The 57,671-nt window shown below is 56.4% G+C and carries 52 protein-coding genes, 1 tRNA gene and 2 pseudogenes (2 of these 55 only partly in view); 35 read left to right on the top strand and 20 right to left on the bottom strand.

All coding sequences use genetic code 11. The features are described 5' to 3' along the window. Positions 1 to 732 carry the 3' portion of a redox-regulated ATPase YchF gene (gene ychF / locus LKE28_05215; protein ID MCH3907646.1) on the top strand. Its footprint begins 393 nt before the window's first position, so the window shows 732 of its 1,125 coding nt (coding positions 394-1,125); the start codon falls outside the window, past its left edge; the stop codon is at positions 730 to 732. A gap of 1 nt (position 733) precedes the next feature. Here ychF and LKE28_05210 read toward each other — a convergent pair whose 3' ends face one another. The 3 genes from LKE28_05210 to LKE28_05200 form a co-directional block, all read right to left on the bottom strand. Next, positions 734 to 1,441 (bottom strand): hypothetical protein, encoded by a 708-nt coding sequence (locus LKE28_05210; protein MCH3907645.1) that lies wholly within the window; start codon positions 1,439 to 1,441, stop codon positions 734 to 736. After that, the gene (locus tag LKE28_05205) at positions 1,438 to 2,421 is read right to left on the bottom strand and encodes a radical SAM protein (GenBank protein MCH3907644.1); all 984 of its coding nucleotides are present in this window, start codon (positions 2,419 to 2,421) and stop codon (positions 1,438 to 1,440) included. Before LKE28_05205 ends, LKE28_05210 begins: the two co-directional genes overlap by 4 nt. 219 nt (positions 2,422 to 2,640) lie before the next feature. Continuing rightward, positions 2,641 to 3,087 carry a cobalamin-dependent protein gene (locus tag LKE28_05200; GenBank protein MCH3907643.1) on the bottom strand — a complete coding sequence of 149 codons (447 nt, stop codon included), beginning with the start codon at positions 3,085 to 3,087 and terminating at the stop codon, positions 2,641 to 2,643. A gap of 56 nt (positions 3,088 to 3,143) precedes the next feature. Here LKE28_05200 and LKE28_05195 point away from each other — a divergent pair, with 56 nt between their 5' ends. The 3 genes from LKE28_05195 (at position 3,144) to LKE28_05185 (ending at position 7,631) form a co-directional block, all read left to right on the top strand. Beyond that, positions 3,144 to 3,935, top strand: a complete 792-nt coding sequence (locus LKE28_05195) for a hypothetical protein (protein ID MCH3907642.1) — start codon at positions 3,144 to 3,146, stop codon at positions 3,933 to 3,935. 88 nt (positions 3,936 to 4,023) lie between these two features. Next, on the top strand, positions 4,024 to 6,564 hold the full coding sequence (gene topA, locus LKE28_05190; protein MCH3907641.1) for a type I DNA topoisomerase: 2,541 nt from the start codon (positions 4,024 to 4,026) through the stop codon (positions 6,562 to 6,564). A 5-nt stretch (positions 6,565 to 6,569) separates the two neighbouring features. Then, a complete protein-coding gene (locus LKE28_05185; GenBank protein MCH3907640.1) occupies positions 6,570 to 7,631 on the top strand; it encodes a hypothetical protein in 1,062 nt (353 codons plus the stop codon). 38 nt (positions 7,632 to 7,669) lie between these two features. Here the strand turns inward: LKE28_05185 and LKE28_05180 are convergent. The 4 genes from LKE28_05180 to mscL all read right to left on the bottom strand — a co-directional run bounded on the left by LKE28_05180 (position 7,670) and on the right by mscL (position 10,344). Beyond that, a tRNA-Arg gene (locus LKE28_05180) sits at positions 7,670 to 7,743 on the bottom strand. Positions 7,744 to 7,799: 56 nt separating this feature from the next. Continuing rightward, positions 7,800 to 8,966: a cation diffusion facilitator family transporter gene (locus LKE28_05175; GenBank protein MCH3907639.1), complete on the bottom strand. Its 1,167-nt coding sequence runs from the start codon at positions 8,964 to 8,966 to the stop codon at positions 7,800 to 7,802. Then, entirely contained in the window at positions 8,963 to 9,796 is an 834-nt protein-coding gene (locus tag LKE28_05170; protein ID MCH3907638.1) for an SDR family NAD(P)-dependent oxidoreductase, read from the bottom strand. Before LKE28_05170 ends, LKE28_05175 begins: the two co-directional genes overlap by 4 nt. A gap of 98 nt (positions 9,797 to 9,894) precedes the next feature. Then, positions 9,895 to 10,344, bottom strand: coding sequence for a large-conductance mechanosensitive channel protein MscL (gene mscL / locus LKE28_05165; protein ID MCH3907637.1), 450 nt, complete (start codon positions 10,342 to 10,344; stop codon positions 9,895 to 9,897). A gap of 296 nt (positions 10,345 to 10,640) precedes the next feature. Between mscL and LKE28_05160 the strand changes: the two genes are divergently transcribed. The 7 genes from LKE28_05160 to LKE28_05130 all read left to right on the top strand — a co-directional run bounded on the left by LKE28_05160 (position 10,641) and on the right by LKE28_05130 (position 17,264). Continuing rightward, the gene (locus tag LKE28_05160) at positions 10,641 to 11,840 is read left to right on the top strand and encodes an ABC transporter substrate-binding protein (GenBank protein ID MCH3907636.1); all 1,200 of its coding nucleotides are present in this window, start codon (positions 10,641 to 10,643) and stop codon (positions 11,838 to 11,840) included. Between the two features lie 126 nt (positions 11,841 to 11,966). Further along, a complete protein-coding gene (locus LKE28_05155; protein MCH3907635.1) occupies positions 11,967 to 12,854 on the top strand; it encodes a branched-chain amino acid ABC transporter permease in 888 nt (295 codons plus the stop codon). A 1-nt stretch (position 12,855) separates the two neighbouring features. Further along, positions 12,856 to 13,764 carry a branched-chain amino acid ABC transporter permease gene (locus LKE28_05150; GenBank protein ID MCH3907634.1) on the top strand — a complete coding sequence of 303 codons (909 nt, stop codon included), beginning with the start codon at positions 12,856 to 12,858 and terminating at the stop codon, positions 13,762 to 13,764. Next, positions 13,761 to 14,540: an ABC transporter ATP-binding protein gene (locus tag LKE28_05145; GenBank protein MCH3907633.1), complete on the top strand. Its 780-nt coding sequence runs from the start codon at positions 13,761 to 13,763 to the stop codon at positions 14,538 to 14,540. The genes LKE28_05150 and LKE28_05145 overlap by 4 nt, the downstream gene beginning before the upstream one ends. Continuing rightward, positions 14,540 to 15,280: an ABC transporter ATP-binding protein gene (locus LKE28_05140; GenBank protein MCH3907632.1), complete on the top strand. Its 741-nt coding sequence runs from the start codon at positions 14,540 to 14,542 to the stop codon at positions 15,278 to 15,280. The genes LKE28_05145 and LKE28_05140 overlap by 1 nt, the downstream gene beginning before the upstream one ends. Before the next feature lie 56 nt (positions 15,281 to 15,336). Then, positions 15,337 to 15,981, top strand: a complete 645-nt coding sequence (locus LKE28_05135; protein ID MCH3907631.1) for a CBS and ACT domain-containing protein — start codon at positions 15,337 to 15,339, stop codon at positions 15,979 to 15,981. After that, positions 15,981 to 17,264, top strand: coding sequence for a Smr/MutS family protein (locus LKE28_05130; GenBank protein MCH3907630.1), 1,284 nt, complete (start codon positions 15,981 to 15,983; stop codon positions 17,262 to 17,264). Before LKE28_05135 ends, LKE28_05130 begins: the two co-directional genes overlap by 1 nt. Positions 17,265 to 17,321: 57 nt before the next feature. Here the strand turns inward: LKE28_05130 and infA are convergent, their stop codons facing one another. From infA to LKE28_05110, 4 genes are read right to left on the bottom strand one after another with little or no spacing between them, the layout of a single operon-like run. Next, a complete protein-coding gene (gene infA / locus LKE28_05125; protein MCH3907629.1) occupies positions 17,322 to 17,540 on the bottom strand; it encodes a translation initiation factor IF-1 in 219 nt (72 codons plus the stop codon). A gap of 53 nt (positions 17,541 to 17,593) precedes the next feature. Then, a complete protein-coding gene (locus LKE28_05120) occupies positions 17,594 to 18,970 on the bottom strand; it encodes a sodium-dependent transporter (GenBank protein MCH3907628.1) in 1,377 nt (458 codons plus the stop codon). Between the two features lie 33 nt (positions 18,971 to 19,003). Further along, complete coding sequence (locus LKE28_05115) at positions 19,004 to 20,902, bottom strand: GGDEF domain-containing phosphodiesterase (protein ID MCH3907627.1); 1,899 nt, start codon at positions 20,900 to 20,902, stop codon at positions 19,004 to 19,006. After that, positions 20,892 to 22,787, bottom strand: a complete 1,896-nt coding sequence (locus LKE28_05110; GenBank protein ID MCH3907626.1) for an EAL domain-containing protein — start codon at positions 22,785 to 22,787, stop codon at positions 20,892 to 20,894. Before LKE28_05110 ends, LKE28_05115 begins: the two co-directional genes overlap by 11 nt. Before the next feature lie 98 nt (positions 22,788 to 22,885). Here LKE28_05110 and LKE28_05105 point away from each other — a divergent pair, with 98 nt between their 5' ends. The 11 genes from LKE28_05105 to LKE28_05055 all read left to right on the top strand — a co-directional run bounded on the left by LKE28_05105 (position 22,886) and on the right by LKE28_05055 (position 32,305). Then, positions 22,886 to 24,418 carry a glycine hydroxymethyltransferase gene (locus LKE28_05105; GenBank protein MCH3907625.1) on the top strand — a complete coding sequence of 511 codons (1,533 nt, stop codon included), beginning with the start codon at positions 22,886 to 22,888 and terminating at the stop codon, positions 24,416 to 24,418. Between the two features lie 138 nt (positions 24,419 to 24,556). Further along, entirely contained in the window at positions 24,557 to 25,873 is a 1,317-nt protein-coding gene (gene gcvPA / locus LKE28_05100) for an aminomethyl-transferring glycine dehydrogenase subunit GcvPA (protein MCH3907624.1), read from the top strand. Beyond that, positions 25,870 to 27,300 (top strand): aminomethyl-transferring glycine dehydrogenase subunit GcvPB, encoded by a 1,431-nt coding sequence (gene gcvPB / locus LKE28_05095; GenBank protein MCH3907623.1) that lies wholly within the window; start codon positions 25,870 to 25,872, stop codon positions 27,298 to 27,300. Before gcvPA ends, gcvPB begins: the two co-directional genes overlap by 4 nt. 40 nt (positions 27,301 to 27,340) lie before the next feature. Then, positions 27,341 to 27,571: a hypothetical protein gene (locus LKE28_05090; protein MCH3907622.1), complete on the top strand. Its 231-nt coding sequence runs from the start codon at positions 27,341 to 27,343 to the stop codon at positions 27,569 to 27,571. 49 nt (positions 27,572 to 27,620) lie between these two features. Further along, positions 27,621 to 28,742 (top strand): amidohydrolase family protein, encoded by a 1,122-nt coding sequence (locus tag LKE28_05085; GenBank protein MCH3907621.1) that lies wholly within the window; start codon positions 27,621 to 27,623, stop codon positions 28,740 to 28,742. Positions 28,743 to 28,839: 97 nt separating this feature from the next. Beyond that, on the top strand, positions 28,840 to 29,043 hold the full coding sequence (locus LKE28_05080; protein MCH3907620.1) for a hypothetical protein: 204 nt from the start codon (positions 28,840 to 28,842) through the stop codon (positions 29,041 to 29,043). 1 nt (position 29,044) lies between these two features. After that, on the top strand, positions 29,045 to 29,962 hold the full coding sequence (gene cdd / locus LKE28_05075; GenBank protein ID MCH3907619.1) for a cytidine deaminase: 918 nt from the start codon (positions 29,045 to 29,047) through the stop codon (positions 29,960 to 29,962). Continuing rightward, on the top strand, positions 29,959 to 30,966 hold the full coding sequence (locus LKE28_05070) for a phospholipase D-like domain-containing protein (protein ID MCH3907618.1): 1,008 nt from the start codon (positions 29,959 to 29,961) through the stop codon (positions 30,964 to 30,966). Before cdd ends, LKE28_05070 begins: the two co-directional genes overlap by 4 nt. After that, on the top strand, positions 30,950 to 31,207 hold the full coding sequence (locus tag LKE28_05065; GenBank protein MCH3907617.1) for a phospholipase D-like domain-containing protein: 258 nt from the start codon (positions 30,950 to 30,952) through the stop codon (positions 31,205 to 31,207). Before LKE28_05070 ends, LKE28_05065 begins: the two co-directional genes overlap by 17 nt. Position 31,208: 1 nt before the next feature. Beyond that, positions 31,209 to 31,721: a hypothetical protein gene (locus LKE28_05060; protein ID MCH3907616.1), complete on the top strand. Its 513-nt coding sequence runs from the start codon at positions 31,209 to 31,211 to the stop codon at positions 31,719 to 31,721. Next, the gene (locus tag LKE28_05055; protein MCH3907615.1) at positions 31,718 to 32,305 is read left to right on the top strand and encodes a hypothetical protein; all 588 of its coding nucleotides are present in this window, start codon (positions 31,718 to 31,720) and stop codon (positions 32,303 to 32,305) included. The genes LKE28_05060 and LKE28_05055 overlap by 4 nt, the downstream gene beginning before the upstream one ends. Here the strand turns inward: LKE28_05055 and LKE28_05050 are convergent. Next, a complete protein-coding gene (locus LKE28_05050) occupies positions 32,280 to 32,726 on the bottom strand; it encodes an RpiB/LacA/LacB family sugar-phosphate isomerase (protein MCH3907614.1) in 447 nt (148 codons plus the stop codon). The genes LKE28_05055 and LKE28_05050 overlap by 26 nt on opposite strands. Positions 32,727 to 32,816: 90 nt before the next feature. On the opposite strand from LKE28_05050, the gene LKE28_05045 reads away from it, so the two are divergent. Together LKE28_05045 and LKE28_05040 are read left to right on the top strand one after the other, a co-directional pair. Then, the gene (locus LKE28_05045; GenBank protein ID MCH3907613.1) at positions 32,817 to 34,448 is read left to right on the top strand and encodes a putative manganese-dependent inorganic diphosphatase; all 1,632 of its coding nucleotides are present in this window, start codon (positions 32,817 to 32,819) and stop codon (positions 34,446 to 34,448) included. Positions 34,449 to 34,522: 74 nt separating this feature from the next. Then, the gene (locus LKE28_05040; protein ID MCH3907612.1) at positions 34,523 to 36,961 is read left to right on the top strand and encodes a glycosyl transferase; all 2,439 of its coding nucleotides are present in this window, start codon (positions 34,523 to 34,525) and stop codon (positions 36,959 to 36,961) included. Here the strand turns inward: LKE28_05040 and LKE28_05035 are convergent. The 6 genes from LKE28_05035 to LKE28_05010 form a co-directional block, all read right to left on the bottom strand. Next, a complete protein-coding gene (locus tag LKE28_05035; GenBank protein ID MCH3907611.1) occupies positions 36,936 to 37,199 on the bottom strand; it encodes a thioredoxin family protein in 264 nt (87 codons plus the stop codon). The genes LKE28_05040 and LKE28_05035 overlap by 26 nt on opposite strands. An 85-nt stretch (positions 37,200 to 37,284) precedes the next feature. Further along, entirely contained in the window at positions 37,285 to 38,256 is a 972-nt protein-coding gene (locus LKE28_05030) for an ABC transporter permease (protein ID MCH3907610.1), read from the bottom strand. Beyond that, positions 38,253 to 39,320 carry an ABC transporter permease gene (locus tag LKE28_05025; GenBank protein ID MCH3907609.1) on the bottom strand — a complete coding sequence of 356 codons (1,068 nt, stop codon included), beginning with the start codon at positions 39,318 to 39,320 and terminating at the stop codon, positions 38,253 to 38,255. The genes LKE28_05030 and LKE28_05025 overlap by 4 nt, the downstream gene beginning before the upstream one ends. Beyond that, a complete protein-coding gene (locus LKE28_05020; protein ID MCH3907608.1) occupies positions 39,317 to 40,120 on the bottom strand; it encodes an ATP-binding cassette domain-containing protein in 804 nt (267 codons plus the stop codon). Before LKE28_05020 ends, LKE28_05025 begins: the two co-directional genes overlap by 4 nt. Then, positions 40,120 to 40,842 (bottom strand): ATP-binding cassette domain-containing protein, encoded by a 723-nt coding sequence (locus tag LKE28_05015; protein ID MCH3907607.1) that lies wholly within the window; start codon positions 40,840 to 40,842, stop codon positions 40,120 to 40,122. The genes LKE28_05020 and LKE28_05015 overlap by 1 nt, the downstream gene beginning before the upstream one ends. A gap of 77 nt (positions 40,843 to 40,919) precedes the next feature. After that, entirely contained in the window at positions 40,920 to 42,026 is a 1,107-nt protein-coding gene (locus tag LKE28_05010) for a BMP family ABC transporter substrate-binding protein (GenBank protein ID MCH3907606.1), read from the bottom strand. A gap of 859 nt (positions 42,027 to 42,885) precedes the next feature. On the opposite strand from LKE28_05010, the gene LKE28_05005 reads away from it, so the two are divergent. The 7 genes from LKE28_05005 (at position 42,886) to LKE28_04975 (ending at position 52,912) form a co-directional block, all read left to right on the top strand. Beyond that, a complete protein-coding gene (locus LKE28_05005; GenBank protein MCH3907605.1) occupies positions 42,886 to 44,283 on the top strand; it encodes an SLBB domain-containing protein in 1,398 nt (465 codons plus the stop codon). Then, positions 44,280 to 46,811: a polysaccharide biosynthesis tyrosine autokinase gene (locus LKE28_05000; protein MCH3907604.1), complete on the top strand. Its 2,532-nt coding sequence runs from the start codon at positions 44,280 to 44,282 to the stop codon at positions 46,809 to 46,811. The genes LKE28_05005 and LKE28_05000 overlap by 4 nt, the downstream gene beginning before the upstream one ends. Before the next feature lie 171 nt (positions 46,812 to 46,982). Further along, positions 46,983 to 48,590, top strand: coding sequence for an aspartate carbamoyltransferase (pyrB, locus tag LKE28_04995; protein ID MCH3907603.1), 1,608 nt, complete (start codon positions 46,983 to 46,985; stop codon positions 48,588 to 48,590). Between the two features lie 23 nt (positions 48,591 to 48,613). Beyond that, positions 48,614 to 49,297 carry an orotate phosphoribosyltransferase gene (locus tag LKE28_04990; GenBank protein ID MCH3907602.1) on the top strand — a complete coding sequence of 228 codons (684 nt, stop codon included), beginning with the start codon at positions 48,614 to 48,616 and terminating at the stop codon, positions 49,295 to 49,297. After that, positions 49,294 to 50,148, top strand: a complete 855-nt coding sequence (pyrF, locus tag LKE28_04985; protein ID MCH3907601.1) for an orotidine-5'-phosphate decarboxylase — start codon at positions 49,294 to 49,296, stop codon at positions 50,146 to 50,148. Before LKE28_04990 ends, pyrF begins: the two co-directional genes overlap by 4 nt. Beyond that, positions 50,145 to 51,848: a dihydroorotate dehydrogenase gene (locus tag LKE28_04980; GenBank protein ID MCH3907600.1), complete on the top strand. Its 1,704-nt coding sequence runs from the start codon at positions 50,145 to 50,147 to the stop codon at positions 51,846 to 51,848. Before pyrF ends, LKE28_04980 begins: the two co-directional genes overlap by 4 nt. Continuing rightward, the gene (locus tag LKE28_04975; protein ID MCH3907599.1) at positions 51,845 to 52,912 is read left to right on the top strand and encodes a dihydroorotase; all 1,068 of its coding nucleotides are present in this window, start codon (positions 51,845 to 51,847) and stop codon (positions 52,910 to 52,912) included. Before LKE28_04980 ends, LKE28_04975 begins: the two co-directional genes overlap by 4 nt. A 9-nt stretch (positions 52,913 to 52,921) precedes the next feature. On the opposite strand, the pseudogene LKE28_04970 reads toward LKE28_04975, so the two are convergent. Beyond that, positions 52,922 to 53,475, bottom strand: a pseudogene (locus LKE28_04970) (HDIG domain-containing protein). Positions 53,476 to 53,685: 210 nt separating this feature from the next. On the opposite strand from LKE28_04970, the pseudogene LKE28_04965 reads away from it, so the two are divergent. Together LKE28_04965 and LKE28_04960 are read left to right on the top strand one after the other, a co-directional pair. After that, a pseudogene (locus LKE28_04965) lies at positions 53,686 to 54,664 on the top strand (magnesium transporter CorA family protein). Next, positions 54,661 to 55,302 carry a YkgJ family cysteine cluster protein gene (locus tag LKE28_04960; protein MCH3907598.1) on the top strand — a complete coding sequence of 214 codons (642 nt, stop codon included), beginning with the start codon at positions 54,661 to 54,663 and terminating at the stop codon, positions 55,300 to 55,302. Before LKE28_04965 ends, LKE28_04960 begins: the two are co-directional and overlap by 4 nt. Before the next feature lies 1 nt (position 55,303). On the opposite strand, the gene LKE28_04955 is transcribed toward LKE28_04960, so the two are convergent. Then, entirely contained in the window at positions 55,304 to 56,524 is a 1,221-nt protein-coding gene (locus LKE28_04955) for a class I SAM-dependent rRNA methyltransferase (protein MCH3907597.1), read from the bottom strand. A 57-nt stretch (positions 56,525 to 56,581) separates the two neighbouring features. Here LKE28_04955 and LKE28_04950 point away from each other — a divergent pair, with 57 nt between their 5' ends. Both LKE28_04950 and LKE28_04945 read left to right on the top strand, forming a co-directional pair. Beyond that, entirely contained in the window at positions 56,582 to 57,253 is a 672-nt protein-coding gene (locus LKE28_04950) for an HAD-IA family hydrolase (protein ID MCH3907596.1), read from the top strand. Next, positions 57,243 to 57,671 carry the start of a phospho-sugar mutase gene (locus LKE28_04945; GenBank protein MCH3907595.1) on the top strand. 1,272 nt of this gene lie beyond the right edge of the window, so 429 of the gene's 1,701 nt are visible here — the first part of the coding sequence; it begins with the start codon at positions 57,243 to 57,245; its stop codon lies off the right edge, out of view. The genes LKE28_04950 and LKE28_04945 overlap by 11 nt, the downstream gene beginning before the upstream one ends.

Here is a 57,671-nt window from a genome sequence, read left to right as displayed (position 1 = left end):
TTGGCCCTTGCCGATTTGGACACGGTGGAGAACCGGTATGCCAAGCAGGTCAAACTGACCAGGAGCATGACGCCTGAGGACCGCAAGGCGATGGAAAAGTATCTGCCGCTGTTGGAGAAGGTCAAAGCGGGATTGGGCGATGGGAAGGCGGTCCGCTCGCTTGGCTTGGATGAAGAGGAGCTTGGGCTCCTGTACGATCTCCATTTGATCACCCAGAAGCCGGTGGTGTACGTCTGCAATGTCGACGAAGACCACGCGACGACGGACAACGACTACGTGAAGACGGTGCGCGCCATCGCTGCGGAGGAACACGCCGAGGTGGTGGTGATCTGCGGCAAGATGGAAGCGGAGATCGCCGCGCTGGATGATGAGAACGACAAGAAGGAGTTCCTGGAATCGGTTGGCTTGGAGGAGTCCGGCCTGAACCGGTTGATCCAGCATGCCTACCATATCATGGGGTTGAGGACGTTCTTCACTGCCGGTCCCGACGAGGACCGCGCGTGGACGTTCAAGGCGGGGATGAAAGCCCCGGAGACGGCCGGCATCATCCACACCGATTTCCAGAAAGGGTTCATCAAGGCCGAGGTGTACAACTGTAACGACCTGTTCACCTTCAAGAGTGAGGAGAAGATCCGGGAAGCCGGAAAACTCCGCATGGAAGGGAAGGACTACGTCGTGCAGGATGGAGACATCATGCACTTCCTGTTCAACGTGAACAAGCAGGCGAAATAGATCAGTTCTTCCAGCTCACACTGCACTGGATGGGCTTTTGCAGCAGGAGGAAATCGAGGAGCGGGAACTGGAAGCGGAAGCTTCGCGGGCCTGTCTTCGTGCCTCCGCTGACCGCCGTGATATCCCCCGGTGTCTGGAGGTCCAGGACGATGGAGGACGAGGTGATGGCATCCGGTCCTTCGTCGCCCAGCATAAAGCTGATCATCTCAAGATAATCCTCCGCGGAGATGCCTTGGTTGTACGTCGGGCCGAATGGCTCGAAGTTCTTGTCCGCCAAGAACGGGATCACTTTGGTCAGTTGGGGGTAGTTCTCCAGATCCAGGTAGAATGTCATCGTATTGTCCTTGACGGTCAACAGGCTCTGGTCGGGATCCGCCCCAAGGTCGGAAAGCAGGCGGGAGATGCTGGAGAAGGAAAAGACCCCTTCGTAGCTGCGCTCTCCTGTTTTGGTGAACGATACCTGGGATGTGCCTGTTCCCCGCTGCAGGTTCTTCTGGATGTCGGATACCGCCTTGTCCATCACCGACTCAGGATTCTTGGTGTCGGAAAACTCCTCGAAATCATTCAGGACATCGATGAAGAACGGCTCGGCGGACAGCGCGAGATCTGATCTGCCGTCTCCGGCAGGATTGATGGAGAGTTTTTCCGTCACCGCGCATCCACTGAGCACCAATGACACGATCATCATGAGGGGAAGAATTCGTTTCATACCGAAGTAACTGTACGCCAATTGGAACGAAGTGGCAATCTCAAGGAACCAGGAATCCGACCGATCCGTCCCGCTCCCTGATGATGGACAGCGTGCACGGACGTCGTTTCACTTCCTTGGTGAACTGGGACAACGGCATCTGTTCCAGCTTTGTCAGGTCGTTGGGGTCGTACTGCAACTGTACAATGGGGGACTCTCCGGTTTCCAGCAGGAACGCGATGCCCTGGTACAGTTCCATGTAAGAGGTCAGGGCGGGAAGGAAGTGACGTTTTCCCTTGCCGTTTGAGCACCTTCTTGACGAAACGGTCCTGCAGTTCATAGACATCCGTTTCTTCGGGATGCTGGGTTGTTAGGAACGTGGCGAAATCCAACATCAATTGATGGGCTTTCATGCCGCCTGCCTCTTCCAGGAGGGGGAACCATTGATAGGCCTGTCCTTTGGTGTAGAACAGGTCAACGGCGGTTTTGACGGACAGCGCCGTGGCGATGTCTTCTTTGGGAAAGGTCGGGCTTTCGATCAACAGGTAGGGGTTCTGTTCCTGGTGCCTGAGGCCCAGCCGATCAGCGCGGTCGGCGAGCGTCGTGCCGGGAAGCAAGGAGAGTAAAAACAGGTCAATGTTGTTCGGTTTCAACGAAATGGCGTAGTCCAAGCTGTGGAAGAACCCTTCCAAGGTGTCTCCCGGAAGCCCGATGATCACATCAAGGCCGAAGGAGACACCTTCCTTGACCAGCATGCGTACGCCGTTCTCGAACGCCGTCATGTTGGCCGCCCGGTCGATGGCTTTGAGCACTACAGGATCGCTGGACTGCATGCCCAGTTGCAGTGAACAGTCCAACTGCCCATACAGACGGACCATCTCCTCATCAAGCAGTTCCGCCCGGTTTTCAAAGGTGAAATGGATGTCCGGGGCTTTCTCGACCAACAGGGAAAGCATCTCCTTGGTCCGTTTCTTGTCCATGTTGAACGTCGGATCCAGCACGAAGACATTGTGCACATGGTGACTGACCAGGTAGTCCAGCTCTGCTTGGTGATGCGGTCCATCGGATAGTGCCGGACAGACCGCACGCCTTTGGACTCGAAACAGAAGGCGCAGTGGTACGGGCACCCCCGGGTCAGTTCCCACAGTACCGTGTCGCTTTGTTTGAGGAACGGGTCCGCCGTATGGGAGAGCAGGACGGAAGAGAGATCCTCAAGGTGCTCAGGGCATCCCGGGATGAGCAGGCTCCCTTTGGTGGCGATGCCGCCTCCCGTGGGAATCTCTCTTCCTTCCTTGATCGCCATCAAGGCTCGGGGAACGCTTTCTTCCCCTTCTCCGAGGATGAGGAAGCGGTACAGGGACAGGTCGAAGCTCATCGGGTTGGCCTGTCACCTCGGTGCCTCCGGCGAACAGGATCACCTGAGGGTTCCGTTTCTTCAGTGCAGTGACGAACTGGTCGAACCACGAACGGTTCCACAGGTAGACGGAGATCCCCACCACATCGGCGGAAATACGGGAAGCGGCCTTGCGGGGATCATCAGAGAGGTAACAGTTGGACAGGTGGGACGGGATTCCTGCCTGGCGGAGCGCTTCCTGGACACAGAGCGCCCCCAGGGGAAAGCTGAAATTTCCCCGTTCATAACAACAGGATACCAGTTCGACCGTCATGGCAACACAGTAGCTTTTTCTTGCTCCATGGGCAAGCAATATGGTACAGTGGGAACATGAAACGGTTTGTTGCCTCCCTGGCGCTTCTGCTTGCAGGAATGTGTGTATGGGCGATTACGGTCACGGTGGAACGGAGCTATCCCAATCAGGCGGTGGTTTCCTGGTCGTCCGTCGAGGGGACGAGTCATTATGACGTGTATCTGGACAACCAACCGGTGGCGCGGTTCGGCGGTAATATTTTCTCCTGTACCGTTGGCGGAAACGCCAATCCGCTGCTGTCCAATCATCGCTACCAGGTGATCGTCGCATCCCGGGACGCGTCCGACCGGACGCTGGATGCCGCCCAGGTGACGGTGGAGACGACCAGCTGGAGCGGTTCGTACCGATGGACCAATCCAACGGACAATGACAACAAAGGTCGGTGCGTCATGCTCCACTACGTGGTGGATGATGTTCCCGGTGGCCAAATGATCATCAAAAGTGAATTACCCGGACTGGGACTTCAGGTGATCAGCCCGGCAGAGGTGATCGGTTCCTGGGTGGACTATGACGATCCTTCGGCGGAGGTGTACCGGGCCAATGGACTGATGTTCAACACCACCAGCGCCAAACCAAGCAGGTTTCTGGTCAGTTCCGTCACTCAGGACGCCACCGGCGTACAGGTGGAAGTGAAGAGCAAAGCGTTGGGAATGACGTTCACGACACAGAGCTTCTACCAGTTCATCATCACCAAGGAAGGGAAGCGTGCCTGTGTCTTCTGGACGACGGGAAGCGGACTGGCCGCGACAGGCATTTTCAACAATCCGGAGAAGGGTTCAGACGGGAAATTCACGCTCGTGGAAGAGTAACTGCGTGTTGCTTGTGGTTGCTTTGAGTTGACAAATTCTTGTGCGCTCGGTATATAGTTGAAACCTGAACGTCGAGCAGGAGTAATCCATGGAACCATCGAAGCAAACGCTGATCATCGTCGAGTCCCCCACCAAGGCGAAAACCATATCCCGTTTTCTCCCCAAACAGTACAAGGTGATCGCCAGCAAAGGGCACATCAGGGACTTGGGTGAGAAGGAAATGGATATTGATGTGGCGCATGGATATGCCTGCAATTACCACATTGTTGACGGCAAAGCCCCGTTGATCGCTCAGCTGAAAAGCGAGCTGGCCAAATCAGATCGTTTGTTGTTGGCGACTGATGAGGACCGGGAAGGGGAGTCGATCAGCTGGCATCTCTTGCAGGTGCTCAAGCCAAAAGTACCGTACCAGCGGATGGTGTTTCATGAAATCACCAAAAGCGCCATCGAAAAGGCGCTCACCTCGGGTCGTGACGTGGATGAGAATCTGGTCCAGGCCCAAGAGGGACGCCGGGTGGTGGACCGCCTGTACGGCTACAGCATCAGCCCGATCCTGTGGAAGAAGCTGGCCAACAAGAAGTTGTCCGCCGGCCGGGTGCAATCGGTTGGCCTCAGGCTGACGGTTGACCGGGAGCGGGAACGTATCCTGTTCCAGAAGAGCCTGTACTACGATGCCGTCGCCACGCTGCAAAGCGCCGGCGGGCAGTCGTACCAGGCCCGGATGGTCTCCATCGACGGCAAGACGCTTGCCCAGAGCAAGGATTTCGATTCGATCACCGGAGCGTACAAAGGCAAGGAAGGGACGGTGCTCTGTGACAAAGGGATGATCGATGGCTTCCTTTCCCGTCTGAAAGATGGGCCGTGGATCGTCTCCTCCATCCAGAAGAAACCGTTTCTCACCCATCCCAGCATTCCGTTCACCACCAGCACACTGCAGCAGGACGCCATCAAGAAGTTCCACTGGAGCTCCTCGCTGGTGATGAGCGTGGCGCAGCTGCTCTACGAGAACGGGTACATCACCTACATGCGGACCGACAGCCCGACGCTCTCCGAGGAGGGGACGCGGGCGGCCAGGGAATCGGTGGAAGGGTTGTACGGGAAAGAGTTCCTTTCTCCAGAGCCACGGCATTTCGCCGCCCATACGGCGGGTGCCCAGGAAGCCCATGAGGCGATTCGTCCCGCGGGGGATCACTTCCGCACGCCGGAGGAAACAGAGCTAACCGGACGGGAACGGTTGCTGTACGATTTGATCTGGAAGCGTACGCTTGCCTGCCAGATGGCCGATGCCCGCAAGGCGACCACCACGGTGACGGTCACCCGTGACGGCGCGACGTTCGTCGCCACCGGTACGGAAATCCTGTTCCCCGGCTTTCTTCGCGCCTACGTGGAGGGAAGTGATGATCCGGAGGCCGCGTTGGCCGACAAGGAGACGTTGCTGCCTTCCCTGACCGAAGGGGAGACGGAGAAGCTCCTGGAGTTGGTCGATGAGGAACACCAGACCAAGGCGCCGGCGCGGTATACCGAAGCGTCGCTGGTGCAGGAACTGGAAAAACGTGGCATAGGAAGGCCGAGCACCTATGCGACGATCATCAAGACGTTGCTCGACCGTGCGTATGTAACCAAGGATGGAGGGGCTCTGGTCCCTACGTTCATGGGATTCGCCGTCTGCCAATACCTGGAACAACACTTTGCCCGGTTCATCGACTACGATTTCACCTCGAAGATGGAATCTGGTCTGGATGAGATCGCCGAGGGGAAGGAACGGAAGCTCGATTTCCTCAACGCGTTTTATCTGGGTCCCGAAGGATTACAGGCTGAGGACAAGGCGCAGATGGACAAGCAGGACAATGCGGAAGCGCGCACGCTGCATCTGCCGCAGATATCCGATGACAACCCCATCAAGGTGGGGCCGTACGGATGTTATGTGCAGAAACCGATGGGGGAAGGTGAAAAACCTGAAGCCATCCCCATTCCTTCGGAGTGGATGCCGGGAACCGTCACCGATGAGATGGTGAAGGATCTGCTTGCCAAAGGAAAACAATCCAACAGACGGCAACCGGTGGAGCTGGGAGACGGGATCCAGCTTCTTGACGGCAAATTCGGGCCGTACTGGCAGAAAGGGGACAAACGGGCGAGCGTTCCATCCTGGGCTGATGACGAACAGGCCAAGGATCCGCGGTTCGCCCAGCGGTACCTGTCGCTTCCACGGGTGCTGGGCAAGAATGAAAAAGGGGAGGAGGTGTTCGCGACGGTGGGCAAATACGGACCATACGTCGGTTGCAACGGCACCTACCGGAACCTGAACAAGACAGACAAGGACGCGCAATTGTTCGCCATCACGCTTGAGGAAGCCCTGTCGCTGCTTTCTCAGGAGAAAGCGCCGTCCCGATCGTATCGAATGAAAAAAACGCCTCGGACCAAGACGGTGGAACCATTGTTCACCTATGGTCAGTTCGAGGGAAAGCAAGTGGAACTTGCCCATGGCAGGTTTGGGTTCTATGTCAGGCATGATGGAAACAACTACTCGTTGCCGTACGCGTATAAAAAAGATGAAGCCAAAGCAAAGGGGTTGAGTCTTGACGACGTCATAGAGGTGATCAAGGACAAGCGACAGAAGGGTACGACGTAGTATTCATGGCAAGATTTTTCCGGCGTCCCGTACGGACACCGAAGGCTCCGGTGATCGCTCCTGGCGATTACCTGGGCGTGCTTTCTGAAGAATTTCACCTTTCCAAGGATGCCGTGCTGACCGCAATCCGTGCGGTGGGCATCGACACGGAACATGTCCGTGAGGACCAGATGGACCTCCTTCGGGAAGTGCTCTCCTGCAAGACGCACAACCTGGACCGGTACAAGAGCAAGGATCCAGGGTATGAGGATGTGCTGGATGGGGAGGTGCGCTCGTTCAACGAGATCTACGTGGACACCGCTCCGATCATCCAGATGGATTGGTTCCTCCACTTCGTGGCGGATATGGAGCCGATCCTCAAGCGGCGGAAGAAGAAGCTGTTGATCCTTGAGAAGACGATGGAGGAGCTGCACGGCCTGAAGGACAATCCGGAGAAGGACAAGGAGGTGCGTATCCGCGCCACCATCCGTCCGGATTTGATTCGTTCCTTGGCCAAGCAGGGATTGGTCCGGATCGGGGACACCGGTTCGGAAGGCATCGCCGATGACCATCTGGTCAAACTGTTCAGCAGGATCGGGATGAACGAGGACGTGCTGTTGATCACCCAGGACCGGGGATTGTCCGAACGGATCGTCAAGCTGGCCCATGAGCAGCAGTCTGTCCAACGCCAGCCATACCCCCAGACCTTCTGGGAGAAGCTGATGCACAAAGAGCTGCGCTATCCTGCGCGGCATACCATGGTGGTGTGCAAGCTGACCGAGGGGGGGATTCTCCGCCGGTGCTACGTCTGTCCGGACTGCGGAGAAAGCTACTACGACCAGGTTTCCGACTGTGATGGCGTCGTGCCATGCTCCAAGTGCATCATGGACCACAAGGTCCGGGGCGAGCAGGAGATGGATGCGCTGAAGAAGAAACAGGAAGCCGAAGCCCTCAAAGCACAGCGGGAGGCGTACCTGAAGAGCCGTCCCACCGTGGAGAAGGTGATCCAGCGCCGGAAGCGTCAGGCCGCGTTCCTCACCCTTGCCATCGGAATCGTTGTCATCATCATCCTGTGCATCGTGCTTTGACAAAAGCGGGCCGTCCATGGTTTCATGAACGGCCCTGCTGACCCGGATGCGATTCGAACGCACGACCTACTGCTTAGGAGGCAGTCGCTCTATCCAACTGAGCTACCAGATCGTCCATCTGTCACTTATAGCGAAAATACCCCATGAGGGCAAGGGGATGCCGGAAGCTCAGAGGAAATCGTTGTCGTAGCGGATCACCATGTTGTATCCCGGATCCAGCGTGTGGGCGTAGGCGACAATCTTTTCATTCAAGGTGGCGCTTGGCATCTGGAAGTCGTCGGGAAGCAGTACGTCAAAGAGCAGGTTGGTCTGTTTCTTTCCCGGAACCCTGCGGAAATCGTGCAGCGTCAGCTTGGGGTCGATCGTCTTCAGGAAGGCGGAGAAGACGGCGTGCAGCCGGTTGGTCTCAGGATCATCGGTGACCACCGGATCCATGTGGATGCAGATCATGATGTGCATTGCCTGCTCGATCTCCCGTTCCGCCTTGTCGATCACCTCATGGATGGCAAGGATGTCACCGTGGGCATCCACCTCTGCGTGGACGGTGACGATGCACCGCCCTGGTCCATAATCGTTGATTACCAGGTCATGGATTCCCCGGATCGTCGGATAACTCAGCATCCTCCGGGTGATCTCCTCCACCATTTTGGGATCCGGCTTGCCGCCGATCAGGCGGTCAATGGTGCTTTTGCACACCTTCAATCCTGTCTGAAGGACAAACAGGGAGACCACCACACTCATGAATCCATCGATGTGCCAGCCATACAGCCACTGGAGCACCGTGCTGACCAGGACGGCCGCCGTGCCTACGGCGTCACTGACGCTGTCCTGGCCTTCGGCGGTGAGCGTTTCGTTGTCGATGGTCTTCCCGATCTTCCGATAGAAGAAGAAAAGCCAGAGCTTTGCCATAATGGACAGACTGAGCAGGGTGATGATCAGCGGGGAGACGGACAGCTCCCTGGGATGGCGGATCCCACTGATGCCGGATTTGAGCAGTTCGAGACCAACCATCAGAATCAAAAAGCCCAGCGCCAGAGCGCCGATGTATTCCATCCGGCCATGGCCGAACGGGTGCTCCTTGTCCCCCGGTTTTGCCGCCATGCGGACGACAAGAAGGGAGAGGATGCCACCTCCCGCGTCAGAGAGGTTGTTCACCGCGTCCGCCGTGATGGCAAGAGATCCACTGAGGATTCCCATCGCCGCTTTCGCCGCGACGAGCAGACAGTTGACGATTACTCCGGTGACGGACGCAAGCGTTCCATACGAAGAGCGTACTTCCGAGTTTTTGGTATCTGACGCGTTGGGGACAAAATGACGGATCATCCAGCCAGTCATGACGCACCTCCCAGATAAATGTGGCCTACGATCCAGTCAACCAGTGAAGCGGGAAGGAACCGGATCAAAGAGACTTCCAGTTTTGAGACGAATCCCACCGCGCGACGGACCGGCACCCGCCTGTGGCTGGCGATGGAAAGAGCCACCTTGGCAACCCGCTCGGCCTTGTCTCCATTCTGTTCGTCATGGGCGATCCTCTCTGTGGTTGCAAGCACTGCCGCCCGGTAGGGGCTGTCTTCCGGCTCGGCGATGACCCGATGCTTGGTGAAGCCGGTGGTGGTATCCCCCGGTTCAATCATCGAAACATGGACGCCGAATCGGGCGCTTTCCATCCGGAGCGCTTCCCCGTATGCCTCCACGGCGTATTTGGAACAGCTGTAGTGACCTTGGAACGGGACGGTGATCCGTCCTGCCACGGAACTGACCAGCAGGATCAACGAGCGGGGTTCCTGGCGGAGAAACGGCAATGCGGCGCGGTTGACCGTCAGGGTTCCAAAGAAGTTGACTTCCATTTGCCTGCGAACCATGTCGATGGGCGTGGCGTCGACTGATCCGGTGATGCCGTTGCCTGCGGCGTCCAGCACCACGGACAGGTGGTGTCCGGTCTCTGAAACCGCTTCGGCGTCAATCCGGGCGAGCATCTCTTCCACTTGGGCTGAGTCAGTGACATCCATCGCACGGTAGCGGATGCCGGTTTCCTCATGTCCTTGGACATTCCTCGCCACGCCCCAGACTTGGTAGCCCTGGGAAGCGAACAGACGGGCGCAGGCCAGTCCAATGCCACTGGTGGCTCCGGTGACCAAAATGTTTGTTCCGAACGGATGCTTCATGCCGTTGCCTCTCCTGGGCCAGTATAGTCCGAAAAGCCCGCTGTCACAAGAAGAGCGGAAGCCCAAGGACTTCCGCCGATGGAAAATGGGGATTGCTGTTATTTCGTCTGGTCTTTTTTCAACAGGTCGCGGATCTCGGTGAGAAGCGCGATATCCGGGGCCGGCGCTGGCGCGGGGGCGGGAGCTGCGGCTTCGGCAGCCTTCTTTTTCGCTTCCGCCGCTTCCCTCATCTTGTTGAACTGTTTCATCAGAATGAACATGCACAGCGCGATGAGCAGGAAGTTGATGATGGCCTGGATGAAGTTGCCGTAGGCCAACGCCGTCTCCGCTGTTCCTTCGGTGGCCGGTTTGATGACCCACTTCAGATCTGCGAAATTGACCCGTCCGACGATCAAGCTGATGATCGGCATCAGAATGTCCTTGACCATCGAATTGATGATGGCGGTGAACGCGGCGCCCATGATGACGCCGATTGCCATGTCCATCACGCTTCCTTTCGAAATGAATTTCTTGAATTCTTCCCAAAATCCTGTTTTTTTATCAGCCATATGTATCTCCTGTAAGATTGTGATACGCATAAATCTAAACGCCCAGAATATAGCATAAGACCCATCATTTTGTGAAGAGAAGTGACAAAACAACAGGAAACCCAAGAAAGAAACATGTTGCGATCCATTCATATGCGCCGAGGGTGTGTTCTGCGGTTTCTGATGAATTCTTCTGATATCTTGGCGCTTTTTTTGATGTTTTTCAACGCTGGGAAGCGGTTTCTGATTGAATAAACATACCAATTGTTGTATACACATTCTATTACGATTTCAATGCTCAACCGTTGGAGGTTTATATGAAGAAACAGATGCTCGTTCTGGCGCTTATCGCCACAATGGCTCTTGCCGTTTCCCCTTTGTTCGCGAATGGGGCGAGTGAAAGTGGAAGCAAGGTGCAGGGACCGAAGATCGGGTTCATCGGACCGATGACCGGTGACTACGCAAACTATGGCACACTGTGCAACAACGCCGTGAAGCTTGCCATTGAAGAATACAATGCCAAGGGCGGAATCGCCGGAAAGCTTCCCATCACGCTGATCACCGAAGATTCGGAGGGTTCCGTGGAGAAAGGGCTCTCCGCCATTGAGAAGCTTTCTTCTTCTGATAAGATCAACGCGTTGATCGGACCGGTGTTCACCGGTGTCAGTTTCGCCGTTGGTCAGCGGGTGCAGAACGAAGGGATCGTAATGATCACCCCGAGCGCCACCCACAAGGATATCACCAACATCGGCAACTACGTGTTCCGCACCGTCGTTTCTGATGGTCTGCAGGGCGAGGTTGCCGGCAAGTACTTCTACGAGGTGCTGGGCTACCGCAACATCGCCGTCCTGTACGCCAAGAACGACTACAGCCAGGGCTTGTACGAAGGGGTGAAGGAGAATTTTGAAGCCGATGGCGGAAAAGTCACCATCGCTGAGACATTCCAGGTTGGAGACAAGGATTTCAAGACGCAGCTGACCAATATCCGCGCCGCCAAACCGGAAGCGATTTACATTCCGAACTACACCGCTGAGATGGCCCAGATTCTGGAGCAGGCAAGCGAGCTTGGGATGAAGATTCCGTTCCTCTCCTGCGATGGTTTCTCCAACCCGCAGATCTTTGATCTTGCTGGTGACTTCACCAAGGGCGTGATTTATGTTGGTCCTGCCAAGGCTGAGGAGAGCGCAGCGCATGAGACGTTCGTCAAGAACTACACCGCAAAGTACGGTGTGGGACCTGATTCCTTCGCTACCAACAGCTATGATGCCGCTTACATCCTGTTCGCCGCCATGGAGCGCGCCTACCAGAAGACCGGTGGGTTTGACCGCAAGGCGATCCGTGACGAAGTCGCGGCGACCAAGGATTTCCAGGGCGTCAATGGTACGATGAACTTTGAGCCCAATGGTGACCTTGTCGCCTACCAGGGTATTTACGAAGTAACGGGAAACACAGCAGCCTCCGTGGTCTACAAAGGTGCCTATACCGTTACCGGTGGTAAGCTCGTCTCCGTGAAGTAATTGCCGGAGGAAGCCGTTCCACGTTAGAATGGTGAGGACCGGTGCGTGCATCGGTCCTCATTCTTGTTTTTTAGACTCTTTTGAAGGAGCGCAATCTTGTCCGTTTCAGAGTTTTTCCAACACTTTATGAATGGGCTTACGCTTGGTGGCATCTATGCTCTCATCGCCTTGGGGTACACCATGGTGTATGGAATCCTGAAGTTCATCAACTTTGCCCATGGTGACATCCTGATGGTGGGCGCCTATATCGGGTTGTTCACCTACAACGCGCTCAGAGGAAGCGCGCCGCTTGGCGCGTGGACGGTAACGTCCTTTTTCATCGCCATGATCGTCGCCATGATCGCCTGTGGTTTTTTGGGAGTGGTCATTGAGCGGGTGGCGTACAAGCCGCTTCGACACGCGGCACGTCTTGCGCCTCTTCTTTCCGCCATCGGCGTTTCCTTCATGTTGTCCAACAGTGCCGCGTGGGCGTTTGGGACGCAGAGCCGCAAATTCAACTATCCGTTCGACAATACGCCGATCAACATACACGGAGTGATCATCACGCCGCACCAGATCCTGATTCTTGCCGTAGCGGCGATCATGATGGTTGCCTTGGCGCTGTTCGTCGACAAGACCCGGATGGGAAAGGCGATGCGCGCCACCAGTATTGACCAGGATACGGCAATGCTGATGGGCATCAGCGTCGACAAGGTGATCAGCCTGACGTTCGCCATCGGTTCGGCTCTGGCCGCGACCGGCGGCATTCTGATCTCGTTGGACTTCAAGGCCTATCCTTCCATGGGTATGATGACCGGTCTGAAGGCATTCGTCGCCGCGGTTGTCGGAGGCATCGGCAACATCCAGGGCGCCATGCTCGGTGGCATCATCCTTGGGCTTCTGGAGACGTTCGGAGTGGCCGTCTTGGGCATTCCGACCGGCATGAAGGACACCATCGCCTTCGGTGTCCTGATCCTGATCCTGCTGATCAAACCGGAAGGCATCCTCGGCCACGCCGAAAAGGAGAAGGTCTGACATGCTGAGCTTTTTCCTGTTGATTTTGATTTACACCTGCATTTACGCGTTGATGGCCATCGGACAAAACGTCATCACCGGATACACCGGCATGCTTTCCATGTGTCAGGCGGGATTCTTCGCCATCGGCAGTTACGCCACGGCGATTCTTACCACCAAGTTGGGGTGGACATTCTGGGAAACACTTCCGGTTTCCGTGGTGGTTTCCGCGCTGTTTGGTTTCTTGATCGGACTGCCGACGCTCCGCCTGAAAGGTGATTACCTGGCCATCGCCACATTGGGCTTCGGAGAAATTGTTCGGAACGTCCTGAATAACTGGGATTCGTTGACCAAAGGCCCGATGGGCATCCAGAACATCCCGATGGCGACGATCTTCGGGAAGAAGATCAACCCGTACACCAAGGTCGGGTTCCTGACCCTCTGCATCGTGTTCCTGGTCATCGCCTACCTGCTGTTCCAGCGGTTGGCAAGGTCCCGGATGGGGCGTGCGTTGGAAGCGATCCGTGAGGATGAAATCGCCGCAGCTTCGACGGGCATCAACGTGACGAAGTACAAGGTTGTCGCGTTCATGCTGGGTGCCGGCGTCGCCGGTATCGCAGGAAGCCTGCAGGCAGTCTTCAGCCTTTCCGTCACGCCGGGAACCTATACGTTCATGGTTTCCGTGATGGTGCTCTGCATGGTGGTGTTGGGAGGCATGGGAAACTTCATGGCTGCCATCCTCGGCTCATTCATCATCCAGTTGATCAGCTACTTCCCGCAGCTGACCGGGCTCTCTTCCGTTTTCCCGCCGCAGTTCAAACAAGTGCTGTTCGGCTTGATCCTCGTCGTCATGATGATCTGGCGGCCACAGGGTATCATGGGACGGAAGGAACACCTGTACGGTAAGGAACGCAAAGGGGGTAAGCAATGATTCTGCTGAATACGGAAGGGCTTACCCGTGAGTTTGGCGGCATCTTGGCCGTCAGCAATGTGGATTTTGAGGTGGAGCAGGGGTTGATCACCGGTTTGATCGGCCCCAATGGCGCCGGCAAGACGACGCTGTTCAACAACATGACCGGGCTGGATGTCCCGACCAGCGGAAAAGTGCATTTCGATGGCAAGGACATCACCGGAATGCCGGCATGGAAGATCTGCCGTCTGGGCATCGCCCGTACGTTCCAGAACATTCGTCTGTTCAAGGAACTGACCGTGACGGAAAACATCATGCTGGGCTGTCACTTCAAGACGGGAAAGGATCCGATGAAGGGACGGTTCGCCAATGCGTTCCGCAGTTACTTCCGTCTGCAGAGTGAAGAGGATGACCTGTACGCAAAAGCGCTTCACTGGATGGAATTCTTCAATCTGACCGACTTCCGGCATGAGCTTGCCAAAAACCTGCCGTACGGTCACCAGCGGGAGCTGGAGATCGCCCGTGCCATGGCCAGTGGTCCGAAGCTGCTCTTTCTGGATGAGCCTGCCGCCGGCATGAACCCCCAGGAGACGGAACAGTTGATGGAAACGATCTGTCGTATCCGGGATGAGGGCGTGACCGTGGTGTTGATCGAGCATGACATGCGGCTGGTGATGAACATCTGTGATTCCATCACCGTGCTGAACTACGGCCAGAAGATCGCCGTCGGAACCCCGAATGAGATCAAGTCCAATCCTCAAGTCATTGAAGCGTATCTGGGCAAGGAGGAAGCGTGATGGCTGATTTGCTGACCATTGAGAATATCGGTGTCACCTACGGGAACATCAAAGCGCTGACCGGCGTGTCCATGCATGTTTCCCAAGGAGACGTCGTTTGTTTGATCGGCGCCAACGGTGCCGGAAAGAGTACGTTGTTGAAAGCCATCATGGGGCAGGAGCCGCTGGTCACCGGAAAGATTACCTACAACGGGGAAGCGATCTGTGACGCGGAGCTTCCTCATCACAAACGGCTGACCACCGATCGTATCGCCGCCAAAGGCATTTCACTGGTTCCGGAAGGGCGGCGGGTGTTCACCGACATGACGGTGGAGGAGAACCTTGACATGGGTGCGTTCCTGGTCAAGGATCCCAAGGTGATCGCCGAACGCAAAGCGGAAATGTATGATTTCTTTCCGATCCTTGGTTCCCGACGCAAACAGAAGACCCGCAGTCTCTCCGGAGGAGAACAACAGATGATGGCCATCAGCAGGGCGTTGATGAGCTCTCCCAACCTGTTGTTGCTGGACGAGCCGGGATTGGGCTTGGCCCCGCTGGTCATTCAGGATATCTTTGAGAAGATTTCCTACATCAACAAGCAGGACAAGGTGACCATCTTCCTGGTGGAGCAGAACGCCCGTATGGCGTTGAAAGCGTCCACAGAAGGGTATGTGATGGAAAACGGAAAGATCGTTCTGGCAGACCGCAGTTCCAATCTCTTGGTCAACGAACGGGTACGCCAGGCGTATCTTGGGGAATAAGAAACGCTGGAAGGTTCTCCTGAAATGGAGTACACTGCTGGTGGGAGGGGTACCGTATGATAATCGAACGTAGAATGACCCGCAATCCTGTGACCGCGACGCCTGATATGCCCATCGCGGAAGCCTCGAAACTGATGAAGGATGAGAAAATCCATCGTCTTCCTGTTTTGGACAAGAACAAGAATCTGGTGGGGATCATCAGCGAAAAAGATATCCTGTACGCATCCCCGTCACCGGCGTCCAGCCTGTCCATCCATGAGATGGCATACCTGCTGTCCAAGATTACGGTGAAGCAGTTGATGAGCAAGAACGTGGTGACCATCACCAAGGACACGACGGTGGAGGAAGCCGCCCGTCTGATGGTCGACCAGGATCTCTCCTGCCTGCCCGTCCTGGAAGACGGCAAGTTGGTCGGCATCGTCTCCAAGAGCGACATGTTCAAGATTCTGTTGGAGCTGTTCGGCGCCCGTCACTTCGGCGTTCGTGTTTCGTTTCTTGTCACCGACCATCCCGGCACCATCGCCAAGATTTCCCAGGCGCTCTGCGAGCAGGGTGTGGACATCATCGCGCTTGGTACGTTCATGGGAACCGAGCCGAGCAACGCGATGATCACCATCAAGGTGCAAGGTGCACCCCCAAGCAAGGTGATCGACATCCTCAAACCGTATGTTGACCAGATTCTTGACGTAAGGGAAGTGTGATGGGACGAAAGAAACGCCACCAGCAACCCAAGACAACCCAAAAAGACCGTCTTGCCGCAGATGATGACGCATATCGTCCGTTCCAAGGCATCCGGTTGGTGGAAAAAACCACCGAGCCGGAACCCAAGAACAAACGCACCATTCCACCGGCTCCCAAACGAAATCCTGGTCCGATCGTTACCGGATTCGACAAGGATGCTGATTTTGGGGATATCCTCAAAGCGTGGGAGTCCGGACAGGATCCTTCCACCGTCAAAGGTGGGCTGAAGCATCCCAGCACGGTGGATGACAGGCGTGATTTCGGTGACATCTTCGCCGAATGGGAGCGGGAGCACGGACAGAAAGCGTCCCGCCCTGTTGCCAAGCAACAGCCCAAGATCAACAAGAGCCAACCATATCGCCAGACAAAGGACTTTGGGTCCATTCTCTCCCAATACGAAGGGACCGACGCAAAACCGGTACGTCCGGTTAAGCAACGGAAACCCACTCCGGAGCCGGTCGTTCCGGTATCTCGGCCAGAGATACCGCACAAGCCATCCCAAGTAAAGGGAAGCGGCAAGAGTTTCGGAGAACTGCTGGATCAATTTGAAGGAAAAGAGACCATCGTCCCAAAAGCTCCGGAGCCGGTGGCGACACCTCCCGCACCATCTCCGATTCCGTCTGCAGAAGTCCATCCCAGTGATGTCGCCTGGAAGGTGGAGCTGACCCGTACCGGAGCAAGCAAAGGCGTGTTGCAGGAAACCTACCAGCATCCGGAATCTCCTGTTGCGGAGGAAGAGGAAGACAAGGAACAACACCTGTTCACCCCTTCCGAAGTGCAGGGGTCAGGGAAGGATTTCGGGACGTTGCTTGACTCGTATGAACAGAAGAAAGCGGCAGAGGATTCAGACTTCGCCAAGATTTACGCCTCCTGGTCGACGATGAGTGACGAGGAGAAGGCCATTGAGCGGTCTAAACAGATAAAGCGGGAGCCGGATCATCCCAACCATACCATCTCGGAACTCCGTGCGATGCAACCGCAGGTCACGCTGGATCTCCATGGCATGAAGGCGGAGGAAGCCGCCACGGCGACGGGTACGTTTCTGGAAGACAGCTATCGCCATCATCTGCTGAAGGTGTGCGTCATCCCGGGGAAAGGGCTCCACAGCGCTGATGGCAAAGGGGTGCTGAAGGATATCGCCCTCAGCGAGATACGTCTCTCCGGTGTGGTGCGTGAGGCGTACAGCCCCAAAGCGTGTTACGGGGGCAGCGGCGTCATCTGGGTGATTCTCAAGCCATCATGACGCATACAACAACACACGCCCGACAAAGCTGTGGGCGTGTGTGCTCGCTGAGAATGCTTATCGTTCCCTGAAGGTGATGCGTCCCTTGGTCAGGTCATACGGAGACAACTCAATCCGTACTTTGTCACCAGGGACGATTCGGATGTAATGCTTGCGCATCTTGCCGGACAGAAAGGCAAGAATCACGTGATTGTTCTGCAGTTCCACACGGAACATCGTATTGGGAAGCGCTTCTTTGACGATTCCCTCTACTTCAATAGCTTCTTCTTTGGCCAAGGGGCCCTCCTATGTATTTGCGCGGTAAGTATATGGAAATATCGCGACGTATGTCAATGCACGAGGATGTCCAGATATCCCTTGATAAAAATCACCACGAACAGTGCAGGAATGCCCCAGCGGACCCAGAATCGTGCCCAGCGGGGGAATTTCAAGCCGGTTCCTTGGTCGGCTTCCTGAAGGAAGTTGTCCCATCCCCATCCGATTTTGCGGGTGCAGAACAGGCAGAACAGCAAGGAACCGATGGGGAGCAGGGTGGAGCTGACGATGAAATCCTCCAAGTCCAGCACGCCGGTCCCAGCTCCAAACGGGGTGAAACCGCTCCATGCGTTGAAGCCGAGGATGCAGGGGAGGGAAAGCAGCACCATGGCGATGGCGTTGTTCCTGCAGGCACGCTTGCGGGGGACGTGACGCACATCGATCCAATAACTGATGATGTTCTCAAAGACGGCGATCACGGTGGAGAAGGCTGCGAAACTCATGAACAGGAAGAACAGGGAGCCCCAGAACCGGCCTGCGGGCATCTGGCTGAAGATGTTGGGGAGGGTGATGAACAGCAGGCTGGGGCCGGCATCCGCCTTGACGCCGAAGGCGGAGCACGCCGGGAAGATGATCAGGCCGGCAAGGAGCGCGACAGCGGTGTCCAAAATGATCACCCGAGTGGCTTCTCCGGTCAGGGAACGTTCTTTTCCGATATATGAGCCGAAGATCTCCATGGAGCCGATGCCCAATGAAAGGGTGAAGAACGCCTGGTTCATCGCGGCGAACACCACGTTGAACAGGCCCGCCTGGCGGATGTGGGAGAGATTCGGCTTCAGATAGAACGCGATGCCTTCCGAGCCGCCTTCTAGGAACATGCTGTTGACGGCAAGGAGAATGATCAACAGGAGCAGACAGACCATCATCACCTTGGTGATGGATTCCACTCCCTTCTGCAGTCCCCTGCTGTTGATGAAGAACCCCAGGATGATGACCACGGACGTCCAGGCGAGCATCGACCAGGGATCGGAGAGCATGGAGGTGAAGGAGGTGGAGACTTCCGCTGAGGAGAGATGGGACAGCGAACCATCCACCGAGTGGAAAAAGTAGGAGAGGAGCCAGCCTGAGATCGGGGTGTAGTACATCATCAAAAGGTAGTTTGCGGCGATGGCGAACGGACCGTACCGATGCCATTGGGTGCCGGGAGGCTCCAATGTCTTCAATGCCAGGCCGATGTTCTGTCTGCTGGCTCGCCCGATGGCGAACTCCATCACCATGATGGGGAGGCCGAAGATCACCAGGAAGAGCAGATAGATAAGGACGAACGTCGCTCCGCCGTACGTCCCGGTGATGTATGGGAAACGCCATACGTTTCCCAGTCCAATGGCGCATCCGGCGGACAACAGGATGAACCCAAGCCTGCTGGAAAGCGTTTCGCGTTGTGATTCCATAGGGTCAAAGTATAGGGCCTTTCCCACGTCCCGTCAAAGCGTTTTCAGAAAATCCAGATACTCTGCCTGCGGCATCGGCTTTGCGTAGTAATATCCTTGGATGAAGTCAGCGCCCAGCGATATGGCTCGCTTCGCCTGCTCTTCCGTTTCCACGCCTTCCACCAAAATCTGTTTGTCCATGCTGATGATCACCTCTGCCATCGACACAAGCAGATTGTTCACCCAGCCGTCTCCGACGATGAACTGTTTGTCCAGTTTGATGATGCCGAACGGCAGGGAGATCAACCGGTCCAGATTGGAGTATCCCTGACCAAAATCATCCAGGCAGAAGACGAATCCTTGTGCAGTCAGCGTCTGGATGTTCCTGCGGGCGACGTCGGGGAAGCGGTTGGAGACGGTTTCCGTCACCTCGAAATGAAGTTGTTCCGGTCTGACCTTCCATTGGGTGATCGTCGTGTTGATGCGTTCCACCAGGGTGGTCTGGACACATTCTACCATGGAAAGGTTGACGTTGATGTTTTCCACGTGGTCTCCATGCTGGGTGAGGAACGCGCACACCCGATCCAGCACGAAAGAATCAATCTTCTGGATGGTTCCGTTCCGCTCCGCCACGGCGACCAGTTCTTCCGGAGATATTCTTCCCAGTTGGGGATCCTTGAGCCGGACCAGCGCCTCGGCCGTTCGGAAGGATTGGCGATGAATGTCCCAAACCGGCTGGAACACCACTTCCAGCAATCCGTTTTCCACACAGGTCCGGCTGATATGGTCGATCATCCGGTTGCGGCGTTCCGTCGCTACATCCAGCCCCTTCACATCCACCACCGTCTGGAATGGTTTTGCGTGAAGGAGCGCGGATCGTACATCGACGAAATCCTCAAGCGTAGCGGCATCATCAGGGCAGACAAACGAGACGATGCGGCTGGTGAATTTGATTGGTTCTCCGGAAGCCTGCCAGCTGTGACTGAAACGATGGGTAAGCTGTTCCACCACCCCTTCTTCCTGCATCTCGCCCTGATCTTGGTACAACAGACAAAAGAGCCCGATCCCCAGATGGAACAGTTCCGCCCGTCGGAATGTCTTGGAAAGAAATTCGGCGATGGAGGATCTGAGCGCTGAGGTGGATGCTTCGCTGAGCAGGCTGAGGATGTAGGACGCATCCTCCAGATGCAGGAAAACCAAGGAGAATCGCTTGTGTCGGGTGATCAACGTGGACGTAAGGATCCGGAATGCGCGTTCGTTGAGAAGCTGTGTCGTTTCGTCGGTGATGTCTTCCGGACGGTACATGGAAAGGTAGACGAAGAGCAGGCAAAGATCAACGAAATAGTTCTCCACCAGCAGCGAGGGTACCGCTGCCTGGATGCCGATTCCGACAAACGACATGATGATGAAGGTGAGGAGCGCGTAGAACCTGCCGGCGATCATCCGTTTTCCGTACCGGAACAACAACATCATCCCTGCCACCATGTAGCCGATGGCACATCCATACAACAGGTACAACCCATCCCCCCGCTGGTAGAATCCCTCAGCGTCAATGGAGTACACCCACCGGTGAATGGGATTGAGCAGCAGGATCGAGACACAGATGATGAAGGGGAGTGTGGAGATGATGGTCACTGATCGGGAGAAATGGATTCCCAGGGCTTCCCTGATGTAATGAAGGAAGATGAACGCGCAACTCAAATGGGCAAGAAAATACAAGTAGCTGGTCATATCGTTGGCGAACAACGGACTGGTCATCAGTCGGGTGGTTCCATTCATCCACAGTCCATACCACAAGTCAGCGGCGGTGGAAATGAAACAAAAGGCCAGCGTAAGACGGAACATCAGGCTGGTGTTGTCCTCCACCGAATTCTTCAAGATGTACAGCAACGTGATGACGAACAGGATGGCCAGTCCGCTGATATCAAACCAGATGTTGTATTCAACGAACATGGGCAAGCTCCTCCAGCGTGTACGGACCACCGAACCAAGACCCGGAAAGGTATGCGACACCCTGCGAAAGGCATTCCGTTTTTTCCGCTTCGGACTGGATGCCGTCCACGGCGCAGGTAAATCCGATTTTTCCAAAGAGCTCCACGCTGCTGTGGATGATCAACGGGAAGAGAGCGCGGCCCTCGGGTGGAGGAAACTGGTCACTGCCCAAGGAGATTGTTGCTTGGGAAAGACGAAGATTGGTGTGGATCTCGGTGAACCCTTCCCCATATCGAGTGATGACGATGTGAACGCCCCGTTCAGAGAGCGTCATCAGCGTGGAGCGCACCCCCTCCGGAGCCTGGTTGATCGTCTCGCATTTGATTTCGAACGAGAGGGTGGATGGGTCGATCAGATATTGGGCCAGGTATCCTATGATCAACTCCGCCAGACCGAACTGAAGCCACTGGGCTGAGGTAAGCGTGACGGTTAGGTGGGTGAATCCCAGTTCCCTGAGGATGCCTTGACCCAACAAGGCGCAACAGCGACGGACCAGATACTCGCTGTAACGGAAAATGGAACTGTTTTTGTCTGCGTAGGGCAGAAACTCATCCTGTTCCACAATTCCGACCGAGGCGTCTTGCAGGGCAAGGGATGCCCGGAGCCCTGAGGTTTTCCCCTCCTTGGCGGAATAGATTGGTCGGAACAACAGGATCAGGTTCCGTTCATCCGAGTCCAGGACGAGATTGTGGATCTTCTGCCGCCGGATGCCTTCCTGGACATCCAACTGATTCACCGGGATGGGGACCTTTTCTTGTGCTTGTTCATGTGCTTTCACCCTGAGCTGTTCGGTGAGCATGAAGAACGTATCCATCGTGGAAGCGTCTTCCGGCAGCCTGATCACACAGCTGTATCCTTCCATCGTCAGGGACAGGGATGACGTTTTCCATGTCTGGGAGAACAACAGAAGCGCGTTTGTTGCGGCCTTAAGCCCTTTTCCCGGGGCAAACGACACGGCAAACTGGTCCTGGGCGATGCGATACAGATCGGAGCCTTGGATGATGGGGCCAAGCGAGGCGACCAGGTGGGTCAGAAGGTCTGTCGTGGAAGCGCTGTCCATGAGTCCGGTGAGCAGGGGAAAATCCTTGATTCCGATGACGACGATTGTTTCGGCTTGTTTTCCCTCCAGCGCCACTTCGGTGGTTTTGGTGAACGCCTTTCTGTTCAGGCATCCCGTTTGTCCGTCGATGATCTCTTCAGGGTTCTGGACGGTCAGGTACAGGTTGAGCAGGCCGAGGACCATGGTGAAATTGGCAAGACGGATGTTGGGATCGTTCAACTGCCAGATGGAACCCAGATAGGAGAAAAGCAGATACGCGCAGAGTGCCAGGATGGTGTAGGGGGTCAGTTTGGAATGATGCAGGAACAACAGCACCACCGACATGATGACGAAGTAACTGCTGGTGATGGTCATGATGATCGTCGGAATGCCGAACTGGTGGAGGGAAGGTCCTTCCAGAAAATCCCGGGAACGGATCAGGACGTTGACGATGACCATGACGGTCTGCAGGATGTAAGGGAAAAGAAGCAACACACGTTGGGCGCGGAGGGTATTCCTTCGTTTGGTCAGTTCCCTGACGTACAACAGCAGGAAGAATGCATTGGTTGTCTGGGCGTATACCATCACGCCCTTGGCGATGTAGAAACCCCAGTCTGACGAAGGGATGGTGCCTTCCAGATACAGTCCGCAGACCAGGTCCGCCACGGTGGAGACACAAGCCAGTCTTACCATGGAAAAGAGAATTTTGTTCTGTCGTATGGGTATGTCACCGCGGTATTGGTAGATGACGAGAAGGAGGGCAAGAATTCCCATGGAACTGACGTCGAGCCAGATACCGCTGTTCATGCTCCTCATTGTACCCTTCCGGCTGTTTCTTGGCTAGGTTCATTGACAATGAGTTGGGCAAAGAAGGACAATACAGGCAAACGTTCATGACAGAGGTGATGGCAATGGATGCGTTGCGTGCATATCTGGAAGGCAACAAGGACGTCAAGGCCGCAATGGTGGCTTATGTCGCGAATTTGGAAGAAGTGGCGAAGGTGTCGCCGCTTGTGGCGGGACGGATCGTCCAGGAACTCGCCGACCAACGTACCCATCTGAAGTTGATCGCCAGTGAGAACTTCTCCTCCCTTTCCGTGCAATGCGCCATGGGCAACCTGCTGACGGACAAGTACAGCGAGGGGTATCCGTATCATCGGTTCTATGCCGGATGCGACAATGTGGACGCCATTGAGGCGTTCGCCGACGAACAGGCGTGCAAGCTGTTCGGCGCGGAGCATGCCTACATGCAGCCGCACAGCGGCGCCGACGCCAACCTCTGCGCCTATTGGGCAATCCTCAACACCCGCATCCAGATGCCGGCGTTTGAGGAGTTGGGAGTGACCAACCCCTCCCACCTGTCCCGTGAGGATTGGAACAAGATCCGCGCCAAGTTGGGCAACCAGCGGATTCTGGGGCTTGACTACTATTCCGGCGGGCACCTGACCCACGGATACCGGCAGAACGTCTCTGCGCAGATGTTTGACGCCTACAGCTATACGGTGGATGAGAAGACCAAGTTGCTGGATTATGACGCCATTGAGAAGATGGCGATGGAGATCAAGCCGTTGATTTTGATCGCCGGCTACAGCGCATATCCCCGGAAGGTCGACTTCAAGCGGATGAGCGAGATCGCCCACAAGGTGGGCGCCACCTTCATGGTGGATATGGCCCATTTCGCAGGCCTGGTCGCGGGAAAGGTGTTCACCGGCCCGTATGATCCCGTGGCGTGGGCTGATGTCGTCACCACGACGACCCACAAGACGCTTCGCGGCCCTCGTGGCGGCATGATCCTGTGCAAGAAGGAGTACGCGGAGAGCGTGGACAAAGGATGTCCGCTGGTCATCGGTGGTCCGCTTCCCCAGATGATGGCCGCCAAAGCCATCGCCCTGACCGAAGCGTTGGATCCGTCGTTCAAGACGTACGCCCAGCAGATCGTGGACAACGCCAAGTTCCTTGCCGATGAGTTGATGCGTCAGGGAATCCCGCTTGATACGGATGGAACGGACAACCATCTGATGTTGCTGGATGTCCGTCCGTTCGGGCTGAACGGCAGACAGGCGGAAGGCGCGCTTCGCGAGTGTGGCATCACGCTGAACCGCAACGCGTTGCCGTTCGATCCCAATGGACCGTGGTACACCAGCGGGCTGCGCATCGGAACGCCGGCCGTCACCACGCTGGGGATGGGAAAACCGGAGATGAAGGAGATCGCCGATGTAATCGCCCTGGTGTTGAAGCACAGCCGTCCGGCAATCCTTGCCAAAGGGGAGAAGGCGGGTCAGGAATCCAAGAGCACCGCGCACATTGATCCCGCGGCGAAGAAGGAAGCGTACGACCGGATCGAAGCGTTGCTCAAGCGCTTCCCGTTGTATCCCGACCTTGACCTCTCATTCCTGCAGGAACAGTTCCCGTTGGTTGAGGATCCGCAATCCCGGTGATTGCATGGAAACACAGGGAAAACAGTGCGATGCGCAGAACGCGATGAACCCTCAAAAGGGGTGCATCGGATGATATGGTAATGTGACGCCGTCGGTGTTTCGACGGCGTTTTTTATGTGAAGAGGGGAAGGGATTTGTATGGTATATCCGTATATTCCGCATACTGATGAGGATCGGAAGGCGATGCTGGACGCCATCGGAGCGGGAAGCATCGAGGAATTGTATCGGGACGTAGGGGAGGATATTCTCCTTTCCGACAGCGTGCCGATCAGCCAAGGACGAAGCGAAGACGAGGTGATCCGGATGCTGGAGAGCATCGGGACGCGCAATCAGCGGGGCGTGCCGTTCCTCGGGGCGGGATGTTACGACCACATCATCCCGGCTGCGGTGGACGCCATATCCCATCTTCCCTCGTTCCTGACGGCAAACGCGCCTTCCCAGGAGGAGATCAGCCAAGGATTGCTCCAGGTGTTCTTTGAGTTCCAGAGCATGATCTGCCAGATCACCGGGATGGACGCGTCCAACGCCTCGACATATGATGCGGCCAACGCGCTCACCCAAGCCGCAGGCATCTGTCTTGCGGCACGAAAGGGACGGCATACGTTGTTGGTCTCCCCGACAATCCATCCGTTTGCCTTGTCCGTGCTCAGAACGTGGGCTTCCCACACCGACCATGTTCTGGTGATGCTCCCCCAAGCCGATGGGCTGTGTGATCTTTCCTCTCTTGAATCCGCGCTTTCGGATGACGTGGCCGGGGTGTTGGTCCAGAGCCCCAACCGGTATGGCTTTCTGGAGGATTATACCTCTGTGGCCGAAACGATGCATAAAGCGGGGGCGCTGTTGTGCGTCTCCTCCGACCCCATGTCGGTGGGACTGCAGAAAAGCCAACGGGAATGGGGTGCCGACATCGCCGTCGGGGACACCCAGCCGTTCGGCCTTCCCATGTCGTTCGGCGGTCCTTCCTGCGGATACCTTGCCGTGACGAAACCGCTTTCCGCCTTTCTCCCGGGGGTGGTCGTCGGACAAACCAAGGATGAACGAGGAAAACGGGCGTTTGTCCTTGCATCCCATACCAATGCGGACACCAACAGCCTGGCGGCATTGAGGACGACCGTCTATCTCTCTCTCGTCGGATGGCAAGGGGTGAAGGACGCCGCGTGGCAGTGTTACGTCAAGTCCCATTACCTGCAATCCAATCTTGCCGAACTGGGAGGTGTGGAGCTTGCCTGGGATCATCCATTCTGGTGTGAGTTCCCCTTGCGGTTCCATGACGCCAAGCGGATGCGCAAATACATCCAGGAGCTTCGCAACGAGGGTCTCTTCGCCGGGGTGCGGCTCCAGGCGCTGACGCATCAGCCGGAGGATGAGCTGGTGCTTCTCGTCTCCGTGACGGAAAAACGGAGCAGGGAGGAGATGGAAACCTATCTTGCCGCCGCGCGGAGGGTGCTCAGATGAGTGAACGACTTTTGATCGAACTGTCCAAGCCAGGACGAAAAGCGTACAGTTTCCCACCGATGGACCTTCCCCGTGGATTCGAGAAGACGGTGGATCCGCTTCCCGCAGATCTGGTGCGAACCACAAAGGCGCTGTTGCCCGAGGTTTCCGAACTGGATGTCGTGCGTCATTTCACCCGGCTGTCCAACCTGTCCTACGGGGTGGATGAGGGGATCGACCCGCTGGGCGCCTGTACGATGAAGTACAATCCCAAGGTATCGGAAACGGTGGATGGCATGCCGTCCCTTACCCAGATGCATCCCATGCAGGATACCGCTTCCACCCAAGGGTGCCTGTCGTTGATGTATAACCTTCTGGAAGACCTGTCGTCCATTACCGGAATGCGTTGGGGTACGCTCCAAGCCTGTTCCGCCCTCCATGGCACGTGCATCGGGCTGAACGTCATCCGGGCGTGGTTGCGTTCCCAAAACCAGACGGAACGAAACACCGTTTTGGTGAGTGACGTTGCCTCTCCCGCCGAATCAGAAGCCGCGCGATGCAGGGGATTCGTTGTACGGATGGTGAAGACGACCCCCAAGGGCCAGCTGGACCGGTCGGATCTCTCCACCCAATTGGATGCGTCGGTCGCCGCCGTGGTGTTGTCCAATCCCAATGCGCTGGGACTGTTTGAAACGGAAACCCGATCCATCGCCTCGATGGTCCATCAGGCCGGAGGGAAACTGTACTACGACGGGGTGAACTTCAATGCCTTGATGGGAATGGCGACGGTGCGGGACATGGGCTTTGACCTGGTGCATCTGGACCTGCAGAAAACCTTCGCCGCTCCCCATGGGGGTGGCGGTCCCGGGGCTGGGGCGGTATTGGTCAGTGATGAGCTGGTTCCTTTCCTCCCCAAACCGGACATTGTTTTGACGGAGAACACCTATGCGCTGGATTGGACCGGGGACCGCACCATCGGCAAGAGCTGCGTGTTCTGGGGAAATTTCCTGGTACTGGCCCAGGCGTACGTCTACATTCTTCGGATGGGGAGTGATGGGCTAAGGGCGGCGAGCGCCCATGCCGTGCTGAACGCAAACTATCTGCTTTCCTTGTTGAAAGACCAGTTCGATCTTCCGTTCGGCGATCGGTGCATGCACCAGTTCGTCGTCAGTTGCAAAAGCCTGAAGGAACGATACGGCATCTCCGCCCGGGACATCGCCATGGCGTTGATCGAGCGGGGCTACCACCCACCGACACTGGGATTCCCCGCTTCTGTGGAGGAAGCCTTGGTGTTCGAACCGACGGAGAGTGAAAGCGTGGAGACGCTGGACAAACTTGCCAAGACGATCAAGGAGATCATCCAGAAGGGCACTGCGGATCCCGCATGGATCCACGGATGCCCCCATCATACCGTTGTTGGACGTTTGGATGGCTCGTATGGTGCCTGATGAGATACACGCTTCGGGATTCCTATGCTATACTTGAAACATGCAGAACCTACTCATTCAAAATGGACTTTTGGTGGATACCGAATGGACACGGCACGCCGATGTCCTGGTACAAGGATCGAAAATCACCCATATTTCGACGCACATTGACGAGACGGAGGTGCCTGCCGGCACGCAGATCGTCAACGCCCACGGGCTGTGCCTGCTTCCCGGCCTGATTGACGCCCATACCCATTATCATCTGGTCAGCCGGGGTACGGTGACGGCCTGACTCGTTCGTCGAGGGAAGCCAGCTCGCCGCGTTCGGCGGGGTGACCACGGTGATTGATTTCGCCGATGATGACAAGAAGGGGCATTTGGAAAAGTGCGCCTCGGAGCGGATCGGAGCGATGGACAAGGAGATGGCCATCGATTTCTCCATCCACCAAGGGGTGTACGCCTGGCGGGACACGCTGGAGGATGAACTGTCCGATCTGAAGGATCGGGGCGTCCGGGTGCTGAAGATGTTCACCACGTACAAGAACGTCGGGTACATGGTGGAGAAGAAAGAGGAACTGAGGAAAGTGTTCGCCTTGGCGAAGAAGCTGGGCATGATGATCTGCGTCCACTGCGAGGATGACGCCATGATCCAGAAGATCAACGCATCGTACAAAGGGCCGTATGATCCTCCCGCACACGCCGTGCTCCGCCCCAGCGAGGTGGAGGCCAAAGGGATCGAAACGGTCGGCATGATCGCCCACGATCTGGAGATGCCGCTGTACATCGTTCACCTTTCCAGCAAGAAAGGTCTGGAGATGGTGCGCAAGCTTCGTGACATGGGCACGCGGATCATCGTGGAGACGACGCCGACGTACCTGTTCTTGGACCGCAGCAAGCTGGAAGGTCCGGATGGCGCCCTGTATGTGATGACGCCTCCGCTTCGGGACAAGGAAGACAACGAGGCGTTGCAGCAGGCGGTGTTGAACGGGGAAATACAGGTCATCGCGACGGACCATTGCTCGTTCACCCGGGAGCAGAAACTTTCCAGCAAGGATTGCCGCACCATCTATCCGGGTATCCCGGGAACGGAGGAGTTGCTTCCTTTGGTACATACCTTTGCCGCCCATTCCGGGAAGATCGGGCTCCAGCAGGTGGTCAACCTGCTGTCCACCGGACCGGCAAAAGCGTTTGGTCTGTATCCCCGCAAAGGGGCCATCAAGGTGGGAAGCGACGCGGACATCGTCCTGTTCGATCCGGATGAGGCATGGACGCTGAGCAAGGAAAGCACCCATAGCGCGGCGGGATATACCCCGTATGAAGGCGTCCAAGTGCTGGGCAAGGTGAAGTTCACCTACAACCGTGGTCGCCTGGTGATGGGGGATTCCATCTATCTGGGGATTCCTGGCAATGGCAAATTCATCGCCCAAGGGGAACCGGCGCATCTGACGACGATGATGCACTGAGATCGTTGCGCCTTGGAAAGACAGGTTTCCCCTGATGTGGGGAAACCTGTTGTCGTTTGGAGGAAAAATCCGTACCATACCAGAAGGAGTTGAAGCCATGCGGGGAGTTTTGCTTGCGATGGACGGGGTCTTGGCAGACACCTATCCATTGTATCAGGAATGTGTGCGTCGGTTGTTTCAGGACCTCTTTTCCGTCACGCTTCAGGACGATGAGCTTTCTTTCGTCATCCGTATGGAAGTGATGGTACGGCGGATTGCCTTGAGCCGGCATCTCTCGCTGGATCGTGTCCCCTGTCTCTGATATGCTGAACACCACCTACGCCGGTCTTTGTGGCACGTTGGCGCTGGATCCCGGAGCCCGGGCGTTCATCGGACACTGTCAGGAAGCGGGAATAAGGATCATGCCGGTCTGCCGGCAGAACAAGGTGGTGGCCCTCCTGACGTTGAAGGCCCTTTCGTTCTCCGTGCCGTCCAGCGGGCTGGTCGCGGCACAGGAAGCGGTTCGCGCCAAGGATCTGCATCGGTTCATCGCAGCCGGCCTGGGGCTGGATGTATCCGACTGCCTGGTGGTGGAAGGAACGGAGGAAGGAATCCGAGAGGCAAAACAGGCCGGATTCGTCACCGGGGCGGTTACGTCGTATGTGGATGCGAAAACCGCCGAGACTGCGGATTTCATCATCTCCTCATTGGAGGCCGTCCAAGCGTTTCATACTCCCGAAGCATTCGCCACGGCGATTTCTTCATTGCGGGGAACGGCCAAAGCGGTACGCTATGGCCATTCGTTGGTCGTCCCCTCCAAACCGCTTCAGGATCATGAGACGTTGGTTTCCCTGACCCGGAAAGCTGCGGAGCAGGCGTGGAAGCATGCCTACTGTCCGTATTCCCATTTCCCTGTGGGTGCCGCGCTGGTCAGCGCCGCGACGGGACGGATCTATCAGGGATGCAACGTGGAAAACGGCAGCTATGGCGCGACGATCTGCGCCGAACGGAACGCCATCCTTTCGGCCATCGCCCAGGAAGGGGTCATCGGCATCGATCTGTTGGTGGTCGTCTCCGATGACAATCCTCCGGCACCCCCGTGCGCCCAGTGCCTCCAGGTACTCTCCGAGTTCTCCCGGCCTGAGACGGAAGTGCATCTGTTCTCCATTGACGGCATGATCCATCGCGTCTACCGCTTCGGTGAATTGCTCCCCCATCCCTTCGTTCTGGAGCAGTCATGAGAAAAGTTGTCGTCTTCCTGTGCGTCGTCCTGTTGACCGGATGCGCCTCGACCCGTTCCATGCTCAAGGCCCCGTATTCCGATCCTTCCGTGCCGGTAGAGGAAAAAATGGATGCCATCGGACTGACCAAAACCCCGATTTCCCAACCGACGGTATACCGCGATGGCAACGCGTGGATGGAGCGGGTCATCCAGTTGGTCTCCACAGCGAAGAAGTATGTGGTGCTTACCTCCTTTCTTGCCTCCGACAGCGAGGAGTGCAGGGAACTGTACCAGACGATCGTCGCCAAGGCGAACGAAGGCGTGCCGGTCTATTTCCTGGTGGACGGCATCGGGCTGTTTGACATGACGGAGAGCCGTTATCATCTGGTGCCGCTCGTGTATCTGAACGATACGCCGGTCCATTTCCTGGAATTCAGTCCGATGAGCACCTCCCGGCTGACCAGCCTGGGCAACCTGTTGTACCGATACCACCAGAAGGTGGTGATCATCGATGGAGAGACGATGGCCATCGGTGGGATGAACCTGAACTATATTTCCATCGGGGCGAAAGGGAAGGATCTCCAGCGGGACACAATGTATGAGTTCCACAGCCCGATCGCCATCAAGGAATTCCTCACCTGGTTCACTGACTGGTGGAATACGTACAGCTGGGATCGGATCGCCCCTGACGCGTTTCCTGTTCCACAGGAATTCCCTGATGATTCCCCGACGCTGGATGCCTGGTTCATTAACCAGGTCCCGGGAAAGAATACGCTGGCGGAGACATACGGCGCCTTGATCGCCAGCGCCAAGGAGCGCATCGAAATCCTGCCATTCCTTCCCGCGTTGGACGAAAACATGAAGAGAGCCATCTCCGACGCGATCGCCCGGGGTGTGGAGGTTTCCATGGTGATCTCCTACGACCCCCGTACGGCGGACCGCTGGATGTATCTGCCGCTCCTCCAGATGGGTGTGAAGATGCGCCTTGGAGACGGAACAGACGGATTTGGGATTGTTGCATGAGAAACTGATGGTGGTCGATGGCCGGTACGTGGTCTTCGGTTCCAGCAACTTCAACTACCGTTCCATGGCGCTTTCCTATGAGTCCGCCATGGTGGTGGATGATCCCCAGATCGCCCAGGAAGCCCAGCGGCATTTCCAGAAGCTGTACGATGGCGCGGTGGAGGTCTCTCCCGAAGAAGCGTCCAAATGGCGGACGCTGGACCGGTATCTGATGCATCTGATGATGACCGTGGGAGGCTGAGATGAGAAAACGCTTGGTGATGCTTTCCTTGTTAATCCTCTTCAGCGTCTTGCCGGTTTTCGCGCGGAGTTTCGGCTATTCCGTCTCGTATGGCGGAGAGCAACGGATCACGACGTCGTATCGTTCCGGAACGTTGGGATTGGTGTACCAGCCTTGGGAACGGGAGTTCCTCAATCCTGCCGTGACGCTCCAGACGAGTGTGGGGGAGAATCCCGAGGGACAGCTTTCCGTCACCTCAACCACCCTGGTTCTGGATGCCGACCTGTTTCGGACGCTGAACCATCCGTTCTGGTTTGTCGCCCACAACAGGATCGCCTATGACCCGTCCGTCGGAGTGGGGGTACAGATGCGGTGGGATGAACAATTCCGGGCGACCCTGTACCTGACGGCCAGTCCGATCAAATTCAGTCAGCCTGATTTCCTGTACGAGGCGCTCAGCCCGTTTTTCACCTATGATTCCACCGGATGGAGGTGGGGGGTGGCCCTGTTCCGGTTCACCTTCCTGTTCCTATGAAGCAGCGTCGTATTTGGTTGTCCATCGTGCTTCTCGTTGTCGCTTCCGCCCTCTGGGCCGGGGATATCGGCGCGTTTGATTTTGGCATTACGCTGGGAACGCGGGACCACGTCTTTGAGAAGCAGTATGATACGTCCCAGGTTTCCATCCAGTATGGCATCACCATGGGATTCTCTCCGTTCTATGAGTTTGACGTGGTTGCCACCAGCGAGGTGATCCCCCGGTTCTTTGCCGATGCGCCACAAATGCAGTTCTTGGTTCAGCGTTCCCTGCTTGGATTCCGCAACAGTGGAACCGATGTGGCCGGCATGGGCTTCAACATGATGCTGGGTGGCGGCATCGGGTTCTCCCGGTTCAATCCGGAAGGACGATACACGCTGACCCATCTGCTTGTGTCGTTCACTCCGATCATGGCGGGATCCCCGTCGTTGGGAAAACGGGAACGGTTCCTGTCGTTTACCATCGCGTTGAACATGTACACCCAGCAGGTCAGCCTGTACTTCGATCTGATGGTGGATGATTTCTATCTGGTGGGGACGTACCGCGACCACCGGCTTCCTACCAGTGTTTCTCCAGCGCCATGATCTTCTCCACCCTCCGTTCGTGTCTGCCGCCTTCAAACGTGGCGTCGACGAACGCGTCCAGCATCTTCACCGGATCTTCCTGGTAGGCGATTCTTCCCCCGAAGGCGATGAAGTTGCAGTTGTTGTGCTGTTTCGCCTTTTCGGCGGCGTAGATGTTCTGCGGCAGGGCGCACCGGATGCCGTCCACTTTGTTGGCGCTGATGGACACCCCGATGCCGGTTCCGCAACAGACAATGCCGAAGTCGTATCCCCCTTTCAGATACTCATCCGTCGCCTTCTTCGCCATGTCCGGATAATCGACGGAGTCCTCGGTGAACACGCCCAAATGGTTCACCTCATATCCCCGTCCCCTGAGGTGGTCGGCCAACCGTTTTGCCAGCTCCACCGCTCCATGGTCATTGGCGATGACGACTTTCTTCATCTCTCGTTCCTCCAGTTGTCAAGGTAACGCAAATTCGGTTGGCTGAAAAGAAGAAACGGGAGTAGTATGGAGGAAAAGGAGTGTTTTCCCATGGCTGACATCTTCATCACCGGGCATCGTAACCCGGATATGGACAGCGTGTGCAGCGCATACGCCTATGCCTATCTGAAAAACCATCTGAACCCTGAAAACCGGTACATCCCAGTCCGGTGCGGAAACCTGAATGACGCCACCAAGGCGCAGTTTGAGCGGATCGGAATCCAGCCGCCCGCCTATCTGAAGGATGTGCGGTGCCGGCTCTCCACCGTGGTGCGTCGCGGCGAGCCGTGCCTTGACATTCATGATCCCGTCTACCAGTTGATCCCTTTGTTTTCCAAAATGCCGTCGGCGGTGAGTGTCCTGGAACAAGGCGAGTTCAAGGGAATGCTTTCCGTGGATGAGGTCAACCGGTATTTCCTCCATGAGAACAGCGGGCAACGGCCGGAGTACCACATCGTCATCGACAATATCCCCAAGGTGGTGCGAGGACGGTTTCTCCATCGGGGAAAGGTGAATACGTTTGAAGGCCCGATCGTTGTCGGAGCGATGCGGTTCGCCGTCTTCAGCCGGTATCTGGAAGCGTTGGACGGTCCGCATACCTTGTTGGTGGTGGGGGACCGGGAAGAACACATCCGCAAGGCGATGGAACGGCATGTGGCCTGCATCATCATCACCGGCGTGGAGAAAGGAATGACGGCGGATGTGGACTTCTCTTCGTATGATGGTTCTGTATACGTGAGTGATGAGGACACCAGCGAGACGCTCCGGCTTCTCCGGCTTTCCGTGCCCATCAGCCAACTGATGGACGAGGATCCTCCCCACCTTGACGGGGACATGCTGTTTGATGAGGCGAAGAACATGCTGGCGGCGAGCAAGTATCGGGGCATGCCGGTCTTCCAGGAAGGGAAGTGGATCGGATTCGTCACCCGCAGATGCTTTCTGGAACGACCTCGGACGAAAGTGATCCTGGTGGACCACAACGAACGGGAACAGAGCATCCCCGGGGTGGAGGAAGCGGAACTGATGGAGATCATCGACCATCATCGGATGGGAAGCCTGAAGACCCCCAATCCGATCTACATCCTCTGCGATCCATTGGGATCCACCTGCACCATCGTCACCACGTTGTACCAACGCCTCGGAGTGGACATCCCCCCGGATGTCGCCAAGGTGTTGCTCTCCGGCATCATTTCCGACACCGTCATCCTGAAGAGTCCGACGACGACCGACGTGGACCGGGCGGCGGTGAAGTTGCTGTGCAGGGTGGGGAATGTGGAGAGTCTTGAACGGTTCGCCAATGAGATGTTCTCCACCGGCGCGACGTTGGAAGGGAGGGATCCGCTGAAACTGGTGCAGACCGATTTCAAGGAGTACCAGGAGAACGGCAAACACTTTGGCATCGGGCAGTGCGAAGTCACCACGCTCTCTGATGTGGACGAATACAAGGATGCGTTGTTCGGCGCTCTGGAGACGGTACGGCAGGAAAACAAGCTGGATTTCGTCCTGTTGATGATCACCGACGTCGTCCACGAAAACAGCGTGCTGCTTTCAGATGGCCTTTCCCGGTATGAACCAAAGCTTGCCTATACCAAGGAGAGTGACCACAAATTCCTCCTTCCCGGGGTGCTGTCGAGGAAAAAACAGCTCCTTCCGGAAATTCTTCGGGTTTTGGAAGAAGGTTGAGCGGATTTTGCTGGCAAAACCCCAAAAGTGTGTTATATTGTTCGTACAGTGTTCGAACTAACTAGAGGCACCAGATGCGCTATGGATTCTTTGATGACGAAAAACGGGAATATGTGATCGAGCGGCCGGATACGCCGTATCCTTGGATCAACTATCTTGGGCAGGAAAACTTCTTTACCCTGATCTCCCACTTGGGAGGAGGGTATTCGTTCTACAAGGACGCCAAACTGCTCCGCCTGACGCGGTACCGGTACAACAACGTGCCGACGGATGCCGGAGGGCAGTATTTCTACATCAACCATGGCGGAGACCTGTGGACTCCCAGCTGGATGCCGGTCAAGGCGAAGCTTGACTCCTATGGGTGTCGGCATGGGCTGGGGTACACCATCATTCATGGGGAGCGTGGCGGACTCTCCGCCACCCAGACCAGCCTGGTCCCGCTGGGCGCCGATGCCGAAGTGACCCGTTTGCTTCTGGAAAACAAGACGGATACGCCGGTGGATTTCACGCTGTTCTCGTTTGTGGAATTCTGCCTGTATGACGCGTTGGATGACATGACCAATTTCCAGCGGAACTATTCCACCGGGCAGGTGGAGGTGGAAGGGTCGGTCATCTACCACAAGACGGAGTATCGGGAGCGGCGGCGGCACTACACGTTCTATGCGGTCAATGCCCCCATCGACGGATTCGATACCGACCGGGAATCGTTCATCGGCCTGTACAACGGCTTCGGGGAACCGCAGGTCCCGAAGAAGGGGTGCGCCTCCAACTCCCTGGCGCTGGGCTGGTCCCCCGTTGGATCGCACATGATCCGGATTCACCTGGAACCGGGCCAGAAACGCTCCCTCCTCTTCGTGCTGGGATTCGTCCAACTGGAGAAAGACCAGAAATGGGAGAAGGAGAATGTCATCAACAAGAAACCAGCGAAGGAGCTGGCTGCCCGTTTTTCCACCGACGCCCAGTTCGACCAGGCGATGGACCAGCTGAAAACGTATTATGACTCTCTGCTGTCCCATTTCCAGGTGAAGACTCCGGATCCCATGTTTGACCGGGAACTGGACATCTGGAACCAGTACCAGTGCATCGTCACCTACCACATGTCACGTTCCGCCAGCTACTTTGAGAGCGGCATCGGACGGGGCATGGGATTCCGTGATTCCAGCCAGGACCTGTTGGGCTTCGTCCACATCCTCCCCCGCCTGGCGCGGGAGCGGATTTTGGACATCGCAGCCACCCAAAAGGAAGACGGATCGGCGTACCACCAGTATCAGCCGCTGACCAAACGGGGCAACAACGCCATCGGCAGCGGGTTCAATGATGATCCCCTGTGGTTGATCTACGGGACGGCGGCATACGTGAAGGAGACGGGGGATTTCTCCATCCTGAAGGAGATGGTGGCGTACGACAACAACCTGGAAAAGGCGAAGCCGCTGTCCGACCACCTGGTCCGTTCGTTCCACCATGTGACGGACAACCTGGGGCCGCATGGGCTCCCGCTCATCGGCCGTGCCGACTGGAATGATTGTCTGAACCTGAACTGTTTCAGCGAGGAACCGGGAGAACCGTTCCAGACGACGGCCAATTTTGAGAGTGGCAAGGCTGAATCGCTGTTCATCGCAGGCCTGTTCGTCGCCGTCAGTGATGATTACCGGTACCTCTGCCGTAGGGAAGGCTTGATGGACGAGGAGGCGTTCGCCCTGCGTTCATCCCAGGCGATGCGATGCGCCGTGCTGGAGAGCGGATGGGACGGGAAGTGGTTCCTCCGCGCCTATGACGCGTTCGGAAACAAAGTGGGGAGCCATGAGAACACCGATGGGCAGATCTACATCGAGAGCCAAGGAATGTGCGTGATGGCCGGCATCGGGCTGGAGAACGGCTATGCCTCCAAGGCGCTGGAGAGCGTCGCACTCCGCTTGGAGACCCCCTGGGGCATCTCGCTCCTCGATCCCCCGTATCAGATCTACCACAAGGAACTGGGCGAGGTGAGCTCGTATCCTCCTTCCTACAAAGAGAACGGCGGGGTGTTCTGCCATAACAATCCATGGATCATCATCGCGGAGACGATGCTGGGACATGGTGGGCATGCCTATCAGATCTATCGGAAGATCACGCCGGGGTATGGGGAGGACCGTAGTGAAATCCATCGGCTTGAGCCATACGCCTACGCCCAGATGGTTGCTTCAACCTACGCCAAAAAGCCGGGGGAAGCCAAGAATTCATGGCTCACCGGCACCAGCAGCTGGGCGATGTACGCGGCAAGCCAGTACCTGATGGGCGTGCGTCCCGACTTCGATGGCCTGGTGGTCGATCCCTGCGTCCCGGCTCCTTGGAAACACTTCGAGATCACCCGGCTCTGGCGTGGCGCCAGCTATCACATCGTCGTGGACAACCCGGACGGTGTGGAGAAGGGAGTGGCCAGCGTCACGTTGGACGGCAAGAAAGCGAATACAAAACTTCCCGTCCTGGGGGACGGGAAGGTCCACGAAGTCATTGTGCGGATGCGTCGATCATGATGGCCTGTACCTTTTCTTTGGTGCAGGCGCCTTCATGGACTTTCTTTTCATCCACATAGAACGTCGGGACGTAGTAGTAGTCGTAGGTATCGGCCAAGGCCGGTTGTTCGATTTCATCAATCATTTCGATGGGAAGGTCGGCCGTCTCCGGCTTCTCTTTCCGTGTCTCGTCAATCCATTTCAATGCCGCCCGGCAGTACGGGCAACCCGGTTGATAGAATAATTGGACTTTTTTCATAGGTCCTCCTTCCTGAGAGATGCGAAAAAACAGGAAAAGAGGCAAGCGGGACAGTACGGCCGCGGGTTTTCCGCGGCCGTAACGCTCATTTGTCGTCGATGGCGAACGAGGTGCCCAGGGCGGATGGGGACGCGAAACTGCCCCGTTTGTTCTGGTTGATGATCGTCATCGCGGCAAGCACCACGATGGTGATGAAGTACGGCGCGATGGCAAGGAACTGCGTCGGAATGACCATCTTGAATCCCGCCGCCTGCAAGCTGAACTGCAGACTGGTGATGCCGCCGAACACCAGCGTCCCGATGGCCACCTTGGCCGGGTTCCATCCGGAGAAGATCACCAGGGCGATGACGATCCAGCCTTTGCCTCCGGTCATGTTGTTGTTCCAGCTGGGGGTGAACGCCAGTGACAGACACGCTCCGCCCAGTCCTGCGAGCGCCCCACCCAAGGTGGTGTACAGGTACCGTACCTTGGGGACGGAGATTCCCATCGCCGCGGCGGTGCGGGGATTTTCCCCGACGGCGCGCAGCGACATCCCATACTTCGTCTTGTACATGAAGAACGTGGCCAGCGGCAGCAGCAGGTACAGGAAGTAGGTGAGCAGGGTGACGTTGAACAGCGCGCCCAGAATGGGGATCCGGGACAGCCCAGGGATGGTGAGGTTCTCAAACCGGGTGGGAAGGTTCATGCCGGCCAGGTTGTAGTTGTTGGTCGCCGGTCCGAGCCGCTCGCCCAGATAGTTCGCCAGTCCGGTGCCGAACATCGTGATGGCAAGACCGGAAACCACCTGGTTGGCCCGCATGGTGATCGTCAGGAACGCATGGATCATCGAGAGTGCCGCGCCGGCAAGCATGGCGACGAGGATTCCCAGCGCCAGACTGGATGTAAAGTAGACGGTGGCGAACCCACTGAGGGCTCCCATCAGCATCACGCCCTCCATGCCGAGGTTAAGGATGCCACTCTTTTCCGTGAAGACCTCGCCGAGCGTGGCGTAGGTCAGTGATGTGCCCATGGCCAGCGTGACGGCCAGCAGATTGGTGATGAAATTGATCGTGTTCATGCCGTGGCCTCCTTTTCTTTGGTCCTGATGCACCGAAGCCGATAATCAGTGAAGATCGAGCCGCCGAGAAGCGGCAGGAGGATCAAGCCCTGCAGCACGTCGCCGATGGACGCGGAGAGGTTCATGATCTTCAACGCGTCACTTCCCGTCTTCAACGCCGCCATCAACAGGGAGACGAGAATGGAACCGAACGGATTCAGCCCTCCCATCCAGGCGATGATGATGCCGGTGAACCCATATCCGTTGTCGATTCCTTTTGTCAGCTGGTGCATCACGCCCGCCGACTGCAGACCGCCGGCAAAACCGGCGATGCCTCCGGAGATCAACATCACGATGATCATGTTCTTTTTCAGGGATACGCCCTGACACTGGGCAGCGAACGGATTCTTGCCGATCATGTTCAGCTCAAAGCCCCACTGCGTCTTGTACATGATGAAGTACATGACGAAGACGAGGATCAGGGCGTAGATCAAACCGTAGGAGATTTTGCCCCACAGGGAGGGAAGCCATCCGTACGGGGGGTACATCACCGTCCCCATGTTGCCCCGAGGCGCCTTCCACTTGTTGATGTACAGCCATTCGGCGATACCGATGGCGATATAGTTCATCATCAAGGTGGTGAGGTTCTCATCCACCTTCCACTGGGCTTTCAGAACGCCGGGGATGCCACCCCAGAACGCGCCGAACAGAATGGACATCACCAATCCGACGGGGAGCAGCAGGGAATGGGGAACACCCGTCCAGAACTGCATCACCCAGGTGATGCCGATGGCTCCGAACACGTACTGGCCTTCGGCGCCGATGTTCCAGAACTTCATCTTGAACGCGATGCCCACGCCGAGTCCGCAGATCAAAATCGGAATGGCTTCCCGAACGGTGTATTGGAATTTGGTCTTCGAGCCGAACGCGCCGCGGATCATTGCGGCATAGGCATCCAACGGCCTGGCGCCGCTGATTCTCAGGACGATGGCCCCAAGGAGGAACGAGACCAACAGGGAGACGATCGGCACCAACAACGTCATCTTGGATGAACGTTCGTTGCGCTTCTCAAGCACCAATCTCATGCGTCACCTCCCTGCACACCGGTCATCATCAGTCCGATTCTCTGCGTCGTCGCGTCCTTCACGTCCAGCACCCCCATCACTTTTCCTTCAAACATCACGGCGATACGGTCGGCTACCATCTGAAGTTCTTCCAGTTCCTCGCTGACCAGCAGAACGGCGGCCCCGCCATCCCGTTGTTTGATCAGGTTCTGCCGCACCGCCTCCGTCGCGCCGACGTCAAGGCCGCGGGACGGATACACGGCGATCAGAATGCCGCCGCAACTGTCAATTTCCCGGGCAAGGATCAACTTCTGGATGTTGCCGCCGGAGAGGAACTTCGCCGACGTATCCTGGGTGGGTGTCTTGATGGTGAAGATGCGGATCAGTCGGTCGGCAAAGGTGCGGAGCAACCCACGTTTGATCACCTTGTGATGGGAAAGCTCGTCGGTCCGGTATTTTTTCATGGCGAGGTTCTCGCCAACGCTCATATCCCCGACAATCCCCATTTTCCCGCGGTCGGCGGGAATATGGGAGACGCCTGCCTTGATGATCTCAAGGGGAGTGTGGTTGGTCATGTCCTTCCCGTTGATCTTCACTGTTCCGCCAGTCACGTGCCTCAGCCCGGTGATTGCTTCGGTCAGTTCCTGTTGGCCGTTGCCCGCCACTCCCGCGATGCCAAGAATTTCTCCGCCATGCACCTGGAGCGAGACATCTTCCAGAACGTTCCGGTCGGAACCAACCTTCTTGATGGTCAGATGATCCGTCTCCAGCCGCACATCCGTCGGTTTGTAGGGGACCGCGGTCCAACGTGAACAGCACATCACGGCCTACCATCATGTTGGCCAGATCTTGGATGCGCTTGATGCTCTTGGTGGGGACGACATTGATGCACGTGCCTCTGCGAGGACCTGCACCGTATCGCTGAACTCCAGCACCTCGTCCATTTTGTGGGTGATGAAGATGGCGCTTTTCCTTCAGCGAGCATTTTCTTCAGAATTTCATTCAGTTCCCGGCTTTCTCCAGGGGTCAATACCGCGGTTGGCTCATCAAGGATCAGAATGTTCGCACCACGGTACACCAGTTTGAGAATCTCAACCCGTTGCTGTTCTCCCACCGTCAGATCCTGGATATAGGCGTTCGGGTTGACGGACAATGCGTACTTGTCCGAAATGGCGGTGATGTTTCGTTTGATTTCGTCCAGCGGAGGTACGACGGGCAGATCCTTGATGCCCAAAATGATGTTCTCCGCGACGGTCATGTTCCCTACCAGCATGAATTCCTGGTGGACCATGCCGATGCCCAGTGCCATGGAATCCTGGGGATTTCGGATGTCCGCCCGTTTGCCGTTGATGTAAATCTCCCCGCCATCCGGCCGGTACAGGCCGACGAGCATGTTCATCAACGTGCTCTTTCCCGCACCGTTTTCTCCGAGAAGCGCAAGCACCTCTCCTTGATGCAGGGTCAGATTCACTTGGTCATTGGCGAGCACACCGGGGAACTTTTTGGTGATGTTCACCATCTGAACGACGATTTTTTGTTCCATTCTGGGTCCTTAGCCGGATATCGGCGAAGAAAAAGAAACAGGGGCGGCCTGCACCCCTGTTTCGTGGAAAAGCTTGGTTATTTCACGGAACCGATGACTCCGTCGACGAACCAATCCATCGTCAGCATCTTGTCATCGCTCATCTTCTCTCCATCATTCTGGCGAACCGCACCGGTGTTGTCGGTCAGCTTGCCCCAGAAGACGTCGAACGTACCCTTCTTCAGCTCTTCCGCCTTGGCCTGTACTTTGGCCTGGAAGTCAGCAGGTACCTTCGGAGAAATCTCGGAAAGGTAAACGATGCCCTCGGCGGAACCGCCCCAGTAGGCCTGCGAAACGAACTTCCCATCAAGGACGCTCTGGATGGCGGGGATCACGTACTTGGACCAATCCCACTCCGGAGAGCAGAGCACGTTGTCGTCCTTCAGGACGGCGCGGAAATCAGCGTTGTAGCCGATGGCGTACTTGCCACGCTCCAAAGCCGCTTTCGCAGGCTCGGTGGTGTCCTGGTGCTGGGCGATCAAATCAACGCCCTTGTCCAGAAGCGCGACGGCCGCCTGGCGTTCCAAGGAAGGATCATACCATGTGTTGGTCCAAACCACGGTAACGGTGGCTTTCGGGTTGACGCTGCGTGCGCCCAAGGTGAACGCGTTGATGCCACGGACAACCTCAGGAGTATTGAACGCGCCGACGTATCCGATGTTGCCGGTGGGGGACATCTTGCCGGCGATCATACCGGAGAGATACCGGATCTGATACATTCTTCCGAAGTAGTTCGACATGTTCGTGTCGTTCTTCAGGTAGCCGGAGCAGTGCTCGAAATACGCCTCGGGATGAGCGTTGGCGACGTTGAGCATGTATTGCTGATAGTTGTACGAAGTGGCGAAGATCAGTTTGCAGCCCTCATCAAGCAGCTGCTCCATGGCTCGTTCACTCTGTTCGTTCTCGGGAACGCTTTCCATGCGGATGACCTGAATCTTGTTCCCGAAGTATTCTTCGGCTTTCTTCGTCCCAAGGTCATGCACATAGGTGTACCCCATGTCCCCGACAGGACCGATGTAGACGAATCCAACCTTCAGCGGCTGGGCTTCCGTCTTTGCGGGCGCCGTGCTCTCGGATGCGCCCTGGGCGAATCCGATTGAGCAGACCAATGCCAACATAAGCATCACGACGGTCAGTTTCTTCATTTCTTTCTCCTTCAGAAACGATTGCACGAGACGGTTCAAATTATAGAGGAGACAAACCTCCTCTGTCAAAACAATATTGTTATAAGCTTAGAAAAAAACAAACCTATTTGTCAGTAGTGGATATTGACGTTATGTGAATGTTTTTGCGCCTTCATGTGATGAAAAAACAAAATGAAGAGAGAAATATGCAACCTTTGGAACGCGCAGTTGTTTCCTGAGTTGTATGGGTATCATTGATGCTGGGATTCTGTCTCCAGCACCCTTTTTTTCATGACGGGAGAGCATTGGTATTCCACCCCGAAAAGCTGAGGGGTGTCGTCAAATGGGTGAAGGAGAAGGGGATGATACCGTGTGATGGAATGAATTGTTTGCCAGATGATGCTTGGAGCAGAGGAAGAAAACGTTTTTTCTTCATGTCCGTTTGTATATGTGATGTATTGATAAAGAGAAGCGGACTTTTGGGAAAACTGAAAAATGAGCTTTATTATTTGTTTACGTAAGTAAGTAGTTTTGAAGTAAGGAGATAGTGACGTTTACCATTCGGAATTGGGTAGGGTGACATACTTGTTAATCCGGTAAAGAAGGGTTATGGTAAAAGTCTCGATTTCTTTGAAAGCCTAAAGGATATCCGATGAAAGGAAAGAAAATTCTTTTTTTCGCTGTGTTTTTGATGTGGGCCTATGTGCCTCTGTTTTCAGCCTCCCCCGTTGCAAACCAGCCTGTGGGGTTGGTGGTTCGTTCTCCTTTGTACGGAAGTGAAACGACCGGTACAGCTGTGGATATCATACCATTTGGGACTTTCTCTGAACAACTTGGGTTGTCAACGACCGTACAAACTTTTTCAGGAACGGCGACGGAATTGCAGCAGCGGATTCTCATGGCCGTCAGTGATGTTTCATATCCGATTACCCCGGGGGACACGTTCCGGCTTTCCTACACGGATAGTGTCAACCGTATCGTCACCGATCTTCAGGTGGACAGCAATTACACGGTGGATATTCCTGCCATGGGGACAATTGACGCCAAAGGTATGACGCTGCCCCAACTGAAAGAAAAAATCTTTGCGCTGGTGGGGACATACTTTGCGTTTTCAAATCCCCAACTGACGATGACGGGAACGGGTTCGTTCTTTGTTACGGTGAAGGGTGAGGTGAATTCCACAGGTTCGTATCCGGCATGGGGGTTGTCCCGTCTCTCCTCCGTGGTATCCGACGCGACCAATTTCGCTTCCAGCAGAGATGTGGTTGTCAAGTCTCTGGATGGAACGGAACGCCAGTATGATCTCTATAGGGCGCTTCGCAAAGGCGATCTTACCCAGGACCCGCTCCTGAAGGCGGGTGATGTGGTGACGGTGGGGCGCGCCGATCGTATCGTGACGCTTTCCGGCCGTGTGTTCCGTCCAGGAACCTACCAATTGCTCTCCGGTGAGAACCTGAAGGATCTGGTGACCACCTATGGTGGTGGCCTGATGCCGGGAGCGGATATCCAGCGGATTCGTGTTCAACGGTTTGACGGCAATACCTCGCAATGGAACGCCGAGTACGTCGATCTTCTGGAAAGGGACAGTTCACTTGTCTCCTATGACCAGGTAATCGTTGATTCTGTCGAACAGACAACAGGAAGCGTGACGATTGAAGGCGCCATTCGGAGTGACGAGGCGTATGACGCCACAACCTCAACGGCGATTGTCGGACAGGCCAGTGGTCGGATTTTCTACCAGTTCTATCCTGGGGAAACACTCCAGCAGATGGTTCGTTCCCTGCAGGGACGGTTGATGACCTCCAGCGACTATGAGCACGCGTCATTTATTCGCAACGGGAAAAAACAGACGCTGAATCTCAAGAGCATGCTTTCCGGCATGGACACCAGTGAGCCGTTGGTCTTGCAGACGAACGACCAACTGATCATTCCGTTCGCGCAGCGCTTTGTCACCGTCACCGGGGCGGTCACCCGGCCGGGTACCGTACGCGTATGTCCCGGACAAGACGGCGGATTACTACATTGCCCTTGCGGGAGGCGTCACCACGGATGCCTACAAACCGATTTCCGTCAGTGTGACGGATGGAAGTGGAAACAAGATGCGTTCGGATTCGATTGTGGGGAAGGAGTACAGCGTCAAGGTGAAAGAGAATACCTTTGTGAGGGATCTCGCGCCAACAGTAGCGGTCATCGGTCTGGTGAGTTCCGTTCTGTCGATCCTGTACTATTCGGTGTTGACATACAAAGGCGTAAGCAGTTTGCAATAGGCGGAACATGAACGAACAAGAAAACAATACCATGGCATATGAAGAGGAAGGCATCTCCCTCTCTGAACTTTTTGGCATTCTGAAGAAGTATATCGGATGGTGTATCTTCGGTTTCCTGATCGTCGTCGGTATAGGGATCGCCTATGTGATGACGGCTATTCCCCAGTACGAATCCTCAGCGACGATTCTGGTCAACCCCATTCAGGAAAGTTCCACAATGGACAGCCTGCTTTCGGAAAGTTTTTCCAATGGGACGAAAAAGATCGCAACGGAAACGGAATTGCTCTCCAGTTCATTGAATATCCAACGTACTCTTGATCAACTCGATTTGAGTTCATATTTCAACCATGACGGTATTCCGTACAGCGATCCTACGGTGCTTGGTGGTCCGGGAGCGGTGGAGTCGCTGAAAAAGCGTCTGACCGTCACCACGGTGAAGGACACCAACTTGGTCAAATTGACCTTTACCGACAGTAATCCCCAGTTCGCCCATGATTTCACCGAGAAACTGTGCCGCAGCTATGATGTGATCCTCACCGATATCGCACGGAATTCCAAGAGCGCCCAACGGCAGTTCATCGAAAACCAGATTCCGGAGAACGATGCCGAATTGAAGAAGGCGACCGATGCGCTGGGGAATTTCCGCAAAGCCAGTGACATCATCCAGCTGACCGACAAAACCTCGCTTCTGGTCAGTGGAGACGTGTACTACCAGATGAAGCTTGAACCGTTGCAGATGGAGTATCAGGAAGCGCAGATCGGCATCGCGCAGTTCCAGAAGGGATGGGCATCCGCATTCTCCACTCCGTTGCCGACGGTAGAGGAGATCAAGCAGGACAAAGAGATCACCTCGTTGTTGGGTCGCCTGAATGATCTGCAGGAAGAGCTGACCATGTATGAGGCGGTCGCAGCGCTGAACATCAGCGGGAGCGCCAACGCCGGTGGCACCGGTACGGTGCTCGGCATGAACGCCGCTGCCGTCAGCAGAACCACCCAGACGCAAACACGGACCAACGACCTGAACAATTCAATCCTCCAGGTGAAAAAGCAGATTCTGGATCGGATCGGGGTGATCTGTGGCGTGAAAGGGGCGGACACCTATTATCAGTCGGTGTCCAAACTTCTCTCCACGGAAGTATTGATTTCCGTGTTGCAGAGTCGAGAAAAAGTATACAGCGATGAACTTTCCAAACTCCCTGACCTGCAGACCCAGCTGGCTGATCTGGAACGGGAAGTGAAGGTGTATGAGTCGGTTGGACTGAAACTTCGGGATATGCTGCAGGAGACCAAACTGGTGGAGGCGGCCGTCAACAGTAACGTCACGGTGATTGACGCGGCGTCCATGCCGATCAAACCGGTCAAGCCAAACAAGATGTCGATTCTCGCTGTTTCCGCTCTGCTCGGATTGGCGTTCGGCGTCCTTCTTGCATTGTTGATCAACTCCCAGGATGATACGATTTCCACCATTGAAGAGTTGAAGAAAACGCAGGGAAAGGACATCCCGATGCTGACATGGATACCGTTCTTCCTTCCGAACCAGAAGTCCAAATATCCTACGCTGGTGGTGTACAACCAACCGCTTTCCTTCCAGGCGGAACGGTTCAAGTTGATCGCCAATCTGTTCTACACCAACAAACCAACGGGAAAACTGCTGTCCATCACCAGTTGCGGTATGGCGGAAGGAAAGAGCACCATCATCACCAACATTGCCGTATCCTTGGCGGAAATGGGCAAAAAAGTGTTGCTGGTTGATGGTGACCTCCGGCTCCCCAGTTTGATGCCGTTCTTCAAGCTTGATCCAAAGGATGTCAAGGGAATGGTGGATGTCGTGATGGGGCAGGAGACCTTGGACAAGGTCATTCTCATACCCATCGCCGATATCCCCAACCTGCATCTGCTTCCCAGCGGCACCAAGCCGTTGGTTCCGTCGGCCATCTACACCAATCCCGCCATGAAGGAAACGTTGCAGGGACTGGAGAAACTGTATGATTACATTATCATTGACGCACCTCCGCTGCTCCATGCGTCCGAACTTCTCACGATTGGCAATCTGGTTGACGGTATGTTGATCGTTGTCCGTTCTGAAGTAACCACAAAGAGCGGATTACGTGAGTTGATCGACACGTTCAATTCCGCCAGTATTCGTATTTCCGGAACGGTGCTCAATGCCTGCGGACGCTCCGCGCTGGTTTCCGCCAACGGAAGTTCCCGGTATGGTTCCTATGCGTACTCTTACTACGGCAAAGGGTATGGCTACGGTTATGGTGATGGTACTCCCCAACAGAGACATACTTCCCGTTGGTACAAGATACGGTATCGGAAGGATGTGAAAGCAAGAAGCAGCGTCAAGGGGGCACTTGGGACGGCTCCGTTGGCGTTCCCCGAGGGAATGCCGGAAGAGCAGTTCGAGACGCCGGTATACAATCCGTTGATGCATTCGCTTCACACCAGCGCGACGATGCATGATGATCCTGACAGCCTTGCTGGGTTGAATGCCATTGAGAAGGATCCCTCCGCCAAAGGTGGAAAAGGGCACTGATCCTCTGGACAATCTTCCTTGTTCTTGGTACCGTAGCGTCCAAGGAGACAGACGTGGGCGGATGGTGTGATGTTGTGCGGATACCATTGCAGGGTGTCTGTTTCCATTTCAGATGAAATGTCAGGGAGCCGGTTTTTTCCGACTCCCCTTTTTTTTGGAGGAACGAAGCGTATGGCGGAAAGCAATCTGTTTGCGTCACGGTCCTTGTGCGAGATCTCTGATCTCACCATCGACGAGCGGAAGTACCTGTTTGGACAAGTACGCACCTTGAAGAAGGCGATTCAGGAAAACGATGAGGCCACGATGGACCGGTATCGGGTGAAACAGCCGGATTTCGGCATCTACGAGGTGTTTTTGGAAGACAGCACCCGCACCAAGGAGAGTTTTCGCAACGCGGCGGATTTTCTCCAGGTGAAGGTCAACGAACTGAACACCACCGTCTCCTCCATCAACAAAGGGGAGAGTTTCGCCGATACGTTCCATACGCTTGCCGGATACCACAACTGCATCTTCATCATCCGCAGCAAGGTGGAAGGCCTCTGCCGCTGGCTGAAGGAGGATTGCAGCGCCTACGCCAAGCGCAACGGACTGCCGTACACCCCAGCGTTCGTCAACGCCGGAGACGGCCGGCATGAGCATCCCACCCAGGAGTTGCTGGATGAGTTCACCATCCTGGAAGACAACGGATTTGACTATGACGACCTGCACATCGCCCTGGTTGGCGATCTGTTCCACGGCCGGACCGTCCACTCCAAGGCGGATGGCCTGAAACTGTTCTCCCACGTCAAGGTGGATCTCATCGCGCCACCGGAGCTGCAGATGCCGGACAACTACCGCATCAAGATGGAGGAGAATGGATTCACCGTACGCGTCTTCAGTTCCATCGAGGAATACCTGGCGCAGAAGGACATCAGCGCCATGTGGTACTTCACCCGGCCGCAACTGGAGCGGATGGGCGAGCAGATCCTGCAGAAAGCGGACATGCTCCGCTCTGCCATCACGTTCCGCAAGGAATTCATGGACAAACTGCTTCCCGGTACAAAATTCTACCATCCGCTTCCCCGGCACAAACTCCATCCGACCATCCCGACGTTCCTGGACAACACGCCGCTGAACGCGTGGGAGCGGCAATCCATCAACGGGATGTATGTCCGCATCTGCCTGCTCTCCTTGATCGCCGGCCAGATCGGCGGGGATTATGTGCCTCCCGTTGCTCCGGACACATCGGAAGAGGAGGATTACATCGTTCAGGTGGATCTCTCACGCCATCCGGTGAAGGAGAAGATGGTCAGCGAAGGTGTGCACCCCATCAAGAATGGCATCGTCATCGACCATATCTGCCGGGGGGACAGCCCGTCGGAGATACGGGACCACATGCGGTTGATCAGCAGGGTGCTCCACCTGGATGAATCCAAAGGCGGGGAGTGGGTGTCAAACGGACACAAAGAAGGGGAGGAGAAGACCTACAAGGGAATCATTTTCCGTCCTGACGCGCCGGAACTGGACAGGAAAGACCTGAAACGCTTGGCTGCCGTCGCTCCCGGGTGTACGCTGAACATCGTCAAGGATGGCAAGGTGGTACGCAAGTACCGGCTTCATATGCCGCCCCGCATCTACAACTTTGATGACCTGCAGTGTTCCAACGAGGCGTGCATCTCCAATCCCACTGAGTGCGAAGGGGTTCCGGCGATGTTCTACCGTACCAAGGACAACCAGTTTGAATGTGCCTACTGCGGACGTACCCATACGTTCAAGGAAATTTGGAAGAACGCCAAATAACGGCGAGGAAACGGGAGATAACCATGAGTGAAGACTATGCCGCCTTGCTGGCGGAAAAAGCGTTGGAGAACGGAGCCATCCGGCTCAGTCCGGACAATCCGTTCACCTGGGCGAGCGGATACCGGATGCCAATCTACAACGACAACCGGCAGTTCCTGGCGGATTGGAAAAGTAGGGCGATGATCGCTGACGCGTTCTGCGACTTGTTGGCGCAGACTGGCTACGACCCCCAGAACATCGCAGGGACATCAACGGCAGGCATCCCCCACGCCACCACGCTGGCCGATCGCCTGCACAAAAGCCTGTCCTATGTACGGAGTGCTTCCAAAGACCACGGACTGCATCAGAAGATCGAGGGGTTGGACGCGTCGGGGAGCTATCACCACGCAAAGGTGTTGCTGATCGAGGATTTGATCTCCACCGGAGGCTCTTCGGTGGACGCGGTCACTTCCATCGTGCAGGCGGAAGGCTCGTGTGATTATTGCTTCGCCATCTTCACCTACGGACTGCAGGCAAGCACGGACGCGTTCGCCGCGTTACTCCCTGCCTGCACATTGAAAACCATTCTGGACTATCCTACCTTGTTGTTCCACGCAGAGAAGCGGGGATACCTCACCTCGGCGCAGGTGAAGACCCTTGCCGCGTGGCGAGAAGATCCCTTTGGGTGGGGCGAGGCCAACGGATGGCCGAAGGAGGAAAAGAAATGACCTACCAAGAACTGCTTTGCACATCGGCAAAAGATGTCGGCAACTGCACCTGCATGGGGCTGGATCCCCAACTGTCCTGTCTTCCCGGCGAAGACAGTGAACCGGTCCGTGACCGGCTCAACACGTACTACCGCCAGCTGTTTCGCCGGATGAATCTCTCCGGGTTGGCCCCTGCGGCGTTCAAACCGAACATCGGGTTTTTCGCCCTGCTTGACCATCCGCGGGAAGAGGATTTCTCCGGTTCCCAGGCGCTCAGTGATGTGCTGGACATGGTGGAGAATTTCTTCCCCGGTATTCCGGTGATTCTGGACGCGAAGCGGGGGGACATCGCCCGCAGCAGCCAGAATTACGCCATTGAGGCGTTCGATGTCTGGGGAGTGGACTCCGTCACCGTCGCTCCGTATATGGGGACGGATTCCGTCTCTCCGTTCTCCGCCTATGGTCCGGAGAAAGGGGTGTACGTCCTGAACCGGACCAGCAATCCCGGAGGAAAAGACCTGCAGGACCTGATCTGCGGCGATGGTCCGTTGTACCTCCAGGTGGCGCGTCTGATCCAGACATGGAAGACCGGCGCCGTGGTGGGGGCGACCAACATGCAGGAGTTGGGAGACTTGGTATCGTTCTATCAGAAATCCCCCGTACCCCTTCTGATCCCCGGAGTGGGGAGCCAAGGAGGATCGGCAACCCAGGTGATGGAGGTGCTCCGTTCCCACGGGTATCCGTTGGAGCTGGTGCGCATCAACAGTTCCAGTGGCTTGACCCAGCCGTGGAAGCATGGTCCCGCCCCTGAGGATTGGCTGGATCAGTGCATCGCGGCGATCCGTACCCTTACCGAGGAGACGGCCCTGTGAATCCCTTCGCTTCCCTGAAATCCCTTACCGGAAGGATTCCGTTGGCCACCGTCAGCGGAGTGGCGACGACCAATGAGGAGATGATCCGGTATTTTGATCGGGAGATTCCTGATGTTGATCTCATCACGACGAAAAGTTTCCAGGTCGTGCCAAACCCGGGGAATCCCGAACCGGTGATCTGCGAAACCCAAACCGGTTGCTTCGGCAACTCGGTGGGATTGAAGAATGTCGGGATGAAGGAAGCGCAGGCGGAGTTGAAACGGCTGCGAGGAGAAAGGATGCGTGCCTTGCTGAATGTCTCCCTTTCGGCAAACAGTCCCGAGGACTTCATCACGTTGATCCGTACCCTCTGCCCGTACGCTGACCTGGTCGAACTGAACTTCAGCTGCCCTCACGCGGCAAAAGGGTATGGGGCGTCCATCGGCTGTGACGCGTCCATCGCATCGATGTACGTACGTACCATCCGGAAAGCGATCCCGGATCTTTCCGTCCCGCTGTTCGTCAAGCTGACCCCCAATGTGCCGGATATCGGGTCCATCGCCAAAGCGGTGATGGAAGCCGGCGCTGATGGCATCACCGCCATCAACACCGTCGGTCCGGTGGAACACCGGGATCCAGACAGCGGCTATTCCATTTTGATCAACAAGGTGGGAGGCAAAGGCGGAAAAAGCGGTCGTTGGGTGAAGGAAGACGCGCTTCATGCGGTCCGCGCCATCCGAAATGCCGTCGGAGCCGATATCCCGATCATCGGTATGGGAGGCGTATCCACCGGAACGGATGCCGCCGCCATGGTGCAGGCGGGAGCCGATGTGGTCGGCATCGGCAGTGCCCTGGGCATGGTGAACCAACAAGAGTGGCCACGATACCTGGAGGCGGTGGGAAGCGAGGCGTTTGCCATGCTCCATGGAGAGAATCCCGTGCTTCGAAGTGAGGGATACCTCCGTACGGAACGCAAAATGGCTTACCGGCGTCATCGCATCGTGGAAAAAGAGACGTATGGCCCGGATACGGTGATCCTCACGTTGGACGGGGAACTGCCCAGCAAGGCGGGGGAGTTCGTGTTCCTGTGGATCCCTGAGGTCGGTGAGAAACCGTTCAGTGTGGCGACGACCAGCCCGCTGCGGTTCATCATCAAGGACAGGGGTCCGTTCACCAAACACCTGTGCGCGCTCAAAAAAGGGGATGAACTGTTCGTCCGAGGCCTGTATGGCATGCCGGTGGCGGTGAAGCAAAGCCGGCACGCGTTGCTCATTGCCGGGGGGACCGGAGTGGCCGTGCTGCCGATGCTCTGCGACGAGCTGAAGAAGCAGGGAACGGACATTACCATGCTGGTGGGGACCAGCGTGCCGGTTTCCGGTCCTGGCCTGTTCGAGCCGGTACTCAGTCCGTACGGCTCATTCCACACCGTAGCGGATGACGGTGTTCCTGGTCGGGTCCTCGGCTTGTTGGATACGATGGATATTCCCAGGGATACGGCCGCCTACCTGGTCGGACCGACGAAATTCATGGCGATTGCGGCAAAGAAGCTGGTGGATCGCGGGGTTCCGTCGGGGATGATCAGCGTGTCACTGGAGAAAATGACCCGCTGTGGCATTGGCCTGTGCGGAGAATGTGCCGTCGGAGATCGTCTCGCCTGCCAGTGGGGGACGTTCATGGAGTATGACTGGCTCATGTCCAACGCCAAGGAGCTCCTCAGATGATCGATCCTCATGTGCATCTTCGGGATGGTGTCCAAGCTTCCAAGGAAACGATTTTGCACGGTTTGACCGTTGCCTCACGCTGTGGCTTTGATTGGGTGTTCGACATGCCCAACTGCAATCCTCCTTTGACGGGAACGGAGGCGATCCAAGCCCGTCTGGAGATGGGACGAACTGCGGAGGAGCAGGTGCTTGCGCAGACGGGTCGTCCCATCCGGTATTCCGTCTACGCGGGGTTGATGGCCGATGAGCAAGCAATCAAGACCGTGGTGGATGCATGGAGGAAGTGGTTTCCCCGTGTAGTGGGTTTGAAGCTGTTCGCCGGCAACTCAACCGGCAATATGGGTCAGGTCACCGAGGAAGCCCAACGGAAGGTGTACCGCACACTCTCCCGATTGGGATACACCGGAGTGCTTGCCGTCCACTGTGAGAAAGAGAGCCTGCTCCGTCCGGATCTTGAAGATCCGTCGGATTTCTCTTCCCATTCTCTGGCCCGTCCCATTGAGGCGGAGATCGCCTCGGTGAAGGACCAAATACGCTTTGCAAAGGAAGAAGGATTCCAGGGGGTGCTGCACGTCTGCCACCTCAGCGTCGCCGAGTGCCTGCCGTTGATCGAACAAGGACGGAAGGATGGGCTGCGGATCACCTCGGGGGCGACGGCCCATCATCTGTTGTTGAATGCAGACGACGCCAAGGATCATCGGCTGTATGCCAAGATGAATCCTCCTCTTCGGGATGAAGCCCATCGGGCCTTATTGTTCCAGGCACTCTGTGATGGGAGGATCGACTGGGTGGAGAGCGACCACGCGCCCCATACCATCCAAGACAAGGAGAAGGGAGCATCGGGAATTCCCGGTTTCTCCGGTTCCCTGTTGCTGCTGGACCGCCTGTACCGGGAAGGTGTTCCTGAATCCCGCATCCGTTCCCTGTTCGGAGAACGGGTCAGGGAAGTGTTCGGATTGCCTTCCATGGACATCACCATGGTTTCTCCCTCGGATTGCCGAAACCGTTCAGATGCCGTTGCAACCGCCTATCCGTATGATAGTTTTCTTAAATATCGTTCTTGATACGGAATATTAAAGGCCTATTTCTTTTTCCACTCCGGTAAGCGCTTCGATGGCAAGGGTGATCACCTTGTCCTTGTCCATCCCGATCATTCCGATGCCTTTGTCGATCAGATCGCGGTTGACGCCGGCGGCGAATCCCTTGCTGTTCCATTTCTTTTTGACCTGACTTGGGTGTCATGCCCTCCATGTGCTCCGGGCGCATCAATGCCGTGGCGTAGATCAGGCCGCACAGTTCGTCCACCGTGTACAGCACCTTTTTCCATCGGTTTGGTCGGCTCCACGTCGGAGCAGATTCCCCAGCCATGGCTGCACACCGCGTGGATGAAGTCATCATCCGCACCGATCTCCCTGAGCAGTTCCGGCGCTTTGTGGCAGTGTTGCTCGGGGAATTGGTCCCAGTCCACATCGTGGAGCAGACCGACCAGTCCCCAGTACTCGGGATCCTCCCCCAGTTCCGTGGCGAAACGGCGCATCACCGCCTCCACGCAGTATGCGTGGTAGATCAAATGCTCGTTCTTGGTGTATTTCCTCAGTAATCCCAATGCTTCGTCTCTGGTGAACATCGTAGCCTCCCTCCGTATTGTTCGTTTTTTTCCTTGGAGTTGCAATGGGAAAAAGCGAGCCAGCCATCTTTGCAATCCCCCCGTCGCTATGATAGTATCGACCGGAGGAGGAGAGGCCATGCATACGGAAGACACCGTCCCATTACCAGAACGTACCTGCGGCGCTCTCCGAGTTGAGCGCGCCTGATTTTTTATTGACAAGAGGCGCCTATGATCACCATACATGAAAGTTATTCCAAAGGTCCCGGAGAAACGGGAGGGTATACCTGGGTTGACGCCCGTGACGTCAACCGGGACGACATCACGTTGCTCCAAGAGAAATACAACATCGACAGCGATCTCCTTGCGGACATCATGGACCAGGACGAGCAAAGCCGCATTGAGAAGGAAGACACGTATGTTGATCTGATCCTCCGGCTTCCCGCCTTGTCGGAAAGTGAGGATACGCTGGACCAGCAGGCCCTCCCGCTGGGCATCGTGATGTTCCCTGAGATGATCATCACCATCTGCCAGGGGGACAGCGTGGTGCTGGATGATTTCGCCAAGAAGCGGTACCGCCATTATCCCGTATCCACCATGGAAGGATTCGTCATCTCCCTGATGGGACGTGCCACCATGGTGTACATCAGGGTGCTGAAATACCTGAACCGCCGCAAGGACCAGGTGGAAGGCCAGCTGCATAAATCCATCATGAACTACGAACTTCTCCAGCTTTTGCAGATCCAGAAGTCCCTGGTGTACCTTACCACCAGCCTGACGACCAACGAGGCGCTTCTGGAGCGGCTGAACAACAAAGGGACGTTCTTCCATCTGGACGGCCCGGACTGAGCAGGATTTTCTGGAAGACACCATCACGGACAACAAGCAGGCCATCCAGATGGCCAACATCTACACCGACATCCTCACCGGGACGATGGATTGTTTCGCCAGCGTCATCAGCAACAACATGAACATCATCATGAAGCGGTTGACCATCGTGTCGATCAGCTTCATGCTGCCTACGTTCATCACCAGCTTCTTCGGCATGAACGTCAAGTTGCCGTTTACCGGCTATCCGTTGGCGTGGCTGTTCATGTTGGTCGCCTGTGGCATCTCCGTCGTCGTCGCGCTGTACATCTTCAGTGACCGGAGAAGCATGCGGATGTTGAAAACGGAAGAGAAAAAGAAGGAAAGGAACAAATCCCTATGAACTACGAACGGGACAAGATCGTCCGGCTGTTGGGTGGGACGTTTCTTGGAGAAAGCCTCGCCCATCTGTCGGATCTGTACGACAGGGTGGAGGACGAGACGTTGGCGTTCTGTGACGCCTACGCGATCCATTGCGGACAGGGATGCGGCACCTGCTGTGAGCATTTCATGCCGGACATCACCAGTCTGGAAGCCAGGATGGTCGCAGCCTATCTGCTGTTGGTGCGGCGGGACCTCTCGTTGATCGACCGGCTGGAGAATGGCATTGGCAGCGACCATTGCCCGTTGTTCAATCCCCAGAACCCCCATCACTGCACCGTCTATCCGGCACGCCCGCTGGTCTGCCGGCTGTTCGGTGCCTCTGCGTCCCTGAACAAAGACGGAGTGGCTGAGTTCCGGCATTGCAAGTACAACGATGTGAAGACGATGCCGGAACATCTGGTCTTTTCCCAACCGGTTCCGGTGATGGGTGAGTACGGCGTGCAACTGCGCGCGCTGGATGGCGGGGATGGGGAGGTGGAGGATCTTTCCGTCGCCGTCACCGAGGCGCTTTCCATCGTCCGGCTCCTGTGGAGCCTGGCCGGCATCCGTCTTGACGACGATGATGATGATTCAACGCCCTCTCCGATGGCTTCGTGATTCACAGCACCCGGACGACGCATCCTTTCAGGTACTCTGATTCGGGGAACGAGAGACGGATCGGATGATCCTCTCCCGCCCCAAGAATCCGCAGTACCTGCGCTTCCCGATGGGCGTCCTGGGCGCTCCAGGCGAGGATGGTGCGGAACAGTTCGCTGGTGATGGCTCCGCTGCAACTGAACGTCACCAGAATGCCACCCCGTTTGATCCGCTCCATGGCAAGCCGGTTGAGATCCTTGTACGCTTTGGACGCAGCTTCCGCCTGGCTCTTCGTCTGGGCGAGCTTCGGGGGATCCAGGATCATCACGTCGTAGGTGTTGTGCGGGATGGAACGCATCTGTTCGAACACGTTGCAGGTCGTCGTGGTGACTTTGTCCCTGCCGTCCTGAGGGATGGTTCCTTCATTCTGGTTCAGGTGAATGTGGTAGAGCAGTTGACGGAGCGCGTCTTCGCTTGAGTCAAGACAATCCACCCTGCGGGCTCCTGCGCGAAGCGCGTGAAGGGTGAACGCGCCGGTATAGCAGAAGGCGTCCAGCACCACGGCGTCGGCGCAGTACGTCTCGATGGCTCTACGGTTGTCCCGCTGGTCGCAGTAGAAACCGCTTTTCTGCCCCATGCCGGGAACGACTTCGTACCACAACCCGTCTTCACGGAACCGCACGGCGGGAAGCTTGCCATCCGGCGTGAAGTACGCTCCGTCTTTCCAGAACAGCGCGCCACCGGGAAGTGATTCCACCCCGGTGTAGGCGCTGTCCGTGGTGATCACCTGGAGGGACGGTTTGAGCAACCCATCCAGCGTGCGGACGATCAGATCCTTCTTTCCCCAGGCGATGTGGCTGGAGATGATGATCCGGATCATCGTGCCATACACATCGGCCACCAGTCCGGGCAACATGTCCGCTTCGGAAAAGATGATCCGGAACGTGGTGGTTGTCGTACGTTTGTCACGGAAAAACCGGGCTCTTCGTTGCACGGCATCCTTGATTCTGGCTTCCCACCACAGCTCGTCGATCACATCCGCTTCGTCCCAGGAGAGCAAATGGAGCGGAATATGGCTTTTCTCGTCGTACCAGCCCCATGCGATGAACCGGCCTTCGCTGGTTTCCACCCTGCACGGGCCTTCTTCCGGGCTCTGTCCCGGCGTGATCGCTTTGGAGAACACCCATGGGTGATGGCGGAGCAGTTGCTTCTCCTTCCCGCCTTGTATCGTGATGGTCTGCATGAGCACATCATACCAGAATCCCTTGAGCAAGAGAACTGCATCTGCCATACTTGCTGCATGCAAAGCAGTGGAAAAGGGGTGCTGTTCGATCTTGACGGCACCTTGGTGAATACCATTTCTGACATCCAAGCGGCCATCAACGCGGCGCTTGCCGCTTCCGGTGTGGCTCCGATTGACGAAGCGACGACCAAAACGGTGGTGGGGCGAGGCCTGGCCAACGCGCTCCGCGGCGCGTTGGGGCCTGCCCTGGATACGATGGATACCGCACGGTTCGATGAGCTCTACCGGATTTTGATCTCCTTTTACGAAGCCCATCCCTGTGAGCACAGCAAGCCGTATCCTGGGGTCTCGTCGTTGTTGCGCAATCTTGTCGCCCGAGGGGTGCAGGTCGGCGTATTATCCAACAAGGCGGACGTGCTGGTGCGTATGATCATCCGCCGTCTGTTTCCTTCCTTGCCGTTCGCGTTGATCCAGGGGATGGAAGCCAGTCTGCCCCACAAGCCCGACCCCAAGGCGCTTTCCCTGTTTCTGAACGCCACAGGGTTGGGCCGGGACGAGATGCTGTATGTGGGTGACAGCGAAGTGGACTGGCAGTTCGCCAAGGCCTCTGGCTGTCGGGTCGCGTTGGTCTCCTGGGGATTCCGGGGACGGGACGCGCTGGGAAAATTGGACAGCACCGTCATCTGTGATACAATAGCAGAACTGGAGGAACGGATCGATGCAATATGATGAGCAATCCTTGTGGCAGAAAGCACAAGCGTACATGGCGGCGGAACAGACACCCAGGTTTCGTGATGAGGTGCGGCAGAGCCTGGAGAAAAAGGATTGGGCGGACCTGAACGACCGCTTCTACACCAGTTTGAGTTTCGGAACGGCGGGAATGCGGGGCGTCATCGGCGGGGGAACCAACCGCATCAACACGTTCATGGTGGAGAAAGTCTCCCAGGGCTTGGCGGAATACCTGGTGTCCCAGGCGGAAGATCCTTCCGTAGTCATCGCCTATGACAGCCGGCATTTCAGCAAAGAATTCGCTCTCGCGGCGGCGTTGGTGCTTGCCGCAAACCACGTGCAGGTGCAACTGTTCGATACCCTGCATCCCGTTCCCATGTTGAGTTTTTCCGTCCGGTACCTCCGTGCCACGGCGGGC

The organism is Sphaerochaeta sp. (genome assembly GCA_022482495.1).
Classification (GTDB): domain Bacteria; phylum Spirochaetota; class Spirochaetia; order Sphaerochaetales; family Sphaerochaetaceae; genus RUG023.
Note: the sequence above shows the minus strand (reverse complement) of the source record. Positions and strands in the feature narration are given on the sequence as shown.

Coding starts and splice junctions, on each gene's coding strand:
- gcvPB (MCH3907623.1), top strand. CDS start 25,870: ATGAGTGAACGACTTTTGATCGAACTGTCCAAGCCAGGACGAAAAGCG.
- LKE28_05070 (MCH3907618.1), top strand. CDS start 29,959: ATGAGAAAAGTTGTCGTCTTCCTGTGCGTCGTCCTGTTGACCGGATGC.
- LKE28_05000 (MCH3907604.1), top strand. CDS start 44,280: ATGAACGAACAAGAAAACAATACCATGGCATATGAAGAGGAAGGCATC.
- LKE28_05045 (MCH3907613.1), top strand. CDS start 32,817: ATGGCTGACATCTTCATCACCGGGCATCGTAACCCGGATATGGACAGC.
- LKE28_05145 (MCH3907633.1), top strand. CDS start 13,761: ATGATTCTGCTGAATACGGAAGGGCTTACCCGTGAGTTTGGCGGCATC.
- LKE28_05025 (MCH3907609.1), bottom strand. CDS start 39,320: ATGAGATTGGTGCTTGAGAAGCGCAACGAACGTTCATCCAAGATGACG.
- mscL (MCH3907637.1), bottom strand. CDS start 10,344: ATGGCTGATAAAAAAACAGGATTTTGGGAAGAATTCAAGAAATTCATT.
- LKE28_05150 (MCH3907634.1), top strand. CDS start 12,856: ATGCTGAGCTTTTTCCTGTTGATTTTGATTTACACCTGCATTTACGCG.
- LKE28_05135 (MCH3907631.1), top strand. CDS start 15,337: ATGATAATCGAACGTAGAATGACCCGCAATCCTGTGACCGCGACGCCT.
- LKE28_04950 (MCH3907596.1), top strand. CDS start 56,582: ATGCAAAGCAGTGGAAAAGGGGTGCTGTTCGATCTTGACGGCACCTTG.
- topA (MCH3907641.1), top strand. CDS start 4,024: ATGGAACCATCGAAGCAAACGCTGATCATCGTCGAGTCCCCCACCAAG.
- LKE28_05120 (MCH3907628.1), bottom strand. CDS start 18,970: ATGGAATCACAACGCGAAACGCTTTCCAGCAGGCTTGGGTTCATCCTG.
- cdd (MCH3907619.1), top strand. CDS start 29,045: ATGCTGAACACCACCTACGCCGGTCTTTGTGGCACGTTGGCGCTGGAT.
- LKE28_05115 (MCH3907627.1), bottom strand. CDS start 20,902: ATGTTCGTTGAATACAACATCTGGTTTGATATCAGCGGACTGGCCATC.
- LKE28_05160 (MCH3907636.1), top strand. CDS start 10,641: ATGAAGAAACAGATGCTCGTTCTGGCGCTTATCGCCACAATGGCTCTT.
- LKE28_05080 (MCH3907620.1), top strand. CDS start 28,840: ATGCGGGGAGTTTTGCTTGCGATGGACGGGGTCTTGGCAGACACCTAT.
- pyrF (MCH3907601.1), top strand. CDS start 49,294: ATGACCTACCAAGAACTGCTTTGCACATCGGCAAAAGATGTCGGCAAC.
- LKE28_05130 (MCH3907630.1), top strand. CDS start 15,981: ATGGGACGAAAGAAACGCCACCAGCAACCCAAGACAACCCAAAAAGAC.
- LKE28_05155 (MCH3907635.1), top strand. CDS start 11,967: ATGAATGGGCTTACGCTTGGTGGCATCTATGCTCTCATCGCCTTGGGG.
- LKE28_05185 (MCH3907640.1), top strand. CDS start 6,570: ATGGCAAGATTTTTCCGGCGTCCCGTACGGACACCGAAGGCTCCGGTG.
- LKE28_05060 (MCH3907616.1), top strand. CDS start 31,209: ATGAGAAAACGCTTGGTGATGCTTTCCTTGTTAATCCTCTTCAGCGTC.
- LKE28_05055 (MCH3907615.1), top strand. CDS start 31,718: ATGAAGCAGCGTCGTATTTGGTTGTCCATCGTGCTTCTCGTTGTCGCT.
- LKE28_05010 (MCH3907606.1), bottom strand. CDS start 42,026: ATGAAGAAACTGACCGTCGTGATGCTTATGTTGGCATTGGTCTGCTCA.
- LKE28_04955 (MCH3907597.1), bottom strand. CDS start 56,524: ATGCAGACCATCACGATACAAGGCGGGAAGGAGAAGCAACTGCTCCGC.
- LKE28_05200 (MCH3907643.1), bottom strand. CDS start 3,087: ATGACGGTCGAACTGGTATCCTGTTGTTATGAACGGGGAAATTTCAGC.
- LKE28_05050 (MCH3907614.1), bottom strand. CDS start 32,726: ATGAAGAAAGTCGTCATCGCCAATGACCATGGAGCGGTGGAGCTGGCA.
- LKE28_05015 (MCH3907607.1), bottom strand. CDS start 40,842: ATGGAACAAAAAATCGTCGTTCAGATGGTGAACATCACCAAAAAGTTC.
- gcvPA (MCH3907624.1), top strand. CDS start 24,557: ATGGTATATCCGTATATTCCGCATACTGATGAGGATCGGAAGGCGATG.
- LKE28_05210 (MCH3907645.1), bottom strand. CDS start 1,441: ATGAAACGAATTCTTCCCCTCATGATGATCGTGTCATTGGTGCTCAGT.
- LKE28_05020 (MCH3907608.1), bottom strand. CDS start 40,120: ATGTGCTGTTCACGTTGGACCGCGGTCCCCTACAAACCGACGGATGTG.
- pyrB (MCH3907603.1), top strand. CDS start 46,983: ATGGCGGAAAGCAATCTGTTTGCGTCACGGTCCTTGTGCGAGATCTCT.
- LKE28_05090 (MCH3907622.1), top strand. CDS start 27,341: ATGCAGAACCTACTCATTCAAAATGGACTTTTGGTGGATACCGAATGG.
- LKE28_05105 (MCH3907625.1), top strand. CDS start 22,886: ATGGCAATGGATGCGTTGCGTGCATATCTGGAAGGCAACAAGGACGTC.
- LKE28_05035 (MCH3907611.1), bottom strand. CDS start 37,199: ATGAAAAAAGTCCAATTATTCTATCAACCGGGTTGCCCGTACTGCCGG.
- LKE28_05175 (MCH3907639.1), bottom strand. CDS start 8,966: ATGACTGGCTGGATGATCCGTCATTTTGTCCCCAACGCGTCAGATACC.
- LKE28_05030 (MCH3907610.1), bottom strand. CDS start 38,256: ATGAACACGATCAATTTCATCACCAATCTGCTGGCCGTCACGCTGGCC.
- LKE28_04960 (MCH3907598.1), top strand. CDS start 54,661: ATGAACTACGAACGGGACAAGATCGTCCGGCTGTTGGGTGGGACGTTT.
- LKE28_05140 (MCH3907632.1), top strand. CDS start 14,540: ATGGCTGATTTGCTGACCATTGAGAATATCGGTGTCACCTACGGGAAC.
- LKE28_05195 (MCH3907642.1), top strand. CDS start 3,144: ATGAAACGGTTTGTTGCCTCCCTGGCGCTTCTGCTTGCAGGAATGTGT.
- LKE28_04990 (MCH3907602.1), top strand. CDS start 48,614: ATGAGTGAAGACTATGCCGCCTTGCTGGCGGAAAAAGCGTTGGAGAAC.
- LKE28_05040 (MCH3907612.1), top strand. CDS start 34,523: ATGCGCTATGGATTCTTTGATGACGAAAAACGGGAATATGTGATCGAG.
- LKE28_05170 (MCH3907638.1), bottom strand. CDS start 9,796: ATGAAGCATCCGTTCGGAACAAACATTTTGGTCACCGGAGCCACCAGT.
- LKE28_05110 (MCH3907626.1), bottom strand. CDS start 22,787: ATGAACAGCGGTATCTGGCTCGACGTCAGTTCCATGGGAATTCTTGCC.
- LKE28_04975 (MCH3907599.1), top strand. CDS start 51,845: ATGATCGATCCTCATGTGCATCTTCGGGATGGTGTCCAAGCTTCCAAG.